The organism is Pseudomonas panipatensis, assembly GCF_900099785.1.
Classification (GTDB): Bacteria; Pseudomonadota; Gammaproteobacteria; order Pseudomonadales; family Pseudomonadaceae; genus Pseudomonas; species Pseudomonas panipatensis.
Genome location: NZ_FNDS01000006.1, coordinates 56,610 through 110,887, shown reverse-complemented (window position 1 = coordinate 110,887; position 54,278 = coordinate 56,610). Strand labels below are relative to the sequence as shown.

General features: G+C 66.5%; 53 protein-coding genes, 2 tRNA genes and 2 pseudogenes (2 of these 57 cut by a window edge). 35 read left to right on the top strand and 22 right to left on the bottom strand.

Annotation, left to right across the window (positions count from 1 at the left end; all coding sequences use genetic code 11):
• The 4 genes from BLQ74_RS15215 to BLQ74_RS15200 form a co-directional block, all read left to right on the top strand.
• On the top strand, positions 1–1,118 hold the end of the coding sequence (locus tag BLQ74_RS15215) for an efflux RND transporter permease subunit (protein WP_090263578.1). 2,074 nt of this gene lie to the left of the window's left edge; only the last 1,118 of its 3,192 coding nucleotides appear in the window; its start codon lies off the left edge, out of view; its stop codon occupies positions 1,116–1,118.
• Entirely contained in the window at positions 1,115–2,512 is a 1,398-nt protein-coding gene (locus BLQ74_RS15210; protein WP_090263576.1) for an efflux transporter outer membrane subunit, read from the top strand. The genes BLQ74_RS15215 and BLQ74_RS15210 overlap by 4 nt, the downstream gene beginning before the upstream one ends.
• A gap of 261 nt (positions 2,513–2,773) precedes the next feature.
• Positions 2,774–4,237, top strand: coding sequence for a mechanosensitive ion channel family protein (locus BLQ74_RS15205; protein WP_090263574.1), 1,464 nt, complete (start codon positions 2,774–2,776; stop codon positions 4,235–4,237).
• A gap of 77 nt (positions 4,238–4,314) precedes the next feature.
• On the top strand, positions 4,315–5,061 hold the full coding sequence (locus tag BLQ74_RS15200) for a class I SAM-dependent methyltransferase (protein WP_090263572.1): 747 nt from the start codon (positions 4,315–4,317) through the stop codon (positions 5,059–5,061).
• A gap of 19 nt (positions 5,062–5,080) precedes the next feature.
• Here BLQ74_RS15200 and BLQ74_RS15195 read toward each other — a convergent pair whose 3' ends face one another.
• Entirely contained in the window at positions 5,081–6,964 is a 1,884-nt protein-coding gene (locus tag BLQ74_RS15195; RefSeq protein WP_090263570.1) for a sigma-54-dependent Fis family transcriptional regulator, read from the bottom strand.
• Positions 6,965–7,313: 349 nt separating this feature from the next.
• Here BLQ74_RS15195 and BLQ74_RS15190 point away from each other — a divergent pair, with 349 nt between their 5' ends.
• The 5 genes from BLQ74_RS15190 (at position 7,314) to BLQ74_RS15170 (ending at position 12,644) form a co-directional block, all read left to right on the top strand.
• Positions 7,314–8,378, top strand: a complete 1,065-nt coding sequence (locus tag BLQ74_RS15190) for an ATP-NAD kinase family protein (RefSeq protein WP_090264027.1) — start codon at positions 7,314–7,316, stop codon at positions 8,376–8,378.
• Positions 8,359–9,333, top strand: a complete 975-nt coding sequence (locus tag BLQ74_RS15185) for a thiamine pyrophosphate-dependent dehydrogenase E1 component subunit alpha (protein WP_090263569.1) — start codon at positions 8,359–8,361, stop codon at positions 9,331–9,333. Before BLQ74_RS15190 ends, BLQ74_RS15185 begins: the two co-directional genes overlap by 20 nt.
• Positions 9,334–9,365: 32 nt before the next feature.
• Complete coding sequence (locus BLQ74_RS15180; RefSeq protein WP_090263567.1) at positions 9,366–10,385, top strand: alpha-ketoacid dehydrogenase subunit beta; 1,020 nt, start codon at positions 9,366–9,368, stop codon at positions 10,383–10,385.
• Positions 10,382–11,491: an acetoin dehydrogenase dihydrolipoyllysine-residue acetyltransferase subunit gene (locus BLQ74_RS15175; protein WP_090263565.1), complete on the top strand. Its 1,110-nt coding sequence runs from the start codon at positions 10,382–10,384 to the stop codon at positions 11,489–11,491. The genes BLQ74_RS15180 and BLQ74_RS15175 overlap by 4 nt, the downstream gene beginning before the upstream one ends.
• An 88-nt stretch (positions 11,492–11,579) precedes the next feature.
• Positions 11,580–12,644 (top strand): 2,3-butanediol dehydrogenase, encoded by a 1,065-nt coding sequence (locus BLQ74_RS15170; protein WP_244507215.1) that lies wholly within the window; start codon positions 11,580–11,582, stop codon positions 12,642–12,644.
• Between the two features lie 721 nt (positions 12,645–13,365).
• Here the strand turns inward: BLQ74_RS15170 and BLQ74_RS15165 are convergent.
• A complete protein-coding gene (locus BLQ74_RS15165) occupies positions 13,366–14,019 on the bottom strand; it encodes a response regulator transcription factor (RefSeq protein ID WP_090263561.1) in 654 nt (217 codons plus the stop codon).
• A 23-nt stretch (positions 14,020–14,042) separates the two neighbouring features.
• On the bottom strand, positions 14,043–16,304 hold the full coding sequence (locus tag BLQ74_RS15160; RefSeq protein ID WP_090263559.1) for a PAS domain-containing sensor histidine kinase: 2,262 nt from the start codon (positions 16,302–16,304) through the stop codon (positions 14,043–14,045).
• Between the two features lie 167 nt (positions 16,305–16,471).
• Here BLQ74_RS15160 and BLQ74_RS15155 point away from each other — a divergent pair, with 167 nt between their 5' ends.
• The 3 genes from BLQ74_RS15155 to BLQ74_RS15145 all read left to right on the top strand — a co-directional run bounded on the left by BLQ74_RS15155 (position 16,472) and on the right by BLQ74_RS15145 (position 21,063).
• Positions 16,472–18,094, top strand: a complete 1,623-nt coding sequence (locus BLQ74_RS15155) for an acyl-CoA synthetase (RefSeq protein ID WP_090263557.1) — start codon at positions 16,472–16,474, stop codon at positions 18,092–18,094.
• A gap of 77 nt (positions 18,095–18,171) precedes the next feature.
• On the top strand, positions 18,172–19,953 hold the full coding sequence (locus BLQ74_RS15150) for an acyl-CoA dehydrogenase C-terminal domain-containing protein (RefSeq protein ID WP_090263554.1): 1,782 nt from the start codon (positions 18,172–18,174) through the stop codon (positions 19,951–19,953).
• Between the two features lie 483 nt (positions 19,954–20,436).
• Positions 20,437–21,063 (top strand): class I SAM-dependent methyltransferase, encoded by a 627-nt coding sequence (locus BLQ74_RS15145; RefSeq protein WP_090264025.1) that lies wholly within the window; start codon positions 20,437–20,439, stop codon positions 21,061–21,063.
• Between the two features lie 3 nt (positions 21,064–21,066).
• On the opposite strand, the gene BLQ74_RS15140 is transcribed toward BLQ74_RS15145, so the two are convergent.
• Entirely contained in the window at positions 21,067–22,098 is a 1,032-nt protein-coding gene (locus BLQ74_RS15140; RefSeq protein ID WP_090263552.1) for an ABC transporter substrate-binding protein, read from the bottom strand.
• Between the two features lie 84 nt (positions 22,099–22,182).
• On the bottom strand, positions 22,183–22,956 hold the full coding sequence (locus BLQ74_RS15135) for a class II aldolase/adducin family protein (RefSeq protein ID WP_090263550.1): 774 nt from the start codon (positions 22,954–22,956) through the stop codon (positions 22,183–22,185).
• Between the two features lie 169 nt (positions 22,957–23,125).
• On the opposite strand from BLQ74_RS15135, the gene BLQ74_RS15130 reads away from it, so the two are divergent.
• Together BLQ74_RS15130 and BLQ74_RS15125 are read left to right on the top strand one after the other, a co-directional pair.
• On the top strand, positions 23,126–24,526 hold the full coding sequence (locus tag BLQ74_RS15130; RefSeq protein ID WP_090263548.1) for an aminotransferase-like domain-containing protein: 1,401 nt from the start codon (positions 23,126–23,128) through the stop codon (positions 24,524–24,526).
• A gap of 77 nt (positions 24,527–24,603) precedes the next feature.
• Complete coding sequence (locus tag BLQ74_RS15125) at positions 24,604–25,302, top strand: YebC/PmpR family DNA-binding transcriptional regulator (RefSeq protein WP_090263546.1); 699 nt, start codon at positions 24,604–24,606, stop codon at positions 25,300–25,302.
• Positions 25,303–25,420: 118 nt separating this feature from the next.
• Here the strand turns inward: BLQ74_RS15125 and BLQ74_RS15120 are convergent, their stop codons facing one another.
• Positions 25,421–26,317 carry a LysR family transcriptional regulator gene (locus tag BLQ74_RS15120; RefSeq protein ID WP_090263543.1) on the bottom strand — a complete coding sequence of 299 codons (897 nt, stop codon included), beginning with the start codon at positions 26,315–26,317 and terminating at the stop codon, positions 25,421–25,423.
• Positions 26,318–26,463: 146 nt separating this feature from the next.
• On the opposite strand from BLQ74_RS15120, the gene BLQ74_RS15115 reads away from it, so the two are divergent.
• From BLQ74_RS15115 to BLQ74_RS15090, 6 genes are all read left to right on the top strand, one after another.
• Entirely contained in the window at positions 26,464–27,978 is a 1,515-nt protein-coding gene (locus BLQ74_RS15115; protein WP_090263541.1) for a CoA-acylating methylmalonate-semialdehyde dehydrogenase, read from the top strand.
• A gap of 123 nt (positions 27,979–28,101) precedes the next feature.
• Positions 28,102–28,977 carry a 3-hydroxyisobutyrate dehydrogenase gene (gene mmsB, locus BLQ74_RS15110; protein WP_090263539.1) on the top strand — a complete coding sequence of 292 codons (876 nt, stop codon included), beginning with the start codon at positions 28,102–28,104 and terminating at the stop codon, positions 28,975–28,977.
• A gap of 847 nt (positions 28,978–29,824) precedes the next feature.
• On the top strand, positions 29,825–30,139 hold the full coding sequence (locus tag BLQ74_RS15105; protein ID WP_090263537.1) for a hypothetical protein: 315 nt from the start codon (positions 29,825–29,827) through the stop codon (positions 30,137–30,139).
• Positions 30,140–30,248: 109 nt separating this feature from the next.
• Positions 30,249–31,166: a bestrophin family protein gene (locus BLQ74_RS15100; RefSeq protein ID WP_090263534.1), complete on the top strand. Its 918-nt coding sequence runs from the start codon at positions 30,249–30,251 to the stop codon at positions 31,164–31,166.
• Between the two features lie 15 nt (positions 31,167–31,181).
• Entirely contained in the window at positions 31,182–31,748 is a 567-nt protein-coding gene (locus BLQ74_RS15095) for a flavin reductase family protein (protein ID WP_090263531.1), read from the top strand.
• Between the two features lie 62 nt (positions 31,749–31,810).
• Positions 31,811–32,245 carry a PGDYG domain-containing protein gene (locus BLQ74_RS15090; RefSeq protein ID WP_090263528.1) on the top strand — a complete coding sequence of 145 codons (435 nt, stop codon included), beginning with the start codon at positions 31,811–31,813 and terminating at the stop codon, positions 32,243–32,245.
• Between the two features lie 365 nt (positions 32,246–32,610).
• On the opposite strand, the gene BLQ74_RS15085 is transcribed toward BLQ74_RS15090, so the two are convergent.
• The gene (locus tag BLQ74_RS15085) at positions 32,611–33,120 is read right to left on the bottom strand and encodes a hypothetical protein (RefSeq protein WP_244507204.1); all 510 of its coding nucleotides are present in this window, start codon (positions 33,118–33,120) and stop codon (positions 32,611–32,613) included.
• 89 nt (positions 33,121–33,209) lie between these two features.
• Here BLQ74_RS15085 and BLQ74_RS15080 point away from each other — a divergent pair, with 89 nt between their 5' ends.
• Positions 33,210–33,527: a transcriptional regulator gene (locus BLQ74_RS15080; protein ID WP_090263524.1), complete on the top strand. Its 318-nt coding sequence runs from the start codon at positions 33,210–33,212 to the stop codon at positions 33,525–33,527.
• Positions 33,528–33,637: 110 nt separating this feature from the next.
• Positions 33,638–33,817: a hypothetical protein gene (locus BLQ74_RS15075; RefSeq protein WP_090263522.1), complete on the top strand. Its 180-nt coding sequence runs from the start codon at positions 33,638–33,640 to the stop codon at positions 33,815–33,817.
• Positions 33,818–33,844: 27 nt separating this feature from the next.
• On the opposite strand, the gene BLQ74_RS15070 is transcribed toward BLQ74_RS15075, so the two are convergent.
• Positions 33,845–34,183: a hypothetical protein gene (locus BLQ74_RS15070; protein WP_090263520.1), complete on the bottom strand. Its 339-nt coding sequence runs from the start codon at positions 34,181–34,183 to the stop codon at positions 33,845–33,847.
• A 141-nt stretch (positions 34,184–34,324) separates the two neighbouring features.
• Between BLQ74_RS15070 and BLQ74_RS15065 the strand changes: the two genes are divergently transcribed.
• The gene (locus tag BLQ74_RS15065; RefSeq protein ID WP_090263519.1) at positions 34,325–35,038 is read left to right on the top strand and encodes an endonuclease; all 714 of its coding nucleotides are present in this window, start codon (positions 34,325–34,327) and stop codon (positions 35,036–35,038) included.
• Positions 35,039–35,139: 101 nt separating this feature from the next.
• The gene (locus BLQ74_RS15060) at positions 35,140–35,646 is read left to right on the top strand and encodes a DUF1993 domain-containing protein (RefSeq protein ID WP_090263518.1); all 507 of its coding nucleotides are present in this window, start codon (positions 35,140–35,142) and stop codon (positions 35,644–35,646) included.
• Positions 35,647–35,696: 50 nt separating this feature from the next.
• Here the strand turns inward: BLQ74_RS15060 and BLQ74_RS15055 are convergent, their stop codons facing one another.
• The gene (locus tag BLQ74_RS15055; protein WP_090263517.1) at positions 35,697–36,170 is read right to left on the bottom strand and encodes an Lrp/AsnC family transcriptional regulator; all 474 of its coding nucleotides are present in this window, start codon (positions 36,168–36,170) and stop codon (positions 35,697–35,699) included.
• A gap of 131 nt (positions 36,171–36,301) precedes the next feature.
• On the opposite strand from BLQ74_RS15055, the gene BLQ74_RS15050 reads away from it, so the two are divergent.
• A complete protein-coding gene (locus BLQ74_RS15050; RefSeq protein WP_090263514.1) occupies positions 36,302–36,661 on the top strand; it encodes a hypothetical protein in 360 nt (119 codons plus the stop codon).
• 139 nt (positions 36,662–36,800) lie between these two features.
• A complete protein-coding gene (locus BLQ74_RS15045) occupies positions 36,801–37,802 on the top strand; it encodes a bile acid:sodium symporter family protein (RefSeq protein WP_090263512.1) in 1,002 nt (333 codons plus the stop codon).
• Positions 37,803–37,882: 80 nt separating this feature from the next.
• On the opposite strand, the gene gorA is transcribed toward BLQ74_RS15045, so the two are convergent.
• Entirely contained in the window at positions 37,883–39,238 is a 1,356-nt protein-coding gene (gene gorA, locus BLQ74_RS15040; RefSeq protein WP_090263509.1) for a glutathione-disulfide reductase, read from the bottom strand.
• Positions 39,239–39,324: 86 nt separating this feature from the next.
• On the opposite strand from gorA, the gene BLQ74_RS15035 reads away from it, so the two are divergent.
• Positions 39,325–39,747 carry a VOC family protein gene (locus BLQ74_RS15035; protein ID WP_090263507.1) on the top strand — a complete coding sequence of 141 codons (423 nt, stop codon included), beginning with the start codon at positions 39,325–39,327 and terminating at the stop codon, positions 39,745–39,747.
• A 64-nt stretch (positions 39,748–39,811) separates the two neighbouring features.
• Here the strand turns inward: BLQ74_RS15035 and galU are convergent, their stop codons facing one another.
• Positions 39,812–40,651, bottom strand: coding sequence for a UTP--glucose-1-phosphate uridylyltransferase GalU (gene galU, locus BLQ74_RS15030; RefSeq protein ID WP_090263505.1), 840 nt, complete (start codon positions 40,649–40,651; stop codon positions 39,812–39,814).
• A 424-nt stretch (positions 40,652–41,075) separates the two neighbouring features.
• On the opposite strand from galU, the gene imuA reads away from it, so the two are divergent.
• From imuA to BLQ74_RS15015, 3 genes are read left to right on the top strand one after another with little or no spacing between them, the layout of a single operon-like run.
• Entirely contained in the window at positions 41,076–41,693 is a 618-nt protein-coding gene (imuA, locus tag BLQ74_RS15025) for a translesion DNA synthesis-associated protein ImuA (RefSeq protein WP_090263502.1), read from the top strand.
• 7 nt (positions 41,694–41,700) lie between these two features.
• A complete protein-coding gene (locus BLQ74_RS15020) occupies positions 41,701–43,116 on the top strand; it encodes a Y-family DNA polymerase (RefSeq protein ID WP_090263500.1) in 1,416 nt (471 codons plus the stop codon).
• Entirely contained in the window at positions 43,113–46,193 is a 3,081-nt protein-coding gene (locus tag BLQ74_RS15015) for an error-prone DNA polymerase (protein WP_090263498.1), read from the top strand. Before BLQ74_RS15020 ends, BLQ74_RS15015 begins: the two co-directional genes overlap by 4 nt.
• A gap of 12 nt (positions 46,194–46,205) precedes the next feature.
• On the opposite strand, the gene BLQ74_RS15010 is transcribed toward BLQ74_RS15015, so the two are convergent.
• The gene (locus tag BLQ74_RS15010; protein ID WP_090263496.1) at positions 46,206–46,604 is read right to left on the bottom strand and encodes a LexA family protein; all 399 of its coding nucleotides are present in this window, start codon (positions 46,602–46,604) and stop codon (positions 46,206–46,208) included.
• A 146-nt stretch (positions 46,605–46,750) separates the two neighbouring features.
• Between BLQ74_RS15010 and BLQ74_RS27055 the strand changes: the two genes are divergently transcribed.
• Entirely contained in the window at positions 46,751–46,993 is a 243-nt protein-coding gene (locus BLQ74_RS27055; RefSeq protein ID WP_139199068.1) for a hypothetical protein, read from the top strand.
• Positions 46,994–47,104: 111 nt separating this feature from the next.
• On the opposite strand, the gene BLQ74_RS15000 is transcribed toward BLQ74_RS27055, so the two are convergent.
• Positions 47,105–47,320, bottom strand: coding sequence for a hypothetical protein (locus tag BLQ74_RS15000; RefSeq protein ID WP_090263492.1), 216 nt, complete (start codon positions 47,318–47,320; stop codon positions 47,105–47,107).
• A 300-nt stretch (positions 47,321–47,620) separates the two neighbouring features.
• On the opposite strand from BLQ74_RS15000, the gene BLQ74_RS14995 reads away from it, so the two are divergent.
• From BLQ74_RS14995 to BLQ74_RS14985, 3 genes are all read left to right on the top strand, one after another.
• Positions 47,621–47,707 (top strand) — tRNA-Leu (locus BLQ74_RS14995).
• A 230-nt stretch (positions 47,708–47,937) separates the two neighbouring features.
• The gene (locus tag BLQ74_RS14990) at positions 47,938–48,276 is read left to right on the top strand and encodes a hypothetical protein (protein WP_090263489.1); all 339 of its coding nucleotides are present in this window, start codon (positions 47,938–47,940) and stop codon (positions 48,274–48,276) included.
• Between the two features lie 238 nt (positions 48,277–48,514).
• On the top strand, positions 48,515–48,862 hold the full coding sequence (locus BLQ74_RS14985) for a hypothetical protein (RefSeq protein WP_244507203.1): 348 nt from the start codon (positions 48,515–48,517) through the stop codon (positions 48,860–48,862).
• A 456-nt stretch (positions 48,863–49,318) separates the two neighbouring features.
• Here the strand turns inward: BLQ74_RS14985 and BLQ74_RS27720 are convergent, their stop codons facing one another.
• The 8 genes and pseudogenes from BLQ74_RS27720 to BLQ74_RS27050 form a co-directional block, all read right to left on the bottom strand.
• On the bottom strand, positions 49,319–49,453 hold the full coding sequence (locus BLQ74_RS27720; protein ID WP_244507214.1) for a transposase domain-containing protein: 135 nt from the start codon (positions 49,451–49,453) through the stop codon (positions 49,319–49,321).
• A 27-nt stretch (positions 49,454–49,480) separates the two neighbouring features.
• Positions 49,481–49,708: pseudogene (locus tag BLQ74_RS27945) on the bottom strand (IS66 family transposase); the annotation flags it as partial.
• Positions 49,677–50,755, bottom strand: a pseudogene (tnpC, locus tag BLQ74_RS14975) (IS66 family transposase). The pseudogenes tnpC and BLQ74_RS27945, both read right to left, overlap by 32 nt.
• Before the next feature lie 134 nt (positions 50,756–50,889).
• Positions 50,890–51,225, bottom strand: a complete 336-nt coding sequence (tnpB, locus tag BLQ74_RS14970; protein ID WP_170842809.1) for an IS66 family insertion sequence element accessory protein TnpB — start codon at positions 51,223–51,225, stop codon at positions 50,890–50,892.
• Between the two features lie 515 nt (positions 51,226–51,740).
• Positions 51,741–51,977: a hypothetical protein gene (locus BLQ74_RS14960; RefSeq protein ID WP_090263482.1), complete on the bottom strand. Its 237-nt coding sequence runs from the start codon at positions 51,975–51,977 to the stop codon at positions 51,741–51,743.
• A gap of 77 nt (positions 51,978–52,054) precedes the next feature.
• Positions 52,055–52,327, bottom strand: a complete 273-nt coding sequence (locus BLQ74_RS14955; protein ID WP_090263480.1) for a hypothetical protein — start codon at positions 52,325–52,327, stop codon at positions 52,055–52,057.
• Positions 52,328–52,453: 126 nt separating this feature from the next.
• Complete coding sequence (locus tag BLQ74_RS14950; protein ID WP_090263478.1) at positions 52,454–52,714, bottom strand: hypothetical protein; 261 nt, start codon at positions 52,712–52,714, stop codon at positions 52,454–52,456.
• Between the two features lie 350 nt (positions 52,715–53,064).
• Complete coding sequence (locus tag BLQ74_RS27050; protein ID WP_139199067.1) at positions 53,065–53,379, bottom strand: DUF2388 domain-containing protein; 315 nt, start codon at positions 53,377–53,379, stop codon at positions 53,065–53,067.
• Positions 53,380–53,615: 236 nt separating this feature from the next.
• Between BLQ74_RS27050 and BLQ74_RS27435 the strand changes: the two genes are divergently transcribed.
• Positions 53,616–53,969 carry a hypothetical protein gene (locus tag BLQ74_RS27435; RefSeq protein ID WP_170842808.1) on the top strand — a complete coding sequence of 118 codons (354 nt, stop codon included), beginning with the start codon at positions 53,616–53,618 and terminating at the stop codon, positions 53,967–53,969.
• Positions 53,970–54,260: 291 nt separating this feature from the next.
• On the opposite strand, the gene BLQ74_RS14940 is transcribed toward BLQ74_RS27435, so the two are convergent.
• Positions 54,261–54,278 (bottom strand) — tRNA-Cys (locus BLQ74_RS14940); it runs 56 nt beyond the window's last position.

Sequence of the window (54,278 nt, the reverse complement as noted above, 5' to 3'; positions counted from 1 at the left end):
AGGTCGAGGACCGCGGCAACCTGGGCTACGACGAGCTGTACAAGCAGACCCAGAACCTGCTGAACAAGGCCCGCGCGCTGCCCGAGCTGAACCCCATGTCAGTGTTCACCAGCTACCAGGTCAACGTGCCGCAGGTGGATGCCGCCATCGACCGCGAGAAAGCCAAGACCCACGGCGTGGCCATCAACGACATCTTCGACACCCTGCAGGTGTACCTGGGCTCGCTCTACGCCAACGACTTCAACCGCTTCGGCCGCACCTACCAGGTCAACGTCCAGGCCGAGCAGCAATTCCGCCTGGAACCCGAGCAGATCGGCCAGTTGAAGGTGCGCAACAACCTCGGCGAGATGGTCCCGCTGGCGACCTTCATCAAGGTCAGCAACAGCGCCGGCCCGGACCGCGTGATGCACTACAACGGCTTTATCACCGCCGAGATCAACGGCGCCGCCGCGCCCGGCTACAGCTCCGGCCAGGCCGAAGCGGCGATGGAAAAACTGCTCAAGGAGGAACTGCCCAACGGCATGACCTACGAGTGGACCGACCTGACCTACCAGCAGATCCTCGCCGGCAACACCGCGGTGTTCGTCTTCCCGCTCTGCGTGCTCCTGGCCTTCCTGGTGCTGGCCGCGCTGTACGAGAGCTGGGGCCTGCCGCTGGCGGTGATCCTGATCGTGCCGATGACACTGCTGTCGGCCATCGGCGGAGTGATAGTCGCTGGTGGCGACAACAACATCTTCACCCAGATCGGCCTGATCGTACTGGTCGGCCTGGCCTGCAAGAACGCCATCCTCATCGTCGAGTTCGCCAAGGACAAGCAGGCGGAAGGCATGGACCGGCTGAGCGCCGTACTGGAAGCCTGCCGGCTGCGCCTGCGGCCGATCCTGATGACCTCGATCGCTTTCATCATGGGCGTGGTGCCGCTGGTGCTGTCTTCCGGCGCCGGCGCCGAGATGCGCCATGCGATGGGCGTCGCGGTGTTCTCCGGGATGCTCGGCGTGACCTTCTTCGGCCTGCTCCTGACCCCGGTGTTCTACGTGCTGATCCGGCGCTTCATGGAAGCCCGTGAAGCGAAGAAACAACAGCGTGCATCCCTGACCCACGAGGCCCACCACGCATGAAACCGCAACTCCTCGCCCCGGCGCTGCTGGCCCTGAGCCTGAGCGCCTGCATGGTCGGCCCGGACTACAAGCAGCCCGCCACCGCGCCGGCGCAGCTCGATACCCAGGCCGGCGGCTACGACCGCACGCGCTTCGAAGACGCCTGGTGGCAACAGTTCGATGACCCGACCCTGGCGCAACTGGTGCAACAGGCGCTCAAGGAAAACCGCGAGCTGCGCGTGGCCTACGACCGCGTGCTGGCCTCGCGGGCGATCCGCGACGACGTCGCCAACAACCGCTTCCCGACGGTGACCAGCAGCGCCTCCTCCACGATCGGCAAGGGCCAGGTGCCCGGCCAGACCACCGACCGGGTCAACCAGGAACGCTATGACCTGGGCCTGGACATGATCTGGGAAGTCGATCTGTTCGGCCGGGTGCGCCGCGAGCTGGAAGCCAGCGACGCCCTGAGCCAGGCCACGGTGGCCGACCTGCAACAACTGCAGGTCAGCCTGATCGCCGAACTGGCCGATGCCTACGGGCAGTTGCGAGGCGCGCAACTGCGCGAGGACATCGCCCGCAGCAACCTGAAGAACCAGCGCGAGTCGCGTGACCTGACCGTGCAACTGCGCGACAACGGCGTCGGCAATGAACTGGACGTGCAGCGCGCCGAAGCGCGCCTGGCCGCCACCGAAGCCAGCCTGCCGCAACTGCAGGCCGAGGAAGTGCGCCAGCGCAACCGCATCGCCACCCTCCTCGGCCAGCGCCCGGAACAGCTCACGGTGGACCTCTCGGCGAAGAAACTGCCGGCCATCGCCAAGGCCCTGCCGATCGGCGATCCGACCCAGTTGCTGCACCGCCGCCCCGACGTGCAGGCCGCCGAGCGCCGCCTGGCCGCCGCCACCGCGACTGTCGGCGTGGCCACCGCCGACCTCTTCCCGCAGGTCAGCCTCGGAGGCTTCCTCGGCTTCACCGCCGGCCGCGGTTCGCAGATCGGCTCCGCCGCCGCCAACGCCTGGAGCCTGAGCCCGAGCATCACCTGGGCGGCCTTCGACCTGGGCAGCGTGCGCGCCCGCCTGCGTGCCGCCAAGGCCGACGCCGACGGCGCCCTGGCGACCTACGAGCAGCAGGTCCTGCTGGCCCTGGAAGAGTCGTCCAACGCCTTCAGCGACTACGGCAAGCGCCAGCAGCGCATGCGCGTGCTGGTGCGGCAGTCCGAGGCCAGCCGCAAGGCCGCCGAACTGGCCGGCGTGCAGTACCGCGAAGGCACCCTGGACTTCCTCAACCTGCTCGACGCCGAGCGCGAGCAATTGGCCGCCGAAGACGCCCAGGCCCAGGCCGAGGTGGAGGTCTACCGCGGCATCGTGGCCATCTACAAAGCCCTCGGCGGCGGCTGGCAGCCGCCACCGGCGGCCTGACCCGCGTTTCCACCTCCCCGGCCGAAACACCGGCCTTTGTAGCCCTGCGGTCTGAAGCTCCTGGCCGCGGGGCTTTTTTATGCCGGCACCCCTCCCGTATCCCGTCGGGCGCATAGCGCCGCGAGCGCCATCACCCAGGCCGAGCGCGGTCAGGCAAGCCAATAGCCGTTCCCCCTGGCGGCGTCATCCGCCGCACGCGCGCCGGCAAAACACCCGCAACCTGTGCCATCTTCTTAAGGCCCGCGCCCATGGAGACCCGCGATGCCCGCCCTGCTCACCGCCCACCCGCTGTTTCTCGCGCCCTGCCTGTTGCTGCTCGACCTATCGCTCTGGCGCGTGCTGGCCGAGGGGCCCATCGGCTGGCGCCTGGTGACGCGCCTGGGCAGCTTCCTGCTGTTCAGCCTGCTGCTGTTCAACGTCGGCATGAACCCGCTGGGCCAGGCGCCCTGGAGCGAGGACCTGGCCAGCCACCTGGTGGCCACCGCCCTGCAGATCATGTGGTGGCTGTTCGGCGCGCGCTGCCTGACGGTATTGATCGGCGCCCTGCTGCTGCAACGGGTCGGCCACGCCGGACGGCTGTTGCAGGAAGTGATAGGCGCGCTGATCTTCCTGATCGCGGTGATCGCCGCCGCCGGCTATGTGCTGGACCTGCCGGTGAAGGGGCTGCTGGCCACCTCTGGGGTGGTCGCCATCGTCCTCGGCCTGGCGTTGCAGAGCACCCTCAGCGACGTGTTCTCCGGGATCATCCTCAACACCACCAAGCCCTACCAACTGGATGACTGGATTGCCATCGACGGCACCGAAGGCCGGGTGGTGGAGATCGACTGGCGCTCCACCTACCTGCAGACCGCCCAGGGCAGCCTGGCGGTGATTCCCAACTCGCTGGCGGCCAAGGCCAAGCTGCTCAACCTGAGCCGGCCGGCGAATCTATACGGCGTCAGCATGAGCCTGGAAATCAGTCCGCTGGTGCGCCCGCAAGCGGTGATCGAGGCCCTGCAGTGCGCCCTGCGCGGCTGCCGCCTGCTGCTCGGGCAGCCGGCGCCGAGCGTCGGCATCCGCAAGTCCAACGGCAACGGCGTGGAGTACGAGATGAGCGGCTACGTCGCGCTCATGGACGACAAGCGCGAGGTGCGCAACCAGCTCTACGACCTCGCCTACCGACACTTGCAGGCGGCCGGCATCGCCCAGCTCAGCCTGCCCGAGGCGCAAAGCGCGCAACCCAAGGTGGAGCGCGCACGCATGCTGCTCGACCAGTCGCCGCTGTTCGCCGCCCTGGGCGAAGCGGAACGCGACGCCCTCAGCGGGCATATGCGCGCGCAGCCGTTCAAGGCCGGTCAGGTGCTGCTGGAGATCGGCGAGGTCAGCGACGACCTGCTGATCATCGACGCCGGCGTGGTCAGCGTCAGCCTGCCACGCGCCGACGGCGATCTCGAAGCCGGCCGCATGGGGCCTGGCGAGGTCATCGGCGAGGCCGGCGTGCTCGACCGCCGTGGCTGGCAGGCACGCTTCTCGGCGCTCAGCGACGGCCGCCTCTATCGCATCGAACGCGATGCCCTGCAACCCTGCCTGGAAGCGCGCCAGGAAATCGCCGAGGCCATGGCGCGGCTGCTCGACTACCGCCAGCAGGCCAGCGCCGCGCTGCTGGTGGAACCGCCGGCGCGGGTGGCGAAGCGTGGCCTGCTGTCCTGGCTGCGGCGCCACAGCGGGCGCCGTGGCGAGCACTGAATGCATTCGCGCAACTGGCATCGCCCGCCGCGCGGCGGCACCTTGGGGGCTTCCGCGACCGCCACAGGAGCGCCTCCATGACCGACACCCGCCACCTGTTCAGCCAGCAGGCCGACGCCTACCGCGCCGGGCGCCCGACCTACGACCCGGCGCTCTTCGCCTGGCTCGCCGAGGTGGCGCCGGGCACCCGCCTGGCCTGGGACTGCGGCTGCGGCTCCGGCCAGGCCAGCCTCGACCTGGCCCGGCACTTCGAGCAGGTGGTGGCCACCGACATCAACGCCCAGCAGCTACGACAGGCGCCGCGCCAGGCGAATATCGACTACCGCTGCGAGGCGGCGGAAAGCACTTCGCTGGCCACCGCCAGCGTCGACCTGACCCTGGTCGCCCAGGCCCTGCACTGGTTCGACGTCGAGCGCTTCTACGCCGAAGTGCGCCGCGTCTCCCGCCCCGGCGCGCTGCTGGCGGTGATCTCCTACAACCTGCTGAACATCGAGCCGCGCCTGGACGCGCTGATCCGCCGGCTCTACCACGACATCGTCGGGCCCTACTGGGCGCCGGAGCGCCAGCACGTGGAAAGCGGCTACGCGACCCTGCCCTTCCCCTTCGCGCAGGTCGCCACGCCGCCATTCGCCCTGCAGGCGCAATGGGACTTCCAGCGTCTGATCGACTACCTCTACAGCTGGTCGGCGGTGGCCAGCTACCGCCAGGCCACGGCGCAAGACCCGGTGCAGGCGTTGCGCGACGAACTGCAAGCCGCCTGGGGCGACGCGCCGAGCCGCGCCATCGACTGGCCGCTGACCATCAAGCTCGGCAGGCTGGCCTGAGGCGAGCGGCAGGCGATGGCTAGCGCGGCCCCGGCGCCTGGCCGCGGCGCTTGCCGGGCATCTCGATGCCGTGCTGGTTGACCCGCCGGTACAGGGTCGCCCGCGAGATCCCCAGGGCCTGGGCCGCCGGGCCGGGCTTCCAGCGGTGGCGCACCAGGGCGTCGAGCAGGCTCTGCCGTTCCGGGCAATCGGCGTGGTCCGACTCGGCCAGCGCCGGTGTCTCGCCACGCACGTCCGGCGGCAGGTCGTCGAGGTGGATGCTGTCGCCGCCGCAGATGGCGCAGGCGTAGCGCAGCACATGGCGTAGCTGGCGCACGTTGCCCGGCCAGCGGTAGCCGAGCAGGCATTCCAGGGCGGCGCCGCCGAGGCCCAGGCGCAGGCCGCAGCGCGTCGCTTCTTCGTCGAGCAGACGGCGGATCAGCGCCAGCTTGTCGCTGCGTTCGCGCAGCGGCGGCAGCTCGAAACGCGCGCCGCTGAGGCGGAAGTACAGGTCTTCGCGGAACGCTCCGGCGGCCACCAGCGCCGCCAGGTCACGGTGGCTGGCGCAGATCACCTGGATGTCCACCGCCTGCCGCCGTGCCGCGCCGAGCGGCGCCACCTCGCCCTCGGCGAGCACGCGCAGCAGGCGGGTTTGCAGGGCCAGCGGCATGTCGCCGATCTCATCGAGGAACAGGGTGCCGCCATCGGCCTGCTGCAGCAGCCCGCGCATGCCCTTGCCGGAAGCCCCGGTGAAGGCCCCGGCGACATAGCCGAACAGCTCGCTCTCGATCAGGCTTTCCGGGATGGCCGCGCAGTTCAGCGCGACGAAGGGCTTGTCACGGCGCGCGCTGGCTTCGTGCACCTGGCGGGCGAAGACCTCCTTGCCGGCGCCCGTCTCGCCATGGATCAGCAAGGGCAGTTGGCGGTCCTTGACCCGCACCGCCAGGCGCAGGTTTTCGGCGATACGCGGATCGAGTTCGGCGCCGTCGCCGGCCGCCAGCGCCACGCTCACCGCCCGCCGTGGCGCGCTCAGGCGTACGTGCAGTTCATGGCCGGGCAGGCGTGTCGGGCTGGCGTCGCCGGCGGCGCGCAAGGCATCCAGCTCGAAGACCTCGCCGATGTGCCGCGGCAGTTGCCCGTGGCGCTGCAGCAGGTAGCGCCGCGCCGCCGGGTTGAGCGCCAGCACGCGGCCGTCGTTGTCCCAGGCGAACAGGTAATCCGGCTGGCTATCGACATAGCCCGGCGCGGCATGGGCGCGCAGCACCCATTGGCCGCGGGTGCTGTGCATGAAGAAGGCGTTTTCGATTTCCCGCGCGCTCTGCACCACCATCTGCCGGATCAGGTGCTGGCTGCGGCGATCGTCGGGCGACTCCACCGCCGACACGTCGAGCACCCCGAGCAGTCCGCCCTGGGGATCGAACACCGGCGCCGCCGAGCAGGTCAGGCCAATGAAGGCGGCGCGGAAGTGGTCGCGCTTGTGCACCGTGACTGGCACGCCGTTGGTCAGCACCGCGGCCACCCCGCAGGTGCCCTCCTCGCCCTCCGACCAGCAGGTGCCCAGGTACAGCCCGGCGCGTCGGCAGTCGCTGCGGATCGCCGCTTCCACCCGGTAATCGATGGTGCGCCCCTGGGCGTCGGTGAGCAGCACGCAGTAATCGGCGCCGCGCACCCGTCCGTGCAGCCGCGAGACTTCCTCGCCGGCGATGCGCAGGAAGCTCTCGGCGCGCTCGCGGCACTCCCGCAGCAAGTCCTGGCTGAGGATGCGCGGGCCTTGCAGCGATCCGGGGTCGAGGCGGAATTCATCCATCGAGCGCCGCCAGGAGTCGAGGATCAACTCAGGCACCGGCGCGTCAGGCAAGCGTCCGGCGTTGCGCAGCACGCGGCTGACACAGTCCACGTGGGCTTTCGAGTTGGCAGGCAGCATGGGGCCTCCGCGGCTCGTTTCGTTGTTGTTGTGGCGACCATTTAAGACCCGCCTCGACATCCGGACAAGCACAGGGGATGGCCGGTGGGCGAATGAGACGGAGCGTCTCAGCGTCTCGCCGCAACGCCGCGTCCGGTGAAATCCGCCGTCTCAGCCGGGCCACGCGGCATGCCGCCCGCGCCTGGCCGGCAAGCGCTCTGCGGCGGCCCTTGGCGGCGTTGCCACAGCGACCTGGCACCGGCCTTGCTCACGCCCTGGCAACGGGCCGCCGTCGAGCAGGCCCGCAGAACAACAACAAGAAGAGGTCCGCCATGCTCCCTGTCCGCCTGCCCCGCGGATGCCCCGCGCCATGACCCTGCGCGTCGGCATCATCGCCAACCCCGCCTCGGGCCGCGACCTGCGCCGCCTGACCGCCAACGCCGGGCTCTATTCCAGCACCGACAAGGCCGCCGTGGTGCAGCGCCTGCTCGGCGCCTTCGGCGCCACCGGCGTCGCCACGGTGCTGATGCCGCCGGACATGACCGGCATCGCCGCCGCCGTGCTCAAGGCCAGCGGCGGCCGCCACGCCCGCGACAGCCACTGGCCGCGCCTGGAGTTCCTCGACATGCCGCTGCGCCAGAGCGTCGAGGACACCCGCCTGGCCGCGCGCCTGCTGGTCGAGCGCGGGGTCACGCTGATCGCCGTGCTCGGCGGCGACGGCACGCACAAGGCGGTGGCCGGCGAAGTCGGCGACATCCCCCTGCTGTGCCTGTCCACCGGCACCAACAATGCGTTCCCGGAACTGCGCGAAGCCACCGGCGCCGGCCTCGCCGGCGGGCTCTACGCCAGCGGGCGCATCCCGCCGGAGGTCGGCCTGCGGCGCAACAAGCGGCTGCGCGTGCGCGAGACCCGGCGCGGGATCGACGAGATCGCCCTGGTCGAGGTCGCGGTCTCGCCGCTGACCTTCACCGGCGCCCGCGCCATCAGCCGCGCCGAGGACCTCGCGGAGGTCTACGCGGCGTTCGCCGAGCCGCACGCCATCGGCCTCTCGGCGCTCTGCGGGCTCTGGTGCCCGGTGTCGCGCCAGGCCCCGCGCGGCGCCTGGCTGCGCCTGCACCCGGAGGCCGGCGAAGCGCTGCTGGCGCCGCTCGCCCCCGGCCTGCTGCAGGCCTGCGGCGTGATCGCCAGCGGCAGCCTGGAGGCCGGCGTGCCGCGTGCCCCGCTGCTCGCCGCCGGCACCCTGGCGCTGGACGGCGAGCGGGAAATCGAATTCGGCGCCGCAGACCGCCCCTCCATCACCCTCGAACTCGACGGCCCGCTGAGCATCGACGTCGAGGCGGCCCTGGCCTACGCCGCCCGCCATCGCCTGCTGGCCGTTCCTGGCAAGCCCGTGAACCACCCTGGAGAACAACACGATGTCCACACTCTCGACTGAGCAATTGCTGCATGCCTACCGCGTGATGCGCACCATCCGCGTCTTCGAAGAACGCCTGCACGTGGAATTCGCCACCGGCGAGATTCCCGGCTTCGTGCACCTCTATGCCGGCGAGGAAGCCTCCGCCGCCGGGGTCATGGCGCACCTCACCGATGAGGACTGCATCGCCTCCACCCACCGCGGCCACGGCCACTGCATCGCCAAGGGCGTCGACGTGCACGGGATGATGGCCGAGATCTACGGCAAGAAGACCGGCGTCTGCCAGGGCAAGGGCGGCTCCATGCACATCGCCGACCTGTCCAAGGGCATGCTCGGCGCCAACGGCATCGTCGGCGCCGGCGCACCGCTGGCCGCCGGCGCGGCGCTGGCGGCCAAGCTCAAGGGCAACCGCGCGGTGGCGGTGGCCTTCTTCGGCGACGGCGGCTCCAACGAGGGCGCGGTGTTCGAGGCCATGAACCTGGCCTCGGTGTGGAACCTGCCGTGCCTGTTCATCGCCGAGAACAACGGCTACGCCGAAGCCACGGCGTCGAACTGGTCGGTGGCCTGCGACCACATCGCCGACCGCGCCGCCGGCTTCGGCATGCCCGGGGTGACGGTGGACGGCTTCGACTTCTTCGCCGTGCACGAGGCCGCCGGCGCCGCCATCGAGCGCGCCCGCGCCGGCGAAGGGCCGTCGCTGATCGAGGTGAAACTGACCCGTTACTACGGCCACTTCGAGGGCGACGCGCAGACCTACCGCGCCGCCGACGAGGTCAAGCACTTCCGCGAAACCCGCGACTGCCTGATGCAGTTCCGCGAGCGCAGCACCCGCGCCGGCCTGGTGCAGGTCGCCGTGCTGGACGCCATCGACCGCGAGGTCGAGGCGCAGATCGAGGACGCCGTGCGCCGCGCCAAGGCCGATCCCAAGCCGCAGCCGGCCGACCTGCTCAGCGACGTCTACGTCGCCTATCCCTGAGCCGCCCACCGAACAACCAGAGGAGAGCCACCATGGCTAGAAAGATCAGCTACCAGCAGGCCATCAACGAAGCCCTGGCCCAGGAAATGCGCCGCGATCCGAGCGTGTTCATCATGGGCGAGGACAATGCCGGCGGCGCCGGCGCGCCCGGCGAGGATGACGCCTGGGGCGGCGTGCTCGGCGTCACCAAGGGCCTCTACCACCAGTTCCCCGGCCGCGTGCTGGACACCCCGCTGTCGGAGATCGCCTATGTCGGCGCCGCCGTCGGCGCGGCGACCCGTGGCCTGCGCCCGGTGTGCGAATTGATGTTCGTCGACTTCGCCGGCTGCTGCCTGGACCAGATCCTCAACCAGGCCGCCAAGTTCCGCTACATGTTCGGCGGCAAGGCGGTCACCCCGCTGGTGATCCGCACCATGGTCGGCGCCGGCCTGCGCGCCGCCGCCCAGCACTCGCAGATGCTCACCTCGCTGTGGACGCACATCCCCGGCCTCAAGGTGGTCTGCCCGTCCTCGCCGTACGACGCCAAGGGCCTGCTGATCCAGGCGATCCGCGACAACGACCCGGTGATCTTCTGCGAGCACAAGCTGCTCTACTCGATGCAGGGCGAGGTGCCGGAAGAGCTATACAGCGTGCCCTTCGGCGAGGCCAACTTCCTCCGCGACGGCGACGACGTGACCCTGGTGACCTACGGGCGCATGGTCCACCTGGCCATGGACGCCGCCGCCAGCCTGGCGCGCCAGGGCATTTCCTGCGAGGTGCTGGACCTGCGCAGCACCAGCCCGCTGGACGAGGACAGCATCCTCGAAAGCGTGGAGAAGACCGGCCGCCTGGTGGTGATCGACGAAGCCAACCCACGCTGTTCGCTGGCCACCGACATCTCCGCGCTGGTCGCCGAGAAAGCCTTCGACGCCCTGCGCGGGCCGATCCGCATGGTCACCGCGCCGCACACCCCGGTGCCCTTCTCCGACGCCCTGGAAGACCTCTACATCCCCAGCGCGGCGAAGATCGAGGCAACGGTGCTGGCGCTGCTGGAAGGGAGGAAGGTGGCATGAGCCGTATCCACACCCTGACCATGCCCAAGTGGGGCCTGTCGATGACCGAGGGACGCATCGACGCCTGGCTGAAGCAGCCCGGTGAGCCCATCGCCAAAGGCGACGCGGTACTCGACGTGGAGACCGACAAGATTTCCAGCAGCGTCGAGGCGCCCTTCTCCGGCGTGCTGCGCCGTCAGGTGGCGCGCGAGGACGAAACCCTGCCGGTGGGCGCGCTGCTCGGCGTGGTGGTCGAGGGCGAGGCCAGCGAAGCGGAAATCGACGCACTGGTGGAACGCTTCCAGGCCGAGTTCGTTCCCGGCGGCGACGCCGAGGCGGCCAGCGGACCGGCGCCACGGAAGGTCGAACTGGACGGCCTGACCCTGCGCTATTTCGAGCGCGGCGAGGGCGGCGAGCCGCTGTTGCTGATCCACGGCTTCGGCGGCGACCTGAACAACTGGCTGTTCAACCATGCAGCGCTGGCCGCCGAGCGCCGGGTCATCGCCCTCGACCTGCCGGGCCACGGCGAATCGAGCAAGGCGCTGCGCCGCGGCGACCTGGAGGAACTCAGCGATGCCGTGCTGGCCCTGCTCGACCACCTGGACATCGAACGCGCGCACCTGGCCGGGCACTCCATGGGCGGCGCCGTCGCCCTCGACGTGGCGCGCCGCGCGCCGCGCCGGGTGCGCTCGCTGAGCCTGCTGGCCAGCGCCGGCCTGGGTGCCGAGATCAACGGCGACTACCTGCACGGCTTCGTCGCGGCGGCCAACCGCAATGCGCTCAAGCCGCAGCTGGTGCAGTTGTTCTCCGATCCCGCGCTGGTCAACCGGCAGATGCTCGAAGACATGCTCAAGTACAAGCGCCTGGAAGGCGTGGACAGCGCCCTGCGCCAGCTCGCCGAGCACCTCTTCGGCGGCGGCCGCCAGCAGATCGACCGGCGCCCGGCGCTCGACGGCGGCCTGCCGGCGCTGCTGCTCTGGGGCGACGCCGACGCCATCATCCCGGCCAGCCACGCCGACGGCCTGAGCGCCGAGGTGCACATCCTCCCCGGCCAGGCGCACATGCTGCAGATGGAAGCGGCCGACACGGTCAACGCCCTGCTGCTGGACTTCCTCGCCCGCCACTGACCCCCACCCTCGGCCAAGCAGCGCCCGGCCAGGCGGCCGGGCGCACAGGAGAAGCGACATGAGAGCATCCCCGAACACCCCGAACAGCATGCGCGCGGCGGTCTGGCACGGACGCCACGACATCCGCGTGGAAAGCGTGGCGCTGCCCGGCGACCCGCCACCCGGCTGGGTGCAGATTCGCGTGCACTGGTGCGGCATCTGCGGTTCCGACCTGCACGAATACGTCGCCGGCCCGGTGTTCATCCCGGTCGAGGCGCCGCACCCGCTCACCGGCATCAAGGGCCAGTGCATCCTCGGCCACGAGTTCTGCGGCGAAATCGTCAAGCTCGGCGACGGCGTCAGCGGCTTCAGCGCCGGCGAAGTGGTGGCCGCCGACGCCTGCCAGCACTGCGGCACCTGCCATTACTGCCGCCACGGCCTGTACAACCTGTGCGAGAACCTGGCCTTCACCGGGCTGATGAACAACGGCGCCTTCGCCGAATGGGTCAACGTCCCGGCCAACCTGCTGTACAAGCTGCCGGCGGACTTTCCCGCCGAGGCCGGCGCGCTGATCGAGCCGCTGGCGGTGGGCATGCACGCGGTGAAAAAGGCCGGCAGCCTGCTCGGGCGCAGCGTGGTGGTGGTCGGCGCCGGCACCATCGGCCTGTGCACCATCATGTGCGCCAAGGCCGCCGGCGCGGCCCAGGTGATCGCCCTGGAAATGTCCTCGGCGCGCAAGGCCAAGGCCCGCGAAGTCGGTGCCAGCCATGTGCTCGACCCCAACGAATGCGACGTGCTGGCGGAAATCCGCGCGCTCACTGACGGCCTCGGCGCCGAGATCAGCTTCGAGTGCATCGGCAACAAGCACACCGCCAAGCTGGCCATCGACGCCATCCGCAAGGCCGGCACCTGCGTGCTGGTGGGCATCTTCGAGGAGCCCAGCGCGTTCAACTTCTTCGAGCTGGTGGCCACCGAGAAGCACGTGCTCGGCGCCCTGGCCTACAACGGCGAATTCGCCGACGTCATCGCCTTCATCGCCGACGGCCGCCTGGACATCACCCCGCTGGTGACCGGACGCATCGGCCTGGAGCAGATCGTCGAGCGCGGCTTCGAGGAGCTGGTGAACAACAAGGAGCACAACGTGAAGATCATCGTCAGCCCCAGCGCCGCCTGAGCCCGAACCTTGGGTCGCAAACGGCGACCCGGCCCCGGCGCCAGGCCGGGGCTTTTTTTCATACGCGTAGCGCCATCCCCCGGGTTGCCATGCCGCGCTCACCGACAGCATGGGAATCGCTTCGCTCGTCCCATCCTACGGTTGCCGCGTTCGTGGGGGGGCTTGCGGTCTGGGGTCAAGCCTCGGTCAGCTTCGTAGGATGGGTTGAGCGCGCAGCGCGATACCCATGCGGCACTCACCGACAGCATGGGAATCGCTTCGCTCGTCCCATCCTACGGTTGCCGCGTTCGTGGGGGGCTTGCGGCCTGGGGTCAGGCCTCGGTCAGCTTCGTAGAATGGGTTGAGCGCGCAGCGCGATACCCATGCGGCACTCACCGACAGCATGGGAATCGCTTCGCTCGCCCCATCCTACGGTTGCCGCGTTCGTGGGGGGCTTGCGGCCTGGGGTCAGGCCTCGGTCAGCTTCGTAGGATGGGTTGAGCGCGCAGCGCGATACCCATGCGGCACTCACCGACAGCATGAGAATCGCTTCGCTCGTCCCATCCTAGGGTTGCCGCGTTCGTGGGGTGGCTTGCGGTCTGGGGTCAAGCCTCGGTCAGCTTCGTAGGATGGGTTGAGCGCGCAGCGCGATACCCATGCCGCGCTCACCGACAGCATGGGAATCGCTTCGCTCGTCCCATCCTACGGTTGCAGCGCCCGTGGGGTGGCTTGCGGCCTGGGGTCAGGCCTCGGTCAGTTCCGCGCGCAGGCGCAGGGGATCGACCAGCCCGGCGGCGATGGCCATGCCGACCAGGTCGGCCAGGGTGTCCGCGCGCATGCGTTTCATCACCCGCGCGCGGTACAGGTCGACGGTCTTCACGCTGATCTCCAGTTGCTCGGCGATCTCGCGGTTGGTGTAGCCGCGCACCAGTGGCAGCAGCACATCGCGCTCGCGCGGGGTGAGCGCGGCGAGGCGTTCGTCGAGTTCGCCGAGGCCGGCGCGCGAGGCGTGCTGGTGGGCGCGCGATTGCAGCGATTGCTGCACGCTGTCGAGCAGCAGTTGTTCGTTGTAGGGCTTCTCGATGAAGTCCACCGCGCCGGCCTTGAAGGCGCGGATGACGATGGGCACGTCGGCGTGGCCGCTGACGAAAATCACCGGCAGCTCGATGCCGCGCCGGCGCATCTCTTCCTGCACGCTCAACCCGCCCAGGCCGGGCATGCGCACGTCCAGCAGCACGCAGCCGTGGGCCTCGGTCGAGCAGGCGTCGAGGAAATCGCGGCCACTGGTGAAGGCCAGCGCCTTCAGGCCCACCGATTCGAGCAGCCAGACGGTCGAATCGAGCATGCCCTGGTCGTCGTCCACCACATACACCACTGTCTCTTGCGACACGTCCATCGCCTTTCCCCCTTGCCATTCGTTCATGCCCTGCGCGCCCCCTCGCCGGCCGCCGGCAGGCGGCATTCCAGGCGCAATCCGCCACCCTCGGCCGGGTGCGCCTGCAAGGTGCCGCCGAAGCCTTCGACCATGCCCCGGCTCATCGACAGGCCCAGGCCCAAGCCATCCGGCTTGCTGCTGTAGAAGGGCGTGAACATGCGTTCCAGGGTTTCCGCCGAGGCGCCGGGGCCGTCGTCCTCGACCCACACGCAGAGGCGGCCGTCGGCCTCCAGCGCCGAGCCGATGACAATCGCCGAGGGCGCGCCGGCATGGCGTTCGCGGTTGGCCTCGATGGCGTTGCGCAGCAGATTGAGGAACACCTGTTCCAGCAGCACGCGGTCGGCGTACACCGGCGGCAGATTGTCCGTCAGCGCCTGCTCGATGGCTACCTTGCCCTGCCCCGCCTCCCAGGCGCAGAGGCCCAGCGATTCGCGCGCCAGCTCGTTGATGTCCAGCGCCTGCAGGCGCCGCTGGCCCTTGCGCAGGAAGGCGCGCAGGCGGCGAATCACCTCCGAGGCGTGGTTGGCGTGCTCGGTGATGCGCGCCAGGCCCTGGGCCACGCGCTGCGCCGCGTCGGGGTTGCTGCCGAGGCTCTGCAGGTAGCGCTGGCTGGCGCCGGCGTAGTTGACCACCGCAGCCAGCGGCTGATTGATCTCGTGGGCGATGCCCGAGGCCAGCTCGCCGAGGGTGACCAGGCGTGCGGTGTGCGCCAGTTCGTCCTGGTGGCGGCGCTGCTGGTTCTCGCGCAGTTCGCGCTCGGTCATGTCGCGCGCCACCAGCGAGTAGTAGCGCTCGCCGCCGGCCGCGCGATGGCCGAGCAGCACCAGCGAAACCGGCAGCGGCGGCCGCTCGCCGCGCGGGCGCAGGTAGCCCTCGGCCTGCCACACGCTGCGTTCGTCGGCGCAGCGCCAGCCGTCGCGCTCCAACTGGCGCAGCAGGGCGTCGTCGAAGAGCCCGTCGAGGCTCGCCGGAATGGCTTCGCCGTCGAGGTTCAGCGCGCGCCGCGCCGAGGGGTTGAAGTAGGTCGGGCGGCCGGCCGGATCGACGAACAGCACCAGGTCGGTGTTCGCCTCCACCACCTCGGCCAGGCGCCGCAGGTTCTCCTCGGCGCGGACCCGCGCGGTGATGTCGCGGGACACGCTGACCACCTCGACCACCGCGCCGGTGTAGGTCTCGCGGATGGCCCGGCTGGCGGTTTCGAACCACAGGTAGCGGCCGTCGCGGTGGCGCAGGCGATAGGTCAGGGTCACGTAGCCGTCCTGCTCCAGCGCGTCGCGGGTGCTGCGCGCCACGCGCTCGCGGTCCTGCGGATGCAGCAGCGGCAGCGCCGGCTGGCCGCGCAGTTCCTCCGGCCAGTAGCCGAGCAGCGTCCAGGAGGCCGGCGAAGCGTCGAGGATGATGCCGTCGAGGGTGCGCCGGGAAATCAGGTCCGTGGTGTTCTCGATGATCTGCCGGTACAGCCGCCGCGCCTTGGCCGCTTCGCGTTCGCCCTGGATCTGCGCGCTGGCCTCGCGGCCGCGCACCAGCACCTCGCCGTTGCCGACATCGGGAATGAAGCTCCAGAGGAACTGCCGGCCAGCCACCTCGCTGGGCGCGTCCTGCAACGCGCGGGCCTGCTCCAGGCAGCCGCGCAGCAGTTGCACATGATTGGCCGGCAGCAGCGCGCGCGGGTCGTCGAGACCCAGTTCGGCGGCCAGCCGGTCGAACACCGGGTTGCCATCCAGGCGCCGCGCCTGGGCGTCCAGCAACAGCGCCGGCAGCGGTTCGGCGGCGAGCAAGGGCGCGGTGCGGCGGGCGCCGCCGGCCAGGGCGAGGACCTCGCCGAGCAGCTCGCCGAGCCAATCCAGCCAGGCCGAACCGGCGGCCTCGTCAGTGGCCAGCAGGAGCACACCAGGCTCGCCGCGCAATGGCAGCACCAGCGCCAGGCCATGGCTCCAGCCGGCGCGGCGCAGACGGCCGCCGAGCCAGCCCGGCACCGCCATCAGCGTTTCCAGCGGCAGTTGCCGGCAGGCGCCTAGGCGCGCATGCAGCGCGTCGTCATCGGCCTGCAGCGGATCGCCGGCGCCCGGTGGCAGGCGCTCGCCGCCACCGACCGCCTCGTAGCTGCGCGAGCGCGGTTGCCAGGTCAGGTAGAGCGCGCGCGCCACCTGCGGCCGCGCCCGGCACAGGGCCAGCAACGCGTCGGCCTGGGCGCCCAGCGGCGCCGCTTCGCGAAGCAGGCGGACCAGGGTATTGAGGTGAGGCATGAGGGCTTTCCGACTGGGTCTTATAGGTATCTAGTATTTATACCATAAGCGTATGGTTGTACTTCCATATCCATTTCCACGTTGCTATAAATCACCCACCAACCGGGCGGACTGCCTCCGCACCGGCAAGAAAATAATGAGCTAACAATCAGCCACAGGGTGTTCTCATGTCGATCTTCGATCAGGGTCTCGCGCCTGCCAGCGTCAACCACACAGCGCTGACTCCCCTCAGCTTCATCGAACGCACTGCCAGCGTTTATCCCGAACGCACCGCCGTGATCCACGGCAGCCTGCGCCGTACCTGGCGCGAAACCTACCAGCGTTGCCGGCGCCTGGCCTCGGCCCTGGCCTGGCGCGGCATCGGCCGCGGCGACACGGTGGCGGTGATGCTGCCGAACACCCCGCAAATGCTCGAAGCGCACTTCGCGATTCCGATGATCGGCGCGGTGCTCAATACCCTCAACGTGCGCCTGGACGCCGAAGCCATCGCCTTCATGCTGCAGCATGGCGAAGCCAAGGTACTGATCACCGACCGCGAGTTCCACGACGTCATCCGTTCCGCCCTCGGCATGCTCTCGCAGCCGCCGCTGGTGATCGATGTCGACGACCCGGAATACGGCGAAGGCCAGGCGGTCAGCAACCTCGACTACGAAGCCCTGCTCGCCGAAGGCGACCCGGAATTCGCCTGGAGCTGGCCGCAGGACGAGTGGGACGCCATCTCGCTGAACTACACCTCCGGCACCACCGGCAACCCCAAGGGCGTGGTCTACCACCACCGTGGCGCCTACCTGAACTCCCTGGGCAACCAGATGACCTGGTCCATGGGCCAGCACCCGGTGTACCTGTGGACCCTGCCGATGTTCCACTGCAACGGCTGGTGCTACCCCTGGACCGTCACCGCGCTGGCCGGCACCCACGTGTGCCTGCGCCGGGTCGATCCGCAAAAGATCCTCACCCTGATCCGCGAGCACCAGGTCAGCCACCTGTGCGGCGCGCCCATCGTGCTCAATGCGTTGATCAACATGCCCGACTCGGCCAAGGCCTCCATCGACCATCCGGTGCACGCCATGGTCGCCGGCGCCGCCCCGCCGGCCAAGGTGATCGGCGCAGTGGAGGAAATGGGCATTCGCGTCACCCACGTCTACGGCCTCACCGAGGTCTACGGCCCGGTGACCGTGTGCGCCTGGCACGAAGAATGGGACGCCCTGTCGCTGGACGACCGGGCACGCATCAAGTCGCGCCAAGGCGTGCGCTACCCGACCCTGGAAGGGGTCATGGTCGCCGATCCGAAAACCCTCGAACCGGTGCCGCGCGACGGCCAGACCATCGGCGAAATCTTCATGCGCGGCAACACCGTGATGAAGGGCTACCTGAAGAACCCCAGCGCCACCGAAGAAGCCTTTGCCGGCGGATGGTTCCACACCGGCGACCTGGCTGTCTGCCACCCGGACGGCTACATTGAAATCCGCGACCGCCTGAAGGACATCATCATTTCCGGCGGCGAGAACATCTCCACCATCGAGGTCGAGGGCGTGCTGTTCCGCCACCCGGCGGTGCTGGAGGCAGCGGTGGTGGCGCGGCCGGACGAGCGCTGGGGCGAAACGCCCTGCGCCTTCGTCACCCTCAAGGCCGGTCACGCCGACACCGACCAGGCGCAGATCATCGCCTTCTGCCGCGAACACCTGGCTGGTTTCAAGGTGCCGAAGACCGTGGTCTTCACCGAACTGCCGAAGACCTCCACCGGCAAGATCCAGAAGTACGTGCTGCGCGACTGGGCACAGAAACTCTGAATCCCTCCACGCGGCCGCGAGGCCGCGACACTCATTCGTACGCACCCCGGCCACGGCCGGGGCCATGAGGTATCGCCATGCCTGACTACAAAGCTCCGCTGCGCGACATGCGCTTCCTGCTCAATGACGTCTTCGCCGCCCCTGCCCTCTGGCAACGCCTGCCGGCCCTGGCCGAGCGCGTGGACGGCGATACCGCCGAGGCCATCCTCGAAGAAGCGGCGAAGATCACCGGCGGCCTGCTCGCCCCGCTGAATCGCAGCGGCGACGAGGAAGGCGCGCGCTGGCAGGACGGCGCCGTCAGCACCCCGGCCGGTTTCCGCGAGGCTTACGCCACCTACGCCGAAGGCGGCTGGGTCGGCCTGGCCGGCAACCCGGAACACGGCGGCATGGGCATGCCGAAGATGCTCTCGGTGCAGTTCGAGGAAATGATGTACGCGGCCAACGCCAGCTTCAGCCTCTACTCCACCCTCTCCGCCGGCGCCTGCCTGGCCATGGACGCCCATGCCAGCGAAGCGCTGAAGGCGAAATACCTGCCGAACATGTACGCCGGCGCCTGGGCCGGTTCCATGTGCCTGACCGAACCCCATGCCGGTACCGACCTCGGCCTCATCCGCACCCGCGCCGAACCGCAGGCCGACGGCAGCTACGCCATCACCGGGACCAAGATCTTCATCACCGGCGGCGAGCAGGACCTCACCGAGAACATCATCCACCTGGTCCTGGCCAAGCTGCCCGACGCCCCCGCCGGCTCGCGCGGCATCTCGCTGTTCCTGGTGCCCAAGGTGCTGGTCGGCGACGACGGCTCGCTGGGCGCGCGCAACGCCGTGTCCTGCGGCTCCATCGAACACAAGATGGGCATCAAGGCCTCGGCCACCTGCGTGATGAACTTCGACGGCGCCACCGGCTGGCTGGTCGGCGAAGCGAACAAGGGCCTGGCGGCCATGTTCACCATGATGAACTACGAGCGCCTGTCGATCGGCATCCAGGGCATCGGCTGCGCCGAGATGTCCTACCAGAGCGCCCTGACCTACGCCCGCGAGCGTCTGCAGAGCCGCGCGCCGACCGGCCCGCAGGCCAAGGACAAGGCCGCCGACCCGATCATCGTGCACCCCGATGTGCGGCGCATGCTGCTGACCATGAAAGCGCTCACCGAGGGCGGCCGCGCGTTCGCCACCTACCTGGGCGAGCAACTGGACATCGCCAAGTACGCCGACGATGCCGACGAGCGCGTCCGCGCCGAAGGTCTGGTGGCCCTGCTCACCCCGGTGGCCAAGGCCTTCTTCACCGACACCGGACTGGAAAGCTGCGTGCTCGGCCAGCAAGTGTTCGGCGGCCACGGCTACATCCGCGAGTGGGGCCAGGAACAACTGGTGCGTGACGTGCGCATCGCGCAAATCTACGAAGGCACCAACGGCATCCAGGCGCTCGACCTGATGGGTCGCAAGGTGCTGGCCAACGGCGGCGAACTGCTCGCCCTGTTCGCCCAGGAAATCCGCGCCTTCGCCGACGCCGCGCCGCAGGACCCGTTCAGCGCGCCGCTGCTCGACGCCCTGACCCTGCTGCAGTCGCTGACCCAACACATCCGCGAACGCGCCGGCGAAGACCCGCGCGAAGTCGGTGCGGCGGCGGTCGACTACCTGCACCTGTTCGGCTACACCGCTTACGCCTACATGTGGGCGCGCATGGCGCGCAGCGCCGCGGCCCGGATCGCGGCCGGCGCGAGCGATGACTTCTACCAGGGCAAGCTGGCCACCGCGCGCTTCTACTTCAGCCGCCTGCTGCCGCGCATCCACTCCCTGGCCGGCGCCGTGCGGGCCGGCAGCGCAAGCCTCTACGAACTGGCAGCCGAGCAGTTCTGACAACCTGTTGAGCGTGTTTGCGCGGCTACCCTTCGGGGTACGCCGCGCTTTTTTATGTCCGCTGAAACCACCCCGTCTACCTCCGCCGCCCCCCGCATGGGTTTTGCCCCTCAGCCCATCCCACGAATTGAACGCGCGTAGGATGGCGTTGAGCGCAGCGATACCCATCAATTTCAACCACCCCGCATGGGTTTCGTTCCTCAACCCATCCTGCGAATTGAACGCACGTAGGATGGCGTTGAGCGAAGCGATACCCATCAATTTCCACCACCCCGCACGGGTTTCGTTCCTCAACCCATCCCGCGAATTGAACGCACGTAGGATGGCGTTGAGCGCAGCGATACCCATCAATCTCCGCCACCCCGCATGGGTTTCGTTCCGCAACCCATCCTGCGGGTGGCACACGCCAGCCATTGGCGCTGTCGGCGCGCAGCGCCGACCGGCGTAGAATGGGCGCCCGTCCCCCTGCTCAGCGCCTTCGCCATGCCCCTCGACGACCAGACCCTCCGCGAGATCACCCGCCTGACCCTGGCCCACTACCAGGACAGCGCCGACGCCTTCCGCGAAGGCACCCGCGACCACGACGTCAGCCAGAACATCGCCGCCCTGCTGCGGCATATCCACGCCGAAGCGCCCTTCGTCCTGCTCGATTTCGGCTGCGGGCCGGGGCGCGACCTGCGTACCTTCAAGGCGCTCGGCCATGCGCCGGTGGGCCTGGACGGCTGCCCGCGCTTCGTCGAGATGGCCCGCGCCGAGAGTGGCTGCGAGGTCTGGCAGCAGGACTTCCTCGCCCTCGACCTGCCGGCGCAGCGCTTCGATGGCATCTACGCCAACGCCAGCCTGTTCCATGTGCCGCGCCAGGAGCTGCCGCGGGTGCTCGGCCAGTTGCACGCGGCGCTGAAGCCCGGCGGCGTGCTCTTCGCCTCCAACCCGCGCGGCGACAATAGCGAGGGCTGGAACGGCCCGCGCTACGGCGCCTACCACGATTGGCAACAGTGGCAGGCGCTGCTCGAAGGCGCCGGCTTCCAGGCCCTGGAACACTACTACCGGCCCGCCGGGCTGCCGCGTGAGCAACAGCCCTGGCTGGCCAGTGTCTGGCGTCGAGGCTGAGCGCTAGTTGGCCTTCGCCGCCCAGGCGTTGAAGCGCAGCTCCAGCTCCTCGCCGTGGTCGACCCAGAAGGCGAAGTCGACCGGCACCGCCTGCGCCAGGTTGGCCGGCGAGGTGTTCAGGCGTTGCGCCAGGGCCGGGTCGAGGAGCTTCTCGGTGTTGCGGTTGATCGAGCCGTAGCCGAGTTCGGCGGTGTGGATCTTCTGCTGCTCGGGGCGCAGCGAGAAGGCGATGAAGTCCTCGGCGGCCTGCTTGTTCGGGCTGCCCTTGGGGATCGCCCAGGCGTCGATGGCGTAGAGGCTGCCATTCCACACCACCTTCATCGGCGCGCCTTCGTTCTGCGCGGCGAAGACCCGGCCGTTGTAGGCGGTGCTCATGACCACGTCGCCGCTGGCGAGGAACTGCATGGGCTGGGCCCCCGAGTCCCACCACTGGATGCTCGACTTGATCTGGTCGAGCTTGCGGAATGCGCGGTCGACGCCTTCCGGCGTGGCCAGCACCTTGTAGACATCGGCCTTGGCCACGCCGTCGGCCATCAGGGCGATCTCCAGGGTGTACTTGGCGCCCTTGCGCAGCGAGCGCTTGCCGGGGAATTTCTGCAGGTCCCAGAAATCCGCCCAACCGGTGGGGGCGCTGCTCAGGCGCTTGCCGTCGTAGGCCATGGCCATCGACCAGACCAGCAGGCCGGCGCCGCAATCGCTGAAGGTCCCCGGCACGAAGTCCTCGGCCTTGCCCAGGCGCGCGGCGTCCAGCGGTTCGAACAGGCCCTCCTCGCAGCCGCGCAGCAGCTCCGGGCCCTCGACTTGGACCACGTCCCAGTTGACGCTGTGGGTGTCGACCATGGCCTTGATCTTGCCCATCTCGCCGTTGTACTCGCCGGCGACCACCTTGTTGCCGCTGGCCTTGGCGAACGGCTGGTAGAAGGCGCGGGTCTGCACGTCCTTGCTGGTGCCGCCGAACGACACCACGGTCAGGTCGGCCGCCATGGCGCCGGAAGCCAGGCTCATCAGCGCGGCCGCGATCATCGAATGTTTCATGTCCACCTCTTGATAGTTGTTGTTGGCAGATTTCAAGCACGCAGGAGTCCGCGTCCGGCTTCTGGGGCCGGTACGCGAAGGGATTCAGCGGCGGTAGTCGGCTTCCTGCTCACCGATCAGGCGCAGCGCCGATTGCCAGGCCAGCAGGTGCAGGCCGCCGGCCAGGGCTTCTTCTTCCTGCACCGCGACCCGCTCGCGCACGGCCTCCGGCGGGAAGCGCAACGGGCGGCCGCCGGCCAGCGCGGCGACCTGGGCCTGGCAGGCGCGTTCGAGGAAATAGATCTGGTTGAACGCCTCGGCGACGCTGCGCCCGGCGGCGAGCAGGCCGTGGTTGCGCAGGATCATCGCCATGTGCGGGCCGAGGTCGCGCACCAGGCGCGTGCGCTCGTCCGGGTCGAGGGCGATGCCTTCGTAGTCGTGGTAGCCGAGGCGGCGGTGGAATTTCAGCGCATGCTGGCTGATCGGCAGCAGGCCTTCCTCCAGGGCCGCGACGGCGATGCCGGCAGAGGTATGGGTATGCACCACGCAAGCCACGTCGGGGCGCGCCGCATGCACCGCCGAGTGAATGTTGAAGCCGGCGCGGTTGACGCTGTCCGGGCCCAGGCGCGGGTCGACCACGTCGCCGGCATGGTCGACCTTGACCAGGTCGGAGGCGCGCATTTCATGGAAGAGCACGCCATAGCGATTGATCAGGTAGCGCCCGGCTTCGCCCGGTACGCGCGCGGAAATGTGCGTGTCGATCATGTCGGTCATGCGGAAATGCGCGATGAGCCGGTACAGCGCGGCCAGCTCGCAGCGCGCCTCCCACTCCTCGGCGGAAATCTCACGGCGGTCGATGTTGTACTCTGTGTCACGCATGGCGGGTCCTGTCTGCTTGTCGATGCGCCCGGCGGGACGCCGCGGGCACGACACGGATGGTGCGCACTCGCGGCGTCCCGCGCCATGCACAGCAGCGAGGGATTGCCGGCCACTCTGTTATGGCCGTCGGACCCGTACAGTTCTCCCCCACTCACAGACGGACTTCTTCATGTTGTTGCTGGACCCCGCCGCCGATACGCCGCTGGTCAACCAGATCGTCGACGGCATCGCCCGCGCCATCGACGAGCATCGCCTGCGTCCCGGCGCCAAGCTGCCCTCCATCCGCAAGTTCGCCCAGACCCACGGAGTCAGCCATTTCACCGTGGTCGATGCCTATGACCGCCTGGTGGCGCGCGGCTGCCTCAACGCGGTGCCCAACGCCGGCTTCTTCGTCCGCGGCCTGGCGCCCGAGGAAAACCCAGCGCAAGCGCCCGCCCCGGAGTTCGATTTCGACGCGCAGCTGTTGCTGCACAAGGTGTTCCAGCCGCTGGGCATGGAGCTGCGCCCCGGCGTCGGCCTGCTGCCAGAACACTGGCTGGACGGCGAAGGCCTGCTGCGCGGCCTGCGCAACCTGGCCCGCGAGACGCCCAGCAGCTTCGGCAACTACGGCCACGGCAAGGGCAATGCACGCCTGCGCGGCAAACTGGCCGACCGCCTGGCCGACGCCGGCGTCGCCGCCAACGCCGAACAGATCCTGCTGACCAGCGGCGCCAGCCAGGCCCTTGACATCGTCAGCCGCTACCTGGTGCAGCGCGGCGACGCGGTGCTGGTCGACGAACCGGGCTACCACAACCTGTTCCTCAACCTGCGCCTGCAGGGCGCGCAGTTGCTCGGCGTGCCCCGCAGCGCCGACGGCCTCGACCTGGCACGCCTGGAAGAACTGGCGCAACGCCACCGGCCCAAGGTGTTCTTCACCCAGGCGCGCCTGCAAAGCCCCACCGGCGGCAGCCTGTCGCTGGCCGCCACCCACCGCCTGCTGCAACTGGCGGAGAAGTACGACTTCCTGATCGTCGAGAACGACATCTACGCCGACCTCGATCCGGGCGGCCAACTGGCCCTGGCCGGCCTCGACCAACTGGCCCGGGTGATCTACATCGGCAGCCTGTCCAAGGTCATCGCGCCGGCGCTGCGGGTCGGCTTCATCGCCGCCCACCCGGAGCTGATCGAGGAGCTGCTGCCGCTGAAGATGGTCAGCGGCCTGACCAGCTCGGAAATCACCGAGACCCTGGCCCTCGACATCCTCCTCCAGGGCCGCCACCGCAAGCACGTGCGGCAGTTGCGCGAGCAGCTCGCCGAGGCTCACGAAAGCGTGGCCCGGCGCCTCGAAGCCGCCGGCCTGGAACTCTTCCACGAACCGCGCGCCGGGCTGTTCCTCTGGGCCCGCCACCCGGCCGTGGCGGACGCCGCGGTCCTCGCCAGCCGCGCCAAGGAGGAAAGAATCCTGCTGTTCCCCGGCCAGTTGTTCATGCCCGACGGGCGCACGGTGCCCTGGATGCGCTTCAACGTCGCCCACTCGCTGGACGGGCGCCTGCACGACTTCCTCACCCGGCAGGCCGACGCCGACCGTTGAATCCGCCGGAGATCGCCAGCGGCCGCGGCAACGCTTAGACTTGCCGCCCAACATGAACCCCCAGCCAAGAGATCGCTATGGGCGCCCAGTGGAAAGCCAAACATAAAGAAGCCGCAGCCAACGCCAAGGGCCGCGTGTTCGGCAAACTGTCGAAAGAAATCATGATCGCCGCGCGCAACGGCGCCGATCCGGACATGAACCCACGCCTGCGCCTGGTCGTCGAACAGGCCAAGAAGGCCTCGATGCCGCGCGACACCCTGGAGCGCGCCATCAAGAAAGGTGCCGGCCTGCTCGACGGCGGCGCCAGCTTCGAGCGCGTCGTCTACGAAGGCTTCGCCCCGCACCGCGTGCCGGTGATCGTCGAATGCCTGACCGACAACGTGAACCGCACCGTGGCGGAAATCCGCGTGCTGTTCCGCAAGGGCCAGCTCGGCACCTCCGGCTCGGTGGCCTGGGACTTCGACTACCTGGGCATGGTCGAGGCCACCCCCGACAGCGCCGACGCCGACCCGGAACTGGCCGCCATCGAAGCCGGCGCCCAGGACTTCGAGCCCGCCGAAGAAGGCGCCACCCTGTTCCTCACCGAAGCCACCGACATGGACGCCGTGTGCCGCGCCCTGCCCGAGTTCGGCTTCAGCGTCGCCTCGGCCAAGCTCGGCTACCGGGCGAAGAACCCGGTGAGCCTCTCCGGCGCCGAACTGGAAGAAGTCGAAGCCTTCCTCGACGCCCTGGACGGCAACGACGACGTGCAGAACCTCTACGTCGGCCTGGCCTGACCGCCTGATCCGTCCTGCGCGCGGACCTGCCGCGCGCAGGACGCCAACGGCCAGTGCGGCGGATAAAGCCTTCCGCCTTATCCGCCCTGCGTTCGGCCAGTGCTCACGGGCCAGGGCATTACTCTAGGCGCCCCATCAGCACGTCCTGGCTGGCCTCGGCCTTTTCGCGGAGGAAGTCCCAGGTGGTGCGCATCCGCGCGATGTCCTTGAGTTCCGTGGGCATCAGCATCCAGAAGGTCCGCACGAACTCGATCTCGCCCCCCAGCACCGGCTGCAACGCCGGGTCTTCGCTGGCCGCGAAGGCCGGCAGGATCGCCAGGCCGGCGCCCTCCGCCACCGCCCGCTGCTGGGCGAGGATGCTGGTGCAGCGCAGGGCCATGTGCAGCGGCCGACCAAGCTCATCGAGGTACTGCAGCTCCTTGCTGTAGAGCAGATCGTCGACATAGCCGACCAGGGCGTGGTCGCGCAGGTCGTCGCGCGTCTCGATCGGCCCGCGCGCGGCCAGGTAGTCGCGCGAGGCATACAGGCGCAACACGTAATCGGTCAGCCGGGTGATCAGGTATGGCCCGCGCCCCGGGCGCTCCAGGGTGATGACGATGTCCGCCTCGTGGCGCGATAGCTGCAGCGCGCGCGGCACCGCCAGCAGATCGACGCCCAGGTGCGGGTGGCGGCGATTCAGTTCCACCAGTTGCGAGGTCAGCAGGGTCGAGCCATAGCCCTCGGTGGCGCCGATGCGCACCTTGCCGGACAGGTTGTCCTCGGCGCCGGCCAGGCGCTTCTCGATCACCTTGCAGGCGCTCTCCATGGCCTCGGCCTGCGGCAACAGCCCGTGACCGGCCTCGGTCAGGCGGTAGCCGGCCGGCTCGCGCACCAGCAATTGCGCGCCGATGCTCTTCTCCAGCGCCTGCAGCCGCCGCGCCACCGTGGTGTGGTCGACGCCCAGGCGCCGCGCAGCCACGGTGAGCTTGCCGGCGCGGGAAAGTTCGAGGAAGAAACGCAGGTTGTCCCAGTCCATGACGGCTCTCACTGTGCAAAAACGCAGAGCATGCTTGCACATCACCGCATTGAGTTCACTAAAAATGCACTGCTAGGATCAATCCAACCTCCTTGAGGGATGCCCCAAGGGCCTATAACAACAAACCGCCGCAGGCTGGAGTTCCGATGACTACCTCTACCGCTGCCGTCCCCACGGTCAAACTCTTCATCGACGGCCAGCCCGTCGAGTCCACCACCCGCGAATGGCGCGAAGTGATCAACCCCGCCACCCAGGAAGTCCTGGCCCGCGTGCCCTTCGCCACCGCCGAGGAAATCGAGCGCGCCGTGGCCAGCGCCAAGGCCGCCTTCAAGACCTGGAAGAAAACCCCCATCGGCACCCGCGCGCGGATCTTCCTCAAGTACCAGCAACTGATCCGCGAGCACATCAAGGAACTGGCGGCGATCCTCACCGCCGAACAGGGCAAGACCCTGCCCGACGCCGAAGGCGACGTGTTCCGCGGCCTGGAAGTGGTCGAGCACGCTGCCGCCATCGGCAACCTGCAACTGGGCGAGCTGGCCAACAACGTCGCCGGCGGCGTGGACACCTTCACCCTGCTGCAACCGCTGGGCGTCTGCGCCGGCATCACCCCGTTCAACTTCCCGGCGATGATCCCGCTGTGGATGTTCCCGATGGCTATCGCCACCGGCAACACCTTCGTCCTCAAGCCCTCCGAGCAAGACCCGATGGTGACCATGCGCCTGGTCGAACTGGCCCATGAAGCCGGTGTGCCGCCGGGCGTGCTCAACGTCATCCACGGCGGCGCCGACGCGGTCAACGCGATCTGCGACCACCCGGACATCAAGGCCGTCTCCTTCGTCGGCTCGACCCGCGTCGGCACCCACGTCTACAACCGCGCCTCGCAGGCCGGCAAGCGCGTGCAGTGCATGATGGGCGCGAAGAACCACGCCATCGTGCTGCCCGACGCGAACATGGAGCAGAGCCTCAACGCCATCGCCGGCGCGGCCTTTGGCGCCGCCGGGCAACGCTGCATGGCGCTGTCGGTGGTGATCCTGGTCGGCGAGGCGCAGCAGTGGCTGCCGGCGCTGGTGGAAAAGGCCAAGACCCTCAAGGTCAGCGGCGGCGCCGAAGCCGGCACCGACGTCGGCCCGCTGGTTTCCTGCGCCGCCCTGGACCGCGTCAGCGGCCTGATCGAACGCGGCGTGCAGGAAGGCGCCAGGCTCGAACTGGACGGCCGCAACCCGCAGGTAGCCGGCTATGCCAAGGGCAACTTCGTCGCGCCGACCATCTTCTCCGGCGTCACCGCGAAGATGAGCGTCTACCGCGAAGAAATCTTCGGCCCGGTGCTCTGCGTGATGCACGCCGACACCTTCGACGAGGCCATCGAGCTGATCAACGCCAACCCCAACGGCAACGGCACCGCGCTGTTCACCCGCTCCGGCGCCGCCGCCCGCCACTTCAAGGAAGAGATCGACGTCGGCCAGGTCGGCATCAACGTGCCCATCCCGGTGCCGGTGCCGATGTTCTCCTTCACCGGCTCGCGCGGCTCCAAGCTCGGCGACCTCGGCCCCTACGGCAAGCAGGTGGTGCAGTTCTACACCCAGACCAAGACCGTCACCGAACGCTGGTTCGACGAGAACGACGTGGGCGGCGCGGTGAACACCACCATCCACCTCAAATAGCCACGGCAGCGGAAAGAACCGCCCGCGCGGCGCTACCCCGGACCTGGGCGCGGGAAGCTCCCAGGTGACCGGCGCCGCCGGGGCGGCCCCTGCGCGTCCCCACAAGAACAAGAGGAAAACCCCATGCGTATCGGCTTCATCGGACTCGGCAACATGGGCGGCCCCATGGCCGCCAACCTGCTCAAGGCCGGCTTCGACCTGAGCGTCTTCGACCTTTCCGAACCCGCCGTGCGGACCGCCGTGGCCCAGGGCGCGCAGCGCGTCGGCTCGCCGGCGGAACTGGCCGCGGCGGATGTCGAGGTGATCATCAGCATGCTGCCGGCGGCGCAGCACGTGAAACAGGTCTACCTCGGCGAGAACGGCCTGCTGGCCAAGGTCCAGCCCGGCGTACTGCTGATCGACTCCTCCACCATCGACCCGCACAGCGCCCGCGAGGTCGCGGCAGCGGCCAAGGCCCACGGCAACCCGATGCTCGACGCGCCGGTCTCCGGCGGCACCGCCGGCGCCAGCGCCGGCACCCTGACCTTCATGGTCGGCGGCGAAACGGTCGACTTCGAGCGCGCCCGCCCGCTGCTCGCGGCCATGGGCAAGAATATCGTGCACTGCGGCGGCGCCGGCAACGGCCAGGTCGCCAAGGTGGCCAACAACCTGTTGCTGGGCATCAGCATGATCGGCGTCGCCGAAGCCATGTCCCTGGGCGTCAAGCTGGGCATGGACGCGGAGGTGCTGGCCGGCATCATCAACACCTCCAGCGGCCGCTGCTGGAGCTCGGAAGTGAACAACCCGCTCACCGGCGCCCCGGCGGCGCGCGGCTACAGCGGCGGCTTCGGCAGCGACCTGATGCTCAAGGACCTCGGCCTGGCCAGCGAAGCGGCCCGCCAGGTGCGCCAGCCAGTGCTGCTCGGCGCCCTCGCCCAGCAGCTCTACCAGGCCTTCAGCGCCCAGGGCAACGGCCAGTTGGACTTCTCCGCCATCGTCAAGCTGTACCAGCAGGGTTGAGCCCAAGCCCCGCCCGCCAGCACCGCATGGGTTTCGTCGCCTCAACCCATCCTACGCCCGCCCCCGGCAGGACCGGGCAGGGTAACCCCACGTAGGATGGTGTTGAGCGCAGCGATACCCATCGTGTTACGCGAGCACCGCATGGGTTTCGTCCCTCAACCCATCCTACGGCTGCGGCACGATGGGGCGACCGGGGACGTAGGATGGCGTTGAGCGCAGCGATACCCATCGTGTTATGCCAGCACCGCATGGGTTTCGTCCCTCAACCCATCCTACGGGTGCGGCACGGTGGGGCGACCGGGGACGTAGGATGGTGTTGAGCGCAGCGATACCCATCGTGTTATGCCAGCACCGCATGGGTTTCGTCCCTCAACCCATCCTACGGGTGCGGCACGGTGGGGTGACCGGGGACGTAGGATGGCGTTGAGCGCAGCGATACCCATCATCCCGGCCAACGTCGGCTGCGAAATTTCCCACAACCATTTACCCTTGAGGGCCTACACATGCCCTCGCTAGGCTCCTGCTCGTCACGGTCAATCCCGTGACCGGGGATCGCAGCCCCGGATATCTAGCAAGGCCGCGGTAGCGCCATAGCCACCACGTATTAGAGCTTTGTGCCTGATACGAAGGTGCATCTATGGTGGATCGTGTGAGGCAGGCTAACGCCTGGCCGGGCCCTTGCTAGCCGGTACTGCGAACCTCGCACGATCCGCCTCCCAATCCGATTCGCAGCGGATGAAGGGGATCTCAACTAGCAAGGAGCTCCATAAGATGCGCTATCCCCCTTTCACGCACGTGCCCCACCCCGCGCTGGCAGCCCTCCCCGATCCGACCCCGGAGGTGCGCCATGCCTGAGTTCACGCCCCTCAGCACGCTCTCGCAACCCTACGACGACGTCTTTTTCATCAACCGCCTGGCGCCGGTCGAGCACCTGCTGGAAACCGCCGAGCGCCGTCTCTCCACCCTGCTCACGCTGCTACGCCTGCTCGAAGACAATGCTGACCAGACGCCGCTGCCCAACGGTATCTCGCTGCTGTCCGGCGCCCTTAGCCCGATGCTCGCCGAAGTCCGCCAGCTCTACGAGCTGGCCCACCGCCGGCCGGGGCTCGGGCGCGAGGGCAAGGCTTCCGCCGTGGTCTTTGCGCGAAGGCAGGACAGCTAGCCGCCGAGCCGACCGAGGCGCCAAGGGACGCGAACCAGGGAGGGCGGCAAGGCGGTGGCCATCTCGGCTATGATGCCGCCTTGCCCCCGCACTGCCTGGAAGCCGCCGCATGATCCTCCGCCCGCAAACCCCGACGCTCTGGGTTCTGCTGTTTTCCCTCAAGGGTTCGATCATCCCGGCGATCTGGCGCAAGGTGCTCTACACGGTGCTGCTCAGCTCGCTGGTGGTGGCCACCCACGGCACCCTCTACCACTACAAGGTGGTGATCACCTCCACGCCCTTCACCCTCTGGGGCCTGACCCTGGCGATCTTCCTCGGCTTCCGCAACAACGTCGCCTACCAGCGTTTCTGGGAGGCCCGCACGCTCTGGGGCGAACTGCTGATCGTGTCGCGCAACCTGGCGCGGCAAAGCCTGTCGCTGCTGCCCGGCCTGGATGATGGCGGCCGCCGCCGGCTGGCCAACCATCTGGGCGCTTTCGCTTACGTGCTGCGCGACCACCTGCGCGGCCAGGCGCAGAGCGAAGACGCCCGCCGCCTGCTCGGCGCCGACGCCGCCGCCCTGGCGCAGACGCCGAACCCGGCCAACGCCCTGCTCGCACTGCTCGGCCGGCGTTTCGCCGAGGCTGGCCGCGACGCCGGCGCCAGTGACATGCTGCTGGCCAATGTCGACCTGCAGATCAGCCGCTTGTCCTATGTGCTCGGCGGCTGTGAGCGGATCAAGGGCACGCCGATTCCCTATCCGTACATCCTCATGCTGCACCGCATCGTCCACGTGTACTGCTTCCTGCTGCCGTTCTGCCTGGTCGACAGCATCGGTTGGTTCACGCCGCTGGCGGTCTGTGTGCTGGCCTACACCTTCTTCGGCCTGGACGCCCTCGGCGACCAGATCGCCGACCCGTTCGACACCCAGCCCAACGACCTGCCGCTGGACGCCATGAGCCGCAACCTGGAGATCGCCGTGCTGGAGATCCTCGGCGAGCACGAGCTGCCGGCAGCGCTGGAACCGGTCGATGGCCTGTTACTCTGATCTGCGAGGCCCCGCATGAAGCACCTGCAAGACGTCCCCCTGGCTAAGGCCTACCTGCTGCTCAACCATGGCCCGTCCACCCTCGTCACCAGCGAGCACGAAGGCGTCGCCAACGTGATGGCGGCGGCCTGGGTGATGCCGCTGGACTTCGATCCGCCCAAGCTGATGCTGGTCCTCGACCGCAACACCTGGTCGCGCCACTTGGTGGAGGGCTCCGGCGCCTTCGTCATCCAGTTGCCGTCGCGGCGCCAGGCCGAGCTGACCGTGGACGTGGGCTCGTGCAACGGCGGCGAGTTGAACAAGTTCGCCCGCTACGACATCGCCACGGCGCGCGCCCGTTGCGTCGAGGCGCCGATCATCGAGGGCTGCCTGGCCTACCTGGAATGCCGGGTGATCGACGAACCGCACAACCAGCAGCGCTACGACCTGTTCATCGCCGAGGTGGTCGCCGCCTACGCGGACGAGCGTGCGTTCTCCAACGGCCGCTGGCACTTCCCCGACGACCAGTTGCGCACCATCCACTACCAGGCCGGCGGCGCCTTCTTCGCCACCGGCGAGGCGTTCCAGGTTGCCAAGGGCTGATGGCGACACGCCAGCCGCCGCGCTATGCTCTGCGCCCCCTGTTTTCCCTCTCGGGACCGACCATGCTTGAACTGAAAAACCTCGACCTGCGCAGCGATGCCGAGGCCGGCCGTTATGTGAAGGATGAAACCGTGGACGTGGCTTTCGCCGAGGCTCCCGGTGAGTTGATGAGCCTGGAAGGCGCCAACCGCTATCAACCGGGCGACGCACTGATCACCGGCTCCACCGGCGACCGCTGGGTGGTTTCCCGCGAGCGTTTCGACGCCAAGTACCTGCCGGCCGGCGAAGGCCTGGCCCACGGCCAGCCGGGCGCCTACCGCAATCGCCCGGCGGTGGTGCTGGCGCGGCGCATGGACGAGTCCTTCAGCATCGCTCGCTCGGCGGCCGGCGACGTGTTGCGCGGCGAGGCCGGCGACTGGGTGATGCAATACGCGCCGGGCGATTACGGCGTGGTTCAGGCACAGCGTTTCGCCAAGGTCTACCGCCCGGCCGAGTGATCCGCCCGAGCGACGACGGGCGCCCGCGACCGGCGCCCGTTGCGTCAATCGGATACGCCAGCGACGTTCCCCCGCACCACCGGCGGCCACAACCGCCCTGCAAGCAACGCGCTGTCGGCGATGCGCCCCGACCAGGGGCCCGCCGAGGCGCGCAAAGCCCCTGCCTATAGCAGCGCATCGCACGCGCCTGCAACGCTGACTGACGCTCCGGGGATGCTCCTGTCGGAGCGGAAGCGCGAATCGGAGCCACGAATTCCGGGCAATAAAAAACCCGCCAGAGGCGGGTTCTTTATTGGGGCGCTAGTCCTTTAGCGATGGTTCTAACATACCCCTCTTGTGTGAAAAGGATGTGAAACACAGCGATGTCAGCCGGAATAATCCAGAGCCGTCCACATTCGACTGAGAGCGGTCCGGATACGGCAGGCTGAAAGGTCTCCCGCGTCACCGTCGGCGGCCAGCAGGCGCGTGCTTCCGGCCGCTCCGTCGCGGCTTTCGGTGAGCCATTGCAGGCGGCCGCAATTGGGCGTGTCGATCACATAGCTGGCGGCCACCGCCGAATGGGCCCTGGGCAGACGGATGGCATCGCGCACGGTGCCGCGCTCTTCGATACGTCGCCCATCGGAAATGAGCACGGCCCAGGCATCCTGGCCGTCGATGACCAGATAGGCGCCATTGGCCTTGGGTTCTTCCGCCGGTGGCTCGGCGCAACCGGCGAGCAGAGCCAGGATGGCGCAGAGCATCAGTGATTTTCCTTGCAGCATCACGCGTTCCTCTTCTTCCGACGCAGCCCCGCAAACCTGAAAGGCCCGGTTGACGGGGCAAGCCATTGATTCAGTCAGCCAGCGATCCGATAGTAGCGACAAAATACTGTTCATGCATACAGTATTTTGCGATCATCCCGCCACGACGACGAAAGGCGCGGCCGATGCGATTCGGAACAGGAACGGGAACAGGAGCGAAAGCGATGGTGGACATCCGTCAGATGAAATACACCGTGAACCACATGTCCGTGGAGGAAGTCAGCGAGGCGGTCGCCGAACTGCACCTCGAAGGGCTGGTCACCGAGGGCAAGACGCCTTTCTCGCGAGCGCACTTCAATACCTGCTTCGCCGAGATCGAGGCGCTGCTGCAGCGCGCCGGCTATCACCGCCCGCTGGATGTGGTCGGCTACCAGGGCCAGGCCTATGCCATGTTCGACCCCTCGCGCTGGGATGCGGTGGAGGTGCTGCGCTGGCTCAAGGAGTACGTCGAGGAAGCCCGCGCCGGGGCTGCGAATGGCTGAATACGGCTTGCCAGAGCCCAGGGCGCGACAAGCAAACTTGCGCTTCGCTGGTTCGGCCACTAATGTCCCTTGCTGGAACCCGTATTTCCTACAGAATCAAGGACGATTCCATGAGCAAGGCAGAGCACAAAGACTGGTTGTGGGCGTATCACAAGCTCCGCAGCCTATCCGTAGGACGCACCAGTTCGGCATTCCTCGCCACCCTCTATCATTTGCGCGGCGATACTGGCCTCTTCTATTGCGAGGGCGGCTTGCGCAAATCGCGCCTGGTCCGCGACGACCCGCACTGATCCCCTGCCACCCGCGCCATCCCCTCGTCAGGGATAAGACTGACGCTGACTGCTGGACCGCGTGCCGGGGTTTACCGGGTACGCCACGCCATTGGGGTATTCGATGCTCTGGCGGATACCGCCATTGCCGCCGGACGAATCGATGATCACCGTGCTCGATCCCTGCTCGTAACGGCGCGGAACCTGGGCGCCGCCGTAACCGTCATAGCCCTGCGAACTCGACGAGCTTTCGATGCTGCCGCTGGCGCCCGGACTGACGTAGATGCGCTGGATGCCTGGCGCCGGCACCTGGCGAACCGCCTGCTCGGCATGCAGCGGCAACGCCAGCAGCCCACCGAGCAGAATGAACAACGCTTTACCTGGCATGCTCAACTCCTCTAATCCAGCCTCCGACGGCCTCGATCGCACTACGCGCGAGCGCACATCAGCGGTGTTGCCATTCGATTGCCACGATTGGCAATTCTTTTTATATCAGTAAGATGCGACGTTTTCTGAAAGAATTTTCTCATGAATCGTCGCGCCGCTCTGCTGTGTTTGCTCGCCGCCCTGCCGCTGTCCGCCTCCGCCGTCGCTCCGCGTACCTTCCAGGAAGCCAAGAAGATCGGCTGGAAACTCTATGCCCACCAATCGGTGGAGTTCTATTGCGGCTGCCACTACCAGGGCAATCGTGTCGACCTGGCCAGTTGCGGCTATGTCCCGCGCAAGAATGCCCAGCGCGCACAGCGCATCGAGTGGGAGCATATAGTGCCGGCCTGGGTCATCGGCCACCAGCGGCAGTGCTGGCAGAACGGCGGGCGCAGCAATTGCACGCGACACGACCCCGTGTACCAGCGCGCCGAAGCCGACCTGTTCAACCTGGTGCCGAGCATCGGTGAGGTCAACGGCGATCGCAACAACTTCAGTTATGCCTGGCTGCCGCCACAAGCGCCGCAGTATGGCGCCTGCCCGATGGTCATCGATTTCAAGGCGCACAAGGCCATGCCCCGTCCGCAGATCCGCGGAATGATCGCCCGCACCTACTTCTACATGAGTGACCGCTACGGCCTGAAGCTGTCGAATCAGGACCGCCAGTTGTTCGAGGCCTGGAGCAAGCAGTATCCGGTGGAAGCCTGGGAGCAGCAGCGCAACCAGATGGTCGGCTGCGTGATGGGCTGGGGCAATCCCTACGTGGGCAAGGTGGAGCTGAACCGTTGCTCGTCGGCGAATGTCGCCGGGCGCTGAACGCTCGACACGCCAGGCGACGCCCGGACGACTTGGCAGTAGACTCCGCTGGCGCGGCAATGCGCGCAGGTTTTCTTCACTACTGCCTGGAGTACCTCGCAATGTCCCTGTCGATCTATTCGATTTCCGTTCCGGTGTTCATCCGCATGCTCGGCAACCTGTCGGCGATCCTCGATAAGGCGGCGGCCCATGCCCAAGCCAAGTCCATCGATCCGACGGTGTTGCTCAACGCCCGCCTCGCCCCCGACATGTTCCCTCTGACCCGCCAGGTGCAGATCGCCACCGACGCCGCCAAGGGTTGCGGCGCGCGACTGGCCGGGGTCGAGGTACCGAGCTTCGCCGATACCGAGAGCAGCTTCGCCGAACTGCAGACGCGCATCGGCAAGACCGTCGACTTCCTCAAGAGCCTCAAGCCCGAGCAGTTCACCGGCGCCGAAGAGCGCACCGTGAATATGAAGCTGCCGAACCGCGAGTTGAGCTTCAAGGGCATCGACTTCCTGCTGCACTTCGCCAATCCGAACTTCTATTTCCACATCACCACCACCTACGCCATCCTCCGCCACAACGGCGTGGAACTGGGCAAGATGGACTTCCTCGGCGGCGCCTGAGTCCGCATTCAGGGCGCCGGCCATGCCGGCGCCCACTGCCACCACGAACGCTAGCGGCCGGGCAACGGCAGGCTGGTGGTGGATTTGATTTCCGAGAGCGCGACGATGGAGTTGATCTCCTGCACGCCCGGCACCTGGGACAGCTTCTCGAAGAAGAAGCGCTCGTAGGCCTCGATGTCCTCGGTGACGATGCGCAGCATGAAGTCCACCGCGCCCATCAGCACATGGCACTCCAGCACCTCGGGGAACTCGCGGATGGCCTCGGCGAAATCGGTGAGGTGATTGCGCCCATGGGTGTTCAGCTTCACCTGGGCAAAAATCTGCGCGTTGAGGCCGATCTTCTTGCGATCCAGCAAGGTCACCTGGCGGCGAATCACTCCCTCTTCCTTCAGGCGCTGGATACGCCGCCAGCAGGGTGACTGCGACAGGCCGATGCGCTCGGCGATTTCCGCCGTGGACAGGGTCGCTTCCTCTTGCAGCAAGGCGAGGATGCGTTGGTCAAAGGCGTCCAGATGGACAGGCATAGTCATTTCTCCAGAAACCTGCTCATCGAATAGTTTATGCGCAGATCAGCCTTTCAGCAGCCAATCGAGCAAAGCAAAACCGCCTCGCGCCGCCGACAATGGAGCCCTCCCTCCACTGCCGGCCAACGACCATGAACCCAGCCCTGAGCCACCCGCCAACCCGCGAATCGCACCGCCCCACCGAGTGCTCCGGCCAGCCAGCGCCGACGGAGCGCGCTGCCGCCTGGAGCCCTCGTGCTGAGGATGCCCAGCACCAGGCGCTGTTCGACATCCGCGCGGAAGCCGAGGCGGACGCCCTGTGCAGGCTGCTCAACCTGATCGTCGTACACGGCTATCCGCCGGCCGAAGTGCATGCCGTGCAGGACGGCGACTGGCTGCAGGTCCGCCTGCGCGTCCCGCGCCTGCCACGGCAGCGTGCCGGCGTCATCGCCGCACGCCTGCGCTCGCTGGTGGATGTCGCTGGAGTCGATCTGGCGTTTCGAGCCATCTGACAGGGATACCTGTCCGTTCAGCGACATAAGCTGGCTTTCTCGCGCTAGCCGGAAGGAACGCCCAAGGCATAGAGTGCCTACTGCCCATCCGCCCGCAAAGAGGCGGCCGGCCTTCAGTAGCTTGCCTGAGAGAAACGCTATGGCCCGTCCCCGTCTGCTTCCCGACAACTTCACCCTGGCGCTGGTCGCCACCGTGACCGTCGCCAGCCTGCTGCCCTGCCAGGGCACGGTCGCCGTCGCCTTCGGCTGGATCACCAACCTGGCCATCGGCCTGCTGTTCTTCCTGCACGGCGCCAAGCTGTCGCGCCAGGCGATCATCGCTGGAGCGACCCACTGGCGCCTGCATCTGCTGGTCTTCGCCAGCACCTTCATCCTCTTCCCGATCCTCGGCCTGGTGCTCAAGCCGCTGCTGTCGCCGCTGGTGACTCCGGACCTGTACCTGGGCATGCTCTATCTGTGTGCCCTGCCAGCCACGGTGCAGTCATCCATCGCCTTCACCTCGCTGGCCCGCGGCAATATCCCGGCGGCGGTATGCAGTGCCTCGGCATCGAGCCTGATCGGCATCTTCCTCACCCCGCTGCTGGTCCAACTGCTGCTCGGCGTGCACGGCGATACCGGCGTCTCGACCCTCGACGCCATCGGCAAGATCACCCTGCAACTGCTGGTGCCCTTCATCGCCGGCCAGGTACTGCGGCGCGCCATCGGCGACTGGGTCGACCGCCACAAGCCGGTGCTGCGCTATGTCGACCAGGGTTCGATCCTGCTGGTGGTCTACACCGCCTTCAGCGCCGCGGTGATCCAAGGCCTGTGGCACCAGGTGCCGGTCAGCGCGCTGGCTGGCCTGGTGGTCGCCTGCTGCCTGCTGCTGAGCATCGCCCTGTTCGCCACCACCCAGCTCAGCCGGCGCCTGGGCTTCGACAAGGCGGATGAGATCACCATCGTCTTCTGCGGCTCGAAGAAGAGCCTGGCCACTGGCGTGCCCATGGCCCAGGTGCTCTTCGCCAGCGGCAGCATCGGCGTGATCCTGCTGCCGCTGATGCTGTTCCACCAGATCCAACTGATGGTCTGCGCGGTGCTCGCCCAACGCTATGCGCAGCGCCAGAATCGCCAGGCGACGGCACAGACTGCGCAGTCGCGCTGAGCGCGGCTGGCGAAACGAAAAAGGCCGGTGCAGTGCACCGGCCTTTTGCATTTCCTGGAGACGATCCGCGCCGCGGCTGCCTAGGCCATCGGCGTGCGCATGGTGACGAACTCTTCGGCCGCGGTCGGGTGGATGCCGATGGTTTCATCGAAGATCGCCTTGGTCGCCCCGGCTTTCAACGCCACGGCGATGCCTTGGAGGATTTCACCGGCCTCCGGGCCGACCATGTGGCAACCCAGCACGCGGTCGCTGTCGGCATCGACCACCAGCTTCATCAGGGTCTTTTCCTGGGACTCGGTGAGGGTCAGCTTCATGCCGCGGAAGCGGCTCTCGAAGAGTTTCACCCGGTGCCCGGCAGCCCGTGCTTCGTCCTCGCTGAGACCGACGGTGCCGATGTTCGGCAGGCTGAACACCGCGGTGGGGATCAGCTTGTAGTCCACCGGCCGGTATTCCTCCGGACGGAACAGCAGCCGTGCCACGGCCATGCCTTCGGCCAGCGCCACCGGGGTGAGCTGCACGCGCCCGATCACATCGCCGATGGCGTGGATCGACGGCTCGCTGGTGCGATAGGCCTCGTCGACCTTGATGAAGCCCTTGGCGTCCTGCGCCACCGCGACATTCTCCAGGCCCAGGTCATCGAGCATGGGCCGGCGGCCGGTGGCGTAGAACACGCAGTCGGCCTCCAGCACGCGACCGTCCTGCAAGGTCGCCGCCAGGCTGCCGTCGGCCTGCTTGTCGATGCGCGCGATGTCGGCATTGAATTGCAGGTCGAGGCCCTTCTTGCCCAGTTCGTCGCGCAGGTGCTCGCGCACGCTGCGGTCGAAGCCTCGGAGAAACAGCTCACCGCGGTACAACAGGCTGGTCTGCGCACCCAGGCCGTTGAAGATGGAGGCGAACTCAACGGCGATATAGCCGCCGCCGACCACCAGCACTCGACGCGGCAGGCTGGGCAGGAAGAAGGCCTCGTTGGAACTGATGGCGTGTTCCTTGCCGGGAATCTCGGGAATCTGCGGCCAGCCGCCGGTGGCGATGAGGATGTGCTTGGCGCGCAAGCGCTGGCCGGCGACCTCGACGGTATGCGCATCGCACAGCCGCGCATGGCCTTCGAGCAGGGTCACCCCGCTGTTCACCAGCAGGTTGCGGTAGATGCCGTTGAGACGCTGGATTTCGCGGTTCTTGTTGGCGATCAGGGTCGCCCAGTCGAAGCGGGGCTCGGCCAGCGTCCAACCGAAACCGGCGGCCTGCTCGAAGTCCTCATGGTAGTGGGCGCCATAGACCAGCAGTTTCTTCGGCACACAACCGACGTTGACGCAGGTGCCGCCCAGGTAACGGCTCTCGGCCACCGCGACACGCGCACCAAAACCGGCGGCGAAGCGCGCGGCGCGCACGCCGCCGGAACCGGCGCCAATCACGAACAGGTCGAAATCGAAAGACATCGTCATTCTCCGCATTCAGATGCCGCGCAGCATACCTCATCGGGCCTGGCCTATCCTGCCAGGAGCGCCACCTGGAGGATGCCGTCATGCGCCCGACCCTGACTCACCTGGCCCTGCATGTTCCCGACCTGGATGCCTGCATCGAGTTCTATCGACGCTTCTGCGGCATGCGCGTCATCCACGAACGCGAAGGCAAGGGCTCGCGCATCGTGTGGATGGCCGAGCCAGGCCAGGAGCATCGCTTGATCTTCGTCATCATGCCTGGCGGCGAGGCCCGCCACCTGGCCGACGACGACTACAGCCACTTCGGCTTCGCCGTCGACAGCCACGAGCAGGTCGACGCCATTGCCACCGAAGCGGCCCGCGCCGGTTGCCTGATCTGGCCGCCGCGCCAGGAACCCTACCCGGTCGGCTATTACTGCGGCTTGCGTGATCCGGCCGGTAATTACGTGGAGTTCAGCTATGGCCAGCCGCTGGGGCCGGGGTCGGAGGCGATGCCGATTCCCTGAGCATGCGACGGAAACGAAAAAGCCACCCGAAGGTGGCTTTTTCACAGGACCGCGAGACGCTCGATTAGAGAGCCTTGCCGGTCTTGTAGAGGTTCTCGTAGCAGAAGTTGGTGGCGTCGATATAACCCTCGGCGCTACCGCAGTCGAAACGCTTGCCCTTGAATTTGTAGGCCAGTACGCAACCGTCCTGGGCCTGCTTCATCAGGGCGTCGGTGATCTGGATTTCACCGCCTTTGCCCGGCTCGGTCTGCTCGATCAGGTCGAAGATGTCCGGCGTCAGGATGTAGCGGCCGATGATCGCCAGGTTCGACGGAGCTTCTTCCGGCTTCGGCTTCTCGACCATGTTGTTCACGCGGTAGATGTCGTCGCGGATCATCTCGCCGGCGATCACGCCGTACTTGTTGGTCTCTTCCGGCGGCACTTCCTGAATCGCCACGATGGAGCAGCGGAACTGGTTGTACAGCTTGACCATCTGCTTGAGGACGCTGTCGCCTTCCAGGTTCAGGCAGAGGTCGTCGGCCAGGACCACGGCGAAGGGCTCGTCGCCGATCAGCGGGCGGCCGGTGAGGATCGCATGGCCCAGGCCCTTCATTTCGATCTGGCGGGTATAGGAGAAGGTGCACTCATTGATCAGGCGACGGATGCTGACCAGATACTTCTCTTTGTCGGTGTTGCGGATCTGGTTTTCCAGCTCGTAGCTGATGTCGAAATGGTCTTCCAGAGCGCGTTTGCCACGGCCGGTAACGATGCCGATCTCGGTCAGGCCAGCATCCAGTGCCTCTTCAACGGCGTACTGGATCAGTGGCTTGTTGACCACCGGCAGCATTTCCTTGGGCATGGCCTTGGTGGCCGGGAGGAAACGGGTGCCGTAGCCGGCAGCCGGGAACAGACATTTCTTGATCATGAGAGTCCTTCGAAAGGAACGAGGGTACGAATTGCGCGCAGTCTAATGAGGCCGCGCCTTGCTTACAATGCCTGCACGGCACTCCCTCGCAGAGGAAGCTGGATCGACCCGCAGGCGCCGACACACGCGCTTCTGACAACCGCCCAGGCGGCGAGTTCTACAGTAATAGCAAAAAGTCACCATCCCCCTTGTGAATCAGCCCGCAGCGTCCACGCGTGATTCTGAATGACATCGCCATCGCCCCATGCTGATCTGGCTCAGTTCGTGGATGATCCGAACCTTTGCATGCGATCGCTGGCAGTTGGTCGGGCGCTGTTGACCCCATCGCGGGATGTGGAAAATACTGTATTTACATACAGTATTTTCGGAAGACTACCGTGAGTCGTCGTGTCCTTTCCTTCAGACATTCGTTCGAGAATCGCCCATGAGCGCGGCGGTCGATCTCGGTGCCCTGCTCGACCAGCGCCGCATCTGGAAGGGCCAGCCCGGCACGCCGCCACTGGGCACCCAGCCTACCGGCCACGCGCGCCTGGATGCCCTGTTGCCGAGTGGCGGCTGGCCGGAGGCGGCGCTGAGCGAAATCCTCTGCGCCGCCGAAGGCATCGGCGAACTGCAATTGCTCTGGCCGACCCTGGCACGCCTCAGCGCTGCCGGCGAGCGCCTGGTGCTGGTCGCCCCACCCCATGTGCCTTATCCGCGCGCCTGGCTGGCCGCGGGCATCGATCTGCGCCGCCTGAGCCTGGTCGAGGCCAGTGGCCGCGAGGCGCTCTGGGCTGCCGAGCAGTGTCTGCGTTCGGGCAGTTGCGGCGCGGTGCTGTGCTGGCCACAACAGGCCGACGACCGCGCCCTGCGCCGGTTGCAAGTGGCTGCGGAAAGCGGCCAGACCCTGGCTTTCGCCTACCGGCCGCTGCGGGAAGCGCTGAACCCTTCACCGGCGGCGTTACGCCTGAGCATCGAAGCCAGGCCGGCGCAATTGCGCGTCCTCAAATGCCGTGGCGGCTTGGCCCCCGCCGCCGCGCTGCCGTTATCGGCGCTGCGCTGAGGCGAGCATGCTCTGGGCCTGCATTCTGTTTCCGCAGTTGGCCATGGATGCCGCCCTGCGCGGCCGCGCCGACGCCGCCTCGCCCCTGGCGCTGCTCGCCGGTCCGCCACAGAAGCGTGTGCTGCAGGCGGTCAACCCGGCGGCCCGAAGGCTCGGCCTGAAACCCGGTCAGTCGCTGACCGCGGCTCGCGCGCTGAGTCGTGAGTTCACCTGCGCCGAGTACGACCTGACGGCAGTCGGCCACTGCCAGGACCTGCTCGCCGCCTGGGGCTATGGCTTCAGCTCCCAGGTCAGTCAGCACTACCCGCGCGCCCTGCTGCTGGAAGTGCACTCCAGCCTGGCACTGTTCGGTCCCTGGCCGCGCCTGGAGGCACGCCTGCGCGCGGAGCTGGCCGAGCTGGGTTTCCGCCACCGCATCAGTGCCGCGCCCAACCCCGCCGCCGCACGGGTTCTGAGCAACGCCGGGGACGGCTTGGCGGTACTGGACAGCCATGAACTGCCCGGCATCCTCGGGCGCCTGCCGCTGGAGCGTGCCGGGCTGCCGCGGGAGCTTGTCACCAGCCTGTCCCGCATGGGGCTGCGCAACCTGCGCCAACTCCTTGAGCTGCCCCGCGACGCTCTGGCCAAGCGCTTTCCGGCGGACTTGCTACGCCATCTGGACAGCCTCCTCGGGCTACGCCCCATGGCCCTGGAGTTCTATCGGCCGGCAGATCGTTTCGAGGCGCGCATCGAACTGAACTTCGACGTCGAATCGCACCAGGCGCTGCTGTTTCCGCTACGCCGCCTGACGGCCGATCTCGCCGCCTACCTGGCCGGGCGCGACAGCGGCGTGCAGCGTTTCGAGCTGCATCTGGAGCATCACGGCCGCGCCGACACCTGCCTGCCGGTCGGCCTGCTCAGCGCCGAGCGCGATCCGGCCATGCTCTTCGAGCTGACCCGTGGCCGCCTGGAACAACTGCAATTGCCCGCCGCCGTGCATGCCGTGCGCCTGCTGGCCAGCGAGCTGCCGACCTTCGCCCCGGCGCATCGACAGCTATTCAACGAACGGCCTCAGCAGGCACTGCCCTGGGAGCAGCTACGCGAACGCCTGCGCGCTCGCCTGGGCGACGAGGCCGTACATGGTTTGAGCGCGCTCGCCGAGCACCGCCCGGAGCAGGCCTGGCAGCCACGGGAAAGCGCCAAGCCGATCGCCCTGCCACCCTGCGGACCACGCCCCGGCTGGCTGCTGACGGAACCCAGGCCGCTCCGCGAAAGCATGCCGAGAATCCTCGCCGGCCCGGAACGTATCGAATCCGGCTGGTGGGATGGCGCCGATCTGCGCCGCGACTACTACCTGGTCGAGACCCGCAGCGGGCAGCGCGCCTGGGTCTATCGCCCGGTCGGCAGCGAGGGGCCGTTGCTGCTGCACGGCTGGTTCGCATGACGCCGTCCTACGCCGAACTGCACTGCCTGTCCAACTTCAGCTTCCAGCGCGGCGCCTCCAGCGCCCATGAGCTGTTCGAGCGCGCCGCACGCCTGGGCTACCGTGCCCTGGCGATCACCGACGAGTGCAGCCTGGCCGGCATCGTCCGCGCCTGGCAGGCCTCGAAAGCCTTCGGCATACCGCTGATCGTCGGCAGCGAGGTCCAGTTGGCGGACGGGCCCAAGCTGGTGCTGCTGGCGGAAAGCCTGGCCGGCTATCAGGCCCTGTGCCGGCTCATCACACGTGGCCGACGGCGCGCCGACAAGGGCAGCTACCGTCTGCTGCGCGAGGATTTCGAGGCGGCGACCGACGGCCTGCTGGCGATCTGGCTGCACGAGGAGGCCTTGCCTGACGACGCGGCGGCCTGGCTGCACGCACGGTTTCCCGAACGCCTGTGGCTGGGCGTGGAGCTGCATCGCGGCGCCAACGATCAGCAACGCCTGCAACAACGCCTGGCCCTTGCCGAACGCCTGGGGATTCCGGCCGTGGCCTGTGGCGACGTGCACATGCACGCCCGTGGCCGCCGCGCCCTGCAGGACACCCTGAGCGCCATCCGCCAGCATCTGCCGGTAAGCGAGGCCGGCGCCTATCTGTTCGCCAATGGCGAACGCCACCTGCGGCCACGGCAGGCGCTGGCCGAGCTGTATCCGCCGCCGTTGCTGGAGGAAACCCTGCGCATCGCCGAACGCTGCCACTTCGACCTCGGCCAACTGCGCTACCAGTATCCCCGCGAACTGGTGCCCGAGGGACACAGCCCGGCCTCCTGGCTCTGCCGCAAGACCTGCGAAGGCATCCGCAAGCGCTGGCCCCAGGGCGCCAGGAAGCGGGTGCTCAAGCGCATCGGCAAGGAACTGTCGCTGATTACCAAGCTGGGCTACGAAAACTACTTCCTCACCGTGCACGACATCGTCAGTTTCGCCCGCGGACAGGGCATTCTCTGTCAGGGCCGGGGCTCGGCGGCGAACTCCGCGGTGTGCTTCGTGCTCGGTATCACCGAACTCGACCCGACCCGCAGCAACCTGCTGTTCGGCCGCTTCATCTCCGAGGAGCGCAACGAGCCGCCGGACATAGACGTCGACTTCGAGCACGAGCGCCGCGAGGAAGTCATCCAGTACATCTTCCGCCGCTACGGCCGCCAGCGCGCGGCGCTCACCGCGGTGGTCAGCAGCTACCGGGCGGCCGGTGCCATCCGCGACGTGGCCAAGGCGCTCGGTCTACCGCCCGACCAGGTCGATGCCCTGGCCGAGTGCTGTGGGCGCTGGAGCGAGCAAGCACCGGACGCGGCACAGCTCAGCGAGGCTGGCTTCGACCCGCACAGCCCGGTGCTGCGCCGGGTCCTGGCGCTCAGTGGCGAGCTGATCGGCTTCCCCCGCCACCTCTCACAGCATCCGGGCGGTTTCGTCATTTCCGAGCAGCCGCTGGACACGCTGGCGCCGGTGGAAAACGCGGCCATGCCCGAGCGCACCGTCATCCAGTGGGACAAGGACGATCTCGACGCCGTCGGCCTGCTCAAGGTCGACGTGCTCGCCCTCGGCATGCTCAGCGCGCTGCGCCGCTGCTTCGACCTGCTGGAGCGACTGCGCGGTACGCCGCGCCTGAGCATCGCCAGCATTCCCGCCGAGGACGCCGCCACCTACGCGATGATCAGCCGCGCCGATACCGTGGGCGTGTTCCAGATCGAGTCCCGCGCGCAGATGGCCATGCTGCCGCGCCTGAAGCCGAAGACTTTCTACGACCTGGTGATCGAGGTGGCCATCGTCCGGCCCGGCCCCATCCAGGGCGACATGGTGCATCCCTACCTGCGCCGCAGGAATGGCGAAGAGCCGGTCAGCTATCCCTCCTCCGCGCTGGAAAAGGTCTTCAAGCGCACCCTGGGCGTGCCGCTGTTCCAGGAGCAGGTGATGGAAGTGGCGGTGGTGGCCGCCGACTACACCGCCGGCGAAGCCGACCACCTGCGCCGCTGCATGGCCGCCTGGAAACGCCACGGCGGGCTGGAGCCGCACCGCCAGCGCCTCACCGAAGGCATGCTGAGGAATGGCTACACCGCCGAGTTCGCCGCGCGCATCTTCGAACAGATCAAGGGCTTCGGCAGCTACGGCTTCCCCGAGTCCCACGCCGCCAGCTTCGCCCTGCTCACCTATGCCAGTTGCTGGCTGAAGTGCCACGAGCCGGCGGCCTACGCCTGTGCACTGATCAACAGTTGGCCCATGGGTTTCTACAGTCCCGACCAAGTGCTGCAGGACGTGCGCCGCCATGGCATCGAAGTGCGCCCGGTGGACGTGCGCTACAGCGCCTGGGATTGCAGCCTGGAGGCCAAGGGTGACGGGCAGCCAGCGATCCGCCTGGGGCTGCGCATGGTCAGCGGCTTGCGTGAGGAGGATGCGCGGAACCTCGTGGCAGCGCGAACCAGCCAGGCCTTCCGCGATGTCGAAGACCTCAGCCGCCGCGCCAGGCTCGCGGCCGCGGCTCGCGAGCGCCTGGCCGATGCCGGCGCCCTGCGCGGCCTGGCCGGTCATCGCCACCGGGCACGCTGGGCGGTGGCGGGCGTGGAACCACAACTACCGCTGTTCGCCGGCCAGGAGGCACGGCAAGAAAGCGCGGTCAAACTGCCCCTGCCCAGCCGCGCGGAAGACCTGCTGACTGACTATGCGACCCTGGGGACGACCCTCGGCCCGCACCCGCTGAGCATGCTCCGCGGCCAGCTCCGGGCATTGCGCTGCCGCAGTTCGCGAGACCTGCTGACCCTGGAGAACGACCGGCCACTCGGTGTCGCCGGCCTGGTCATCGGCAGGCAACGCCCGCAGACGGCCAGCGGCGTCACCTTCGTCACCCTGGAGGACGAATTCGGCCTGATCAACGTGGTGGTCTGGCGCGATCTGGCCGAACGCCAACGCCGCGTGCTGCTGCAGTCACGCCTGCTGCAGGTACGCGGCCGCCTGGAGATGCAAAGTGGGGTCAGGCATGTGATCGCCGAGCAACTGATCGACCTCACGCACCTGCTGAGCGGACTGGAGGTGTCCAGCCGGGACTTCCACTGAGGTGTGGAGGCCTCAGTTGACCAGGCAATGGAGATTCCAGCGCACCACTCCCCAGATCGACAACTCGTCACCTTCGACAATGCGGATAGCCGGATAGCGCTCGTTCGCCGCGACCAGGGCGAAGGTGCCATCGATGATGTCCAGCCGCCGGATCAGCGGCTCGCCATTCACCGCAGCCACCACGACCTCGCCGGACTCGGCCAGCAGGGAGCGATCCACCACCAGCAGATCGTTGTCATGGATGCCGGCGCCCGTCATGCCATCGCCATGTGCGCGGACTATGTAGGTATGGGGCGTGTGCAGATCCAGCAGATCGTCCAGCGACATCGGCGTCCCTGGATGGACCAGGTGAAACGCCGCCGAGTCGCCAGCGGACGAAGGATACGCGGAGCTAGGGATGGCATGGGACATGGCTGGGCACCTTCGAATACTGTATATACATACAGATATCAAAAAGTACGGCCACCGGCAAGCCGTATCCAGCGGAGTCTGCGGAGGAAAGACAGGCACGCCAGCGCCGGTGGTCTACCCTTGTTCAGGGGGCGAGGACTATCAGTATGAATCCCGGCACGTTCGTCACACTCCTGATCTTTAGCTGGCTATTGCTGGCGGGAGTTACCTTGTGGGCACTGCTGCGTGGCTCCATGCGCAGGGCCAGGTTGCAGAAGTCGTTTGCCGAAAGACGCATCACGCCGACGCCACAAGCCTCGGAGCCGAGCCCGGCGGCGATCCCCTCCGCACAGGCGCTGGAGCGGCCGGCGCGCAAGCGTCACGCCGGCTGGTTGGTGTGGAACAGGTGATGGGCAAGCCCTTTGGGTTGCCCGTCACTGCACACTCCGTCCAGGCAGCAGCCAGAAAGCCCGCCTGCGGCGAGTGCCAGGAGGATGCGCCAGCGTACCGGGCGCACCGCTTCACGCCAGTTTGATCGCAACCCCCGAGACCTCATCGCGAAGCGTGCGCAGCTCGATGGCATCCTGGTTCAAGTGATGGATCGCGTTGAGCAGGCGCTGCCGCAGCAACTCGTCGCGAATCTGTTCCGCAGCCCGCATCATCTCGACGGCCGCCGCCTCGTTATTGGTCGCTACCGAATCCAACACCTTGCGGATATTTCTCGTTGCGCGTTGCACGTCAGGTCCCTCGTTACTCAATGCGAGCACCTTAGGACAACTATATTTCTCTGAGATTTCAGAGAGTTAATTCGGACAAATGGTCGCAGGAAAAGCCCTTCCAATAGCCATTCAGGCGGCACTGCCGATGCCCATCCCACGACCGGCGCAAACGCCGAATTGCCTGCGCCATCAACCCCTTAAAGCCACCCGGGTTCCCTTTACCGCAACCACCCGACTCGGTATAGTCTCGCCCCTCAGCGATGCCCCAGGCCCTCGTCCTGCACGCCTGCATCCTGGCCGCCAGCATGGCCCCTCCCCGCTCGGATGGTGAAATTGGTAGACACAGCGCACTTAAAATGCGCCGGCCTAACGGTCTTGCGGGTTCGAGTCCCGCTCCGAGCACCAAAATCCTCATAAGACTGAAAGCCGAGCGCGGTGTCATGACTGCCGCCAGCATTCCAGCGAATGCCACACGCCGGTGCGGATAAACAGCCATGGGCCTGGCCCTGCGTTTTCCGTATCTGGCCGTGCGAGGCGGCAATCTTGGCTCAGACAAAGTTGTACCTATACTGAAACCGCTGGCGTCAATTAGATCATCAACGGCTTAGCGCTCGAGTTTGTGAAGAGGATTAGAGATGCCATCTATCACCGTCCAATCCTCCTGTCTGATACTGCTGTTTGCCGCACTCCTTCTTCCGCTCTACGCCGCTGCCGAGGATTCCCCCGTGTGCGAGGGGGCGGGTCTGTTCGCGATGGCGGGGGCCATTTATCGCGACAAGCACTTCAGCTTCGAAGAGGCGGATCGAGCGGTCATCGAGCATGCCCACAACGCCGATAGCGACGAGTTACGTTTCGCGCGCTTCTACAGCGCCTCAGGCTACAAAAGCAGCCTCACGCCGGATGCCGCATACATCTGGGCCAAGGCGCATTGCCTTCGGGTCATGCACAAGGCAGCGGAGCACTCGGGCTCTTAGCCGCTCGACGACGGCAAGGCCTCCGCGCGCTCTACATCGGGCTTGCCGCCAACATCCAGATTGAATGGCCATGGGCACCGCGCTGCCCGGATGCCGCGGTGATAGTGCACACAAGGCTGCAACGATGTAAGCGTCCGGCCAAGTCATCTTCCGAACCTCCACGGCACCCTCGCATTCAAGCTAATCAAGTGATAAACACCATATATATCCAATGCCACGGCAAGCATTAGGCGATCAGATGGCGCGATTTTCGATTTATAGCGAATTGATTCTGGTTGGCTACTCGTCGCTGGAGAGTGGAGATCCTCCAATGGGCGTTGCTTTCGGCCAGTTCGAGCCAACCACTGGGTATCCCGCTATTCAAAACGAGTGCCGCACAAATCACTTCGACCAGTCCGGTTTGGCCCTTTCAGTAAAAACCGAAGCAGGCTTGGTTATTCCATCTATGGGAATCGCCATTCTAGATTACGCTGAAGAGCTTCTGCCCGATTGCATCGAGATAAGTATCCTCGGCATTCCCACTGCTTTTTATGAAGAGTTGTTCCCTGACCATGTGATCGAGTACACGCACCAATTCGCTAGGTGAGCCGCTCTATGGCGAGCAAGATGGGCCGTCTTTAGCAGGGAGGTGTGATCCTTGAGTTATCGGAGACCGCAAAAGCTACTGACTGGAGCAATTGGCAGAGCCTCAAGAGCAGGGTCAGGAACTCAGCATTGGTTGCCTCAGACCAGGCTCGGCCGTATCTGAGAGTAAGGTGTATGGTGGTCACTGGGTCTCCATTCTGAGCAGACTCGAGCGAGTAGCGCTCACCATCCGAAAATGCACCTTGGGCACATCCAGGGAACACCAACTCCAGAAATGTGATTACGGCCTCAGGGCATCCAATATCTAGCACGTCCTCAACGTTGGACAGATCGTTTTCACTGAGGTCTGTAGGCTTCAAAATAATAATGTCAAAGCTCATTGCTGCGGGCTCCCATCTTGTAATCCATTTGGCATCGTCCTTCCCTTTTATATGTCCGGCCATCACGCCTCGCGTAATTAAACCGGCGACCACTTATGCGGCAGCAATTGATCGATTTCACTTGCCCGCTGCGTCGGCAGGCGTGTGAGAACGTCATTCAGATATGTATACGGATCATGACCATTGACCCGCGCAGACTGGATCAAGCTCATGATCGCCGCCGCCCGTTTGCCGCTGCGCAGCGACCCAGCAAACAACCAGTTCGACCGCCCAAGCGCCCACGGCCGGATCAAGTTCTCGATCTGGTTGTTGTCGATGGGCACAGCACCATCCTCCAGGTAGCGCGTCAGCGCTACCCAGCGTTTAAGGCTGTAATCTAGGGCCTTGGCCGTAGCAGAGCCCTCGGGCACAAGTTCGCGTTGGGCCAGCATCCACTCATACAGTTTTTTCAGCGATGGGCACCGCCGTTTCCTGGCGTAATCGCCAACGGTCTTCGTCGCTCATTTCCTTGGAGAGTCGCTCGACTTCGTACAGCCCACCAATCGAGTGAAGCGCCTGCTCCGCCAACTGGCTGTGATTCGCCACGTGCAGGTCGAAGAACTTGCGGCGCGCATGGGCCATGCAGCCGATTTCGGTGATGCCCAGCTCGAAGCTTGCCTTGTAGCCTGCGAAGTCGTCACAGACCAGCTTGCCGTTCCAAGTGCCAGGAAGTTACGCGCATGTTCGCCGGCACGTCTGGGGCTGAAGTCGTAGACCACGGCCTTGAGTGCCGAGAATGGCGTGCTGCTGTAGGCCCAGACGTAAGCGCGGTGGGTTTTCTTCTCTCCTGGAGCCAGCGTTTGTACCGGTGTTTCATCGGCGTGGACTACGCGCTGGGCCAGCACTGCTTCGCGCAGCGCATCGACCAGCGGCTGAAGCTGCACGCCGATTTGACCCACCCACTGCGCCAATGTCGAGCGCGGGATGGCCAGGCCGGCACGACCGAAGATCTTTTCTTGTCGATAGAGCGGCAGGAGGTCGGCGAATTTGGCCACCATCACGTGCGCCAGCAGGCCGGCAGTGGGGATGCCCTTATCGATCACCTGCGACGACACCGGCGCCTGGATCAGTGTTTCGCACTGCCGGCAGGCCCACTTCCCACGAACGTGCTGTTCGACGGTGAACACGCCCGGCGTGTGGTCCAGCTTCTCGCTGACGTCTTCACCGATGCGCTGAAGCTGGCAGCCGCAAGCGCACTGGGTGTTGTCCGGCTCGTGATGGATCACAGTGCGCGGGAACTGCAATGGCGCACGCTTGGGTTGCTGGTGTGGTTCTGCCTGCGCGGGTGCAGGATGAAGTGCTTTTAACTCGGCCTCGATGGCTTCGAGGTCGGTATTGAGTAGGTCATCCAGCAAGCTGCCTTGCGCCGGGCTGATCTGCTCGCTGCGTTTGGCGAACTTGTGCCGCTTGAGAATGGCGATTTCGTGAGTGAGCTGCTCGATGATCGTCTCATCACGATGGATCTTTCTGCCCATGGTGTCGACCTTGGACATCAACTGCGCAGCTAGCGCGCGCAGTTGTTCAGAGGTCATTTGGTCGAGATTGGGCAAGGAAGTCATGCCGTGGATTTTACCAAAGCAGTCCTCCGGTCACAGCTAAAAGCCAGGTATTAGAGCAATGTAATTGCGCCGCCTGCACCTACTCGCTGCCAAAGCAATCCAAGTACCAGCGCCTGGGGTTGTTCGGGGTCGAGTTCGACCTCCGCGCCACGATGGATGCCCGGCCAATGAAACTTGCCCTGATTCAAGCGTCGCGCCGCCAGCCAAATACCGACGCCGTCATGCACCAGCACCTTTATGCGATTGGCCCGGCGGTTGGCAAAGAGGTAGGCGCAGTGCGGCTTCGCCGCACCGAACACGACAAACATCCGGGCCAGTGCAGAGTCAGTGCCGGCCCACATGTCCATGGGCCGGGTGGCGAGCCAGATGGCGTCGATGCGAATCATTGGGCCAGGCCACGAATAAAACACGCGCAGCCATCCGGATCTGAGGCTGGCCATTTTACGGTGACGGATTTATCGCCCAGAGGCAGTGAGATGATCACCGTCTCTTCTGTTGCGCGCTTGGGGGCAGCTTGTACGGGGATGAAGGCCAGCAGAGTTGCGGGTGATTGATCCCGGTAAATCGGTAGCCACTTGCGGATCACGTTGGCGTCGATACCGTGATGGATGGCTACGCTGGAAATCGTCGCTCCAGGTTGCAGGCATTCCTAGACGACCTGGGCTTTGAACAGTTTGGGCTAAGAGCTGCGTTGGCGCATGGAAATCCTGGCGATAAGGGTGATCGCGTCCGCTTAAAAATGCGCGGACACCATCGCCCTTAATGCTGGAGTTCGGTAGGTGTGTTCGCCATCCGCTTACGCAACGATGGTCCGCCGGGAAGGTGACGTAGGGCGTCTACAACGAGGGCGTTCGCAAGGCACCGCGCCTCGCCCGGCGCGCGCATTGACCAGCCAGGCGGTCTAGTCCTCCTCCAGCCGGAACAGAAACTGACCATCCTTCCGCCTTGCAATGCCGTCATCGTCAATCAGGCCGACAAGCTCCCCGGTCTTCGAGTAGACCTCGTCGCCATCGATGCGGAACTCCCAGGCTCCGCTATCCGAACGGACGTACTCGTCTTCATCGACCCAGCCGACTCGCGGACCATCCTCGCCAACGCCATAGGCAACGTAGCGGCCACTGCTGTAGTTACTTGCCATCGTGCTCTCCTTGAAAGGACTCGACAGGACGACCACACGGGGAACCCAGCGGCCCGCTTTCACCAGGGGCGATCCAGTCAGCCACTGATCCGCGAGAACGCTGTCGTGGTCGAGCCGCTTTGCATCAGCTCTGGCGACTGCAGGGAAACGCTGAGATCCACGACAATCTCTCGAAGCGATTCGGCATCATGTTCCAGTTGCCGAGCGAGCGAGAGCATTTCCACGGAGAACGCCTGACCCGCTCGCTCACCCGCAGCGCCCCTCAACCTATCCGCCAAGGCCAGCGCGACAGCCACATCCTTCAGCGCACCGTTGAGTACACGTCGTTTAGCCTGTTGCTTGCTGTCCATCTTCAATTTCCCTCTAATCCCTAGGGAAATGGATAGTCCACGTCCTACTTAGCCGCCAGCATGTATCGGACAGCCGGCCGAGGAACCCACCGCTGGTGTGATCCCGTTCCGCTGTGCTCGACGCGATCAGCCAAATTCGCCGCCTCGTTGCGCCAGCGATGACACAAGCCGGGCAGCCTCCTCCGGATGCGCAACGCCGAGCCCATTCGCGGCATGCTGGAGAGATTCCGCATCGTCTTCCAGACGCCGGGCGAGCTCCATCAGCTCTATCGACATTCGCTGGCCCGCCACTGCAATCGCTGCCTTTCTAAGCTCCTCCGCCACAGAAACATCATTGAATGCAGCGGCAAGCAGAACCTTCTTTAGTTGTACATCCGTACTGCCCATACCCTTCTCCCCACATTCCGTATGGGAAGCAATAGATCAAGCAGCACCGCCTTGCCAGTAGAGACCAGACAGCCGGCAGAGGCCACGAAACCGGAACGACGGAGACAGCAGATACGCTGGCCATACCAGGCATTGGCCGCATCGCAAGCACGACGTCTGGTCTCGGCGAAGTTCGACGGCGAGCTTGGCACGAGCGGATGTGGCTAACCCCGCCGTCTGGCCGAGCAATGGTGAATTGCCTGCGCAGGAAGATCGAGCCCGCTAACGGAATCACCCTGATTCCCGTCAGAACTGAAACAGCATTGCTTTACGACGTGTTCTGGAGTGCGGGTGATTCATGCAGCGGGTCGTTAGTCGATAGCTTGCTCAAAAGACCCTAGCAAAAGATTATTGGCGATTTCCATGTCGGACAAATGGCTGTCCCGATGCAGCGCCCGGTTATCCAGAATGGCTTTTTCCAGTGCCGGGCCAGTTGTTTCACCGCCTGTAGCGACATATACGGCAGCGTCATCTTGAACTTGCTGCGTATAGTAATTGGCATATTCAGAAGAACTCATCAGACTAAAGCCGGATGCCCAAAAAGTTCCTTCAACATAAGACCCCGGACTTGCCTGCACTTGCCCGGCAGCCAATAAGATCCCACATGTCGCAATTAAAATTTTCATAATTCCCTCTTTAAGGAATGTATGTAAATTTTAAAACGATTTCGCGAATTAATTATGGGGCTCGTTGTAAATTGACTGTTTCGTCAATGTGCACCGCAGCAGCACCGGACTCCACGAACGCCGGCCAAGATCGACCGCAAAGGGTGGCGGCCGATGCGCCCATCTACGCTCCCCGATTGCTCGTCCGGCCAGCCGGGTCTACCCTCGGCTGATCTGAAAACAGGGAGCGGCAAGCCATGGACAAGAAGACCTTCACCATCAATCTCGTCAACGACAGCGACAAGGCGCTTGGGCACCTCGTCTTCCAAAAGCCCAGCCAACAGGGCACATCGATAGCCTGGGCGACGAAGCCACCCGAACCAACCAAACCGAACTGGGAGACCTCCTACAGCGTTCACCTCAGTGATGAAGGGAATGATCGAGTTCCGTTTCTCTTGCAACGAGCGCGGGCCAGCGAGCCCGGCTTTGGTGCGTGGAAGCCCATCGTCCAGCACCCGCCAACCGAAATATCGATACCGGCACTCGACCTCTCCATCGGTTTCGATCAGCTCGGCAAACCCATCGAGCCCGAACCTGACGATCAGCAGTGACTCGAACCGGCCGCTCCAGGCCGGTTTCTTTTTCCCCACTCACTCATCAGCGCGCCATTCTCTTCAGCGAGGCCACAGTGCACGCCATGCCGACAAGCTGACGGATACCAGCCAGTTGTTTGGTCATACAAGGGAGGGAATCACGGAGCGGGTTTACCGCCGCGTCGGGGCCATTGCGAAGCCCGCGAAGGAGGAAAGTTATGGGACGCGCACCCAAAAGAACCGGCTGCTACATATTTCCAGAAGGCAAAGAAAAAGCCCCGTAGATCTGAATCTACGGGGCTTTTCTATTGGAGGCTGAGGTCGGAA

What these genes read in the sequence shown, in the direction of transcription:
- BLQ74_RS14990 (WP_090263489.1), top strand. Translation starts at nt 47,938, where the DNA reads ATGCCATCTATCACCGTCCAATCCTCCTGTCTGATACTGCTGTTTGCC.
- BLQ74_RS27050 (WP_139199067.1), bottom strand. Translation starts at nt 53,379, where the DNA reads ATGAAAATTTTAATTGCGACATGTGGGATCTTATTGGCTGCCGGGCAA.
- BLQ74_RS15140 (WP_090263552.1), bottom strand. Translation starts at nt 22,098, where the DNA reads ATGAAACATTCGATGATCGCGGCCGCGCTGATGAGCCTGGCTTCCGGC.
- BLQ74_RS15190 (WP_090264027.1), top strand. Translation starts at nt 7,314, where the DNA reads ATGACCCTGCGCGTCGGCATCATCGCCAACCCCGCCTCGGGCCGCGAC.
- BLQ74_RS14955 (WP_090263480.1), bottom strand. Translation starts at nt 52,327, where the DNA reads ATGGACAGCAAGCAACAGGCTAAACGACGTGTACTCAACGGTGCGCTG.
- imuA (WP_090263502.1), top strand. Translation starts at nt 41,076, where the DNA reads ATGAGCGCGGCGGTCGATCTCGGTGCCCTGCTCGACCAGCGCCGCATC.
- BLQ74_RS15075 (WP_090263522.1), top strand. Translation starts at nt 33,638, where the DNA reads ATGAGCAAGGCAGAGCACAAAGACTGGTTGTGGGCGTATCACAAGCTC.
- BLQ74_RS15100 (WP_090263534.1), top strand. Translation starts at nt 30,249, where the DNA reads ATGATCCTCCGCCCGCAAACCCCGACGCTCTGGGTTCTGCTGTTTTCC.
- BLQ74_RS15035 (WP_090263507.1), top strand. Translation starts at nt 39,325, where the DNA reads ATGCGCCCGACCCTGACTCACCTGGCCCTGCATGTTCCCGACCTGGAT.
- BLQ74_RS15180 (WP_090263567.1), top strand. Translation starts at nt 9,366, where the DNA reads ATGGCTAGAAAGATCAGCTACCAGCAGGCCATCAACGAAGCCCTGGCC.
- BLQ74_RS15120 (WP_090263543.1), bottom strand. Translation starts at nt 26,317, where the DNA reads ATGGACTGGGACAACCTGCGTTTCTTCCTCGAACTTTCCCGCGCCGGC.
- BLQ74_RS15115 (WP_090263541.1), top strand. Translation starts at nt 26,464, where the DNA reads ATGACTACCTCTACCGCTGCCGTCCCCACGGTCAAACTCTTCATCGAC.
- BLQ74_RS15205 (WP_090263574.1), top strand. Translation starts at nt 2,774, where the DNA reads ATGCCCGCCCTGCTCACCGCCCACCCGCTGTTTCTCGCGCCCTGCCTG.
- BLQ74_RS15045 (WP_090263512.1), top strand. Translation starts at nt 36,801, where the DNA reads ATGGCCCGTCCCCGTCTGCTTCCCGACAACTTCACCCTGGCGCTGGTC.
- tnpB (WP_170842809.1), bottom strand. Translation starts at nt 51,225, where the DNA reads ATGATTCGCATCGACGCCATCTGGCTCGCCACCCGGCCCATGGACATG.
- BLQ74_RS15170 (WP_244507215.1), top strand. Translation starts at nt 11,580, where the DNA reads ATGCGCGCGGCGGTCTGGCACGGACGCCACGACATCCGCGTGGAAAGC.
- BLQ74_RS27435 (WP_170842808.1), top strand. Translation starts at nt 53,616, where the DNA reads ATGGACAAGAAGACCTTCACCATCAATCTCGTCAACGACAGCGACAAG.
- BLQ74_RS15130 (WP_090263548.1), top strand. Translation starts at nt 23,126, where the DNA reads ATGTTGTTGCTGGACCCCGCCGCCGATACGCCGCTGGTCAACCAGATC.
- BLQ74_RS15070 (WP_090263520.1), bottom strand. Translation starts at nt 34,183, where the DNA reads ATGCCAGGTAAAGCGTTGTTCATTCTGCTCGGTGGGCTGCTGGCGTTG.
- BLQ74_RS15160 (WP_090263559.1), bottom strand. Translation starts at nt 16,304, where the DNA reads ATGCCTCACCTCAATACCCTGGTCCGCCTGCTTCGCGAAGCGGCGCCG.
- BLQ74_RS15125 (WP_090263546.1), top strand. Translation starts at nt 24,604, where the DNA reads ATGGGCGCCCAGTGGAAAGCCAAACATAAAGAAGCCGCAGCCAACGCC.
- BLQ74_RS15095 (WP_090263531.1), top strand. Translation starts at nt 31,182, where the DNA reads ATGAAGCACCTGCAAGACGTCCCCCTGGCTAAGGCCTACCTGCTGCTC.
- BLQ74_RS15145 (WP_090264025.1), top strand. Translation starts at nt 20,437, where the DNA reads ATGCCCCTCGACGACCAGACCCTCCGCGAGATCACCCGCCTGACCCTG.
- BLQ74_RS15105 (WP_090263537.1), top strand. Translation starts at nt 29,825, where the DNA reads ATGCCTGAGTTCACGCCCCTCAGCACGCTCTCGCAACCCTACGACGAC.
- BLQ74_RS15055 (WP_090263517.1), bottom strand. Translation starts at nt 36,170, where the DNA reads ATGCCTGTCCATCTGGACGCCTTTGACCAACGCATCCTCGCCTTGCTG.
- BLQ74_RS15155 (WP_090263557.1), top strand. Translation starts at nt 16,472, where the DNA reads ATGTCGATCTTCGATCAGGGTCTCGCGCCTGCCAGCGTCAACCACACA.
- BLQ74_RS15090 (WP_090263528.1), top strand. Translation starts at nt 31,811, where the DNA reads ATGCTTGAACTGAAAAACCTCGACCTGCGCAGCGATGCCGAGGCCGGC.
- BLQ74_RS15080 (WP_090263524.1), top strand. Translation starts at nt 33,210, where the DNA reads ATGGTGGACATCCGTCAGATGAAATACACCGTGAACCACATGTCCGTG.
- BLQ74_RS15165 (WP_090263561.1), bottom strand. Translation starts at nt 14,019, where the DNA reads ATGGACGTGTCGCAAGAGACAGTGGTGTATGTGGTGGACGACGACCAG.
- gorA (WP_090263509.1), bottom strand. Translation starts at nt 39,238, where the DNA reads ATGTCTTTCGATTTCGACCTGTTCGTGATTGGCGCCGGTTCCGGCGGC.
- galU (WP_090263505.1), bottom strand. Translation starts at nt 40,651, where the DNA reads ATGATCAAGAAATGTCTGTTCCCGGCTGCCGGCTACGGCACCCGTTTC.
- BLQ74_RS14960 (WP_090263482.1), bottom strand. Translation starts at nt 51,977, where the DNA reads ATGGCAAGTAACTACAGCAGTGGCCGCTACGTTGCCTATGGCGTTGGC.
- BLQ74_RS15135 (WP_090263550.1), bottom strand. Translation starts at nt 22,956, where the DNA reads ATGCGTGACACAGAGTACAACATCGACCGCCGTGAGATTTCCGCCGAG.
- BLQ74_RS15065 (WP_090263519.1), top strand. Translation starts at nt 34,325, where the DNA reads ATGAATCGTCGCGCCGCTCTGCTGTGTTTGCTCGCCGCCCTGCCGCTG.
- BLQ74_RS15060 (WP_090263518.1), top strand. Translation starts at nt 35,140, where the DNA reads ATGTCCCTGTCGATCTATTCGATTTCCGTTCCGGTGTTCATCCGCATG.
- BLQ74_RS15150 (WP_090263554.1), top strand. Translation starts at nt 18,172, where the DNA reads ATGCCTGACTACAAAGCTCCGCTGCGCGACATGCGCTTCCTGCTCAAT.
- mmsB (WP_090263539.1), top strand. Translation starts at nt 28,102, where the DNA reads ATGCGTATCGGCTTCATCGGACTCGGCAACATGGGCGGCCCCATGGCC.
- BLQ74_RS15175 (WP_090263565.1), top strand. Translation starts at nt 10,382, where the DNA reads ATGAGCCGTATCCACACCCTGACCATGCCCAAGTGGGGCCTGTCGATG.
- BLQ74_RS15015 (WP_090263498.1), top strand. Translation starts at nt 43,113, where the DNA reads ATGACGCCGTCCTACGCCGAACTGCACTGCCTGTCCAACTTCAGCTTC.
- BLQ74_RS15195 (WP_090263570.1), bottom strand. Translation starts at nt 6,964, where the DNA reads ATGCTGCCTGCCAACTCGAAAGCCCACGTGGACTGTGTCAGCCGCGTG.
- BLQ74_RS14985 (WP_244507203.1), top strand. Translation starts at nt 48,515, where the DNA reads ATGGCGCGATTTTCGATTTATAGCGAATTGATTCTGGTTGGCTACTCG.
- BLQ74_RS27055 (WP_139199068.1), top strand. Translation starts at nt 46,751, where the DNA reads ATGAATCCCGGCACGTTCGTCACACTCCTGATCTTTAGCTGGCTATTG.
- BLQ74_RS15200 (WP_090263572.1), top strand. Translation starts at nt 4,315, where the DNA reads ATGACCGACACCCGCCACCTGTTCAGCCAGCAGGCCGACGCCTACCGC.
- BLQ74_RS15020 (WP_090263500.1), top strand. Translation starts at nt 41,701, where the DNA reads ATGCTCTGGGCCTGCATTCTGTTTCCGCAGTTGGCCATGGATGCCGCC.
- BLQ74_RS15185 (WP_090263569.1), top strand. Translation starts at nt 8,359, where the DNA reads ATGTCCACACTCTCGACTGAGCAATTGCTGCATGCCTACCGCGTGATG.
- BLQ74_RS15010 (WP_090263496.1), bottom strand. Translation starts at nt 46,604, where the DNA reads ATGTCCCATGCCATCCCTAGCTCCGCGTATCCTTCGTCCGCTGGCGAC.
- BLQ74_RS15210 (WP_090263576.1), top strand. Translation starts at nt 1,115, where the DNA reads ATGAAACCGCAACTCCTCGCCCCGGCGCTGCTGGCCCTGAGCCTGAGC.
- BLQ74_RS14950 (WP_090263478.1), bottom strand. Translation starts at nt 52,714, where the DNA reads ATGGGCAGTACGGATGTACAACTAAAGAAGGTTCTGCTTGCCGCTGCA.
- BLQ74_RS27720 (WP_244507214.1), bottom strand. Translation starts at nt 49,453, where the DNA reads ATGAGCTTGATCCAGTCTGCGCGGGTCAATGGTCATGATCCGTATACA.
- BLQ74_RS15085 (WP_244507204.1), bottom strand. Translation starts at nt 33,120, where the DNA reads ATGAACAGTATTTTGTCGCTACTATCGGATCGCTGGCTGACTGAATCA.
- BLQ74_RS15050 (WP_090263514.1), top strand. Translation starts at nt 36,302, where the DNA reads ATGAACCCAGCCCTGAGCCACCCGCCAACCCGCGAATCGCACCGCCCC.